The sequence below is a fragment of the Neobacillus terrae genome, from assembly GCF_011393025.1.
GTDB classification, from domain to species: Bacteria; Bacillota; Bacilli; order Bacillales; family Cytobacillaceae; genus Neobacillus_A; species Neobacillus_A terrae.
In genome coordinates this window covers 173,014-230,684 of record NZ_JAAOEO010000008.1, presented here as the reverse complement: position 1 = coordinate 230,684, position 57,671 = coordinate 173,014, and the positions used below count along the sequence as shown (strand labels likewise).

Annotated in this window: 52 protein-coding genes, 3 pseudogenes and 1 riboswitch; of the genes and pseudogenes, 41 read left to right on the top strand and 14 right to left on the bottom strand. The window is 39.0% G+C overall.

From position 1 onward, the window contains the following. The first annotated feature begins 147 nt into the window (after window positions 1-147). Complete coding sequence (locus G8761_RS13945; protein ID WP_166027692.1) at window positions 148-1,131, top strand: tRNA dihydrouridine synthase; 984 nt, start codon at window positions 148-150, stop codon at window positions 1,129-1,131. A gap of 318 nt (window positions 1,132-1,449) precedes the next feature. Here the strand turns inward: G8761_RS13945 and G8761_RS27220 are convergent, their stop codons facing one another. Both G8761_RS27220 and G8761_RS27215 read right to left on the bottom strand, forming a co-directional pair. Beyond that, window positions 1,450-2,205: a prolyl oligopeptidase family serine peptidase gene (locus G8761_RS27220; RefSeq protein WP_243450024.1), complete on the bottom strand. Its 756-nt coding sequence runs from the start codon at window positions 2,203-2,205 to the stop codon at window positions 1,450-1,452. 147 nt (window positions 2,206-2,352) lie between these two features. Next, window positions 2,353-3,500: pseudogene (locus G8761_RS27215) on the bottom strand (S9 family peptidase); the annotation flags it as partial. A gap of 325 nt (window positions 3,501-3,825) precedes the next feature. Here G8761_RS27215 and G8761_RS13935 point away from each other — a divergent pair. The 9 genes from G8761_RS13935 to G8761_RS13895 all read left to right on the top strand — a co-directional run bounded on the left by G8761_RS13935 (window position 3,826) and on the right by G8761_RS13895 (window position 14,560). After that, on the top strand, window positions 3,826-5,868 hold the full coding sequence (locus G8761_RS13935; protein ID WP_166027636.1) for a DUF4179 domain-containing protein: 2,043 nt from the start codon (window positions 3,826-3,828) through the stop codon (window positions 5,866-5,868). A 768-nt stretch (window positions 5,869-6,636) separates the two neighbouring features. Next, window positions 6,637-6,873, top strand: a complete 237-nt coding sequence (locus G8761_RS13930) for a hypothetical protein (protein ID WP_166027634.1) — start codon at window positions 6,637-6,639, stop codon at window positions 6,871-6,873. Between the two features lie 247 nt (window positions 6,874-7,120). After that, window positions 7,121-7,615: a YehS family protein gene (locus tag G8761_RS13925; protein WP_166027633.1), complete on the top strand. Its 495-nt coding sequence runs from the start codon at window positions 7,121-7,123 to the stop codon at window positions 7,613-7,615. Window positions 7,616-7,642: 27 nt separating this feature from the next. Further along, the gene (locus tag G8761_RS13920) at window positions 7,643-8,350 is read left to right on the top strand and encodes a M48 family metallopeptidase (RefSeq protein ID WP_166027632.1); all 708 of its coding nucleotides are present in this window, start codon (window positions 7,643-7,645) and stop codon (window positions 8,348-8,350) included. A gap of 191 nt (window positions 8,351-8,541) precedes the next feature. Then, window positions 8,542-10,209, top strand: a complete 1,668-nt coding sequence (locus G8761_RS13915; protein WP_166027631.1) for an SWIM zinc finger family protein — start codon at window positions 8,542-8,544, stop codon at window positions 10,207-10,209. A 543-nt stretch (window positions 10,210-10,752) separates the two neighbouring features. After that, window positions 10,753-12,672, top strand: a complete 1,920-nt coding sequence (gene abc-f, locus G8761_RS13910) for a ribosomal protection-like ABC-F family protein (protein ID WP_166027630.1) — start codon at window positions 10,753-10,755, stop codon at window positions 12,670-12,672. A gap of 315 nt (window positions 12,673-12,987) precedes the next feature. Next, complete coding sequence (locus G8761_RS13905; protein WP_166027629.1) at window positions 12,988-13,785, top strand: SRPBCC domain-containing protein; 798 nt, start codon at window positions 12,988-12,990, stop codon at window positions 13,783-13,785. A 31-nt stretch (window positions 13,786-13,816) separates the two neighbouring features. After that, window positions 13,817-13,996, top strand: coding sequence for a hypothetical protein (locus G8761_RS13900; protein ID WP_166027628.1), 180 nt, complete (start codon window positions 13,817-13,819; stop codon window positions 13,994-13,996). Window positions 13,997-14,128: 132 nt separating this feature from the next. Then, window positions 14,129-14,560 carry an SRPBCC family protein gene (locus G8761_RS13895; RefSeq protein ID WP_166027627.1) on the top strand — a complete coding sequence of 144 codons (432 nt, stop codon included), beginning with the start codon at window positions 14,129-14,131 and terminating at the stop codon, window positions 14,558-14,560. A 312-nt stretch (window positions 14,561-14,872) separates the two neighbouring features. Here G8761_RS13895 and G8761_RS13890 read toward each other — a convergent pair whose 3' ends face one another. Beyond that, window positions 14,873-16,393, bottom strand: a complete 1,521-nt coding sequence (locus G8761_RS13890) for a glycine betaine uptake BCCT transporter (protein ID WP_166027626.1) — start codon at window positions 16,391-16,393, stop codon at window positions 14,873-14,875. Between the two features lie 72 nt (window positions 16,394-16,465). Next, a complete protein-coding gene (locus G8761_RS13885) occupies window positions 16,466-17,134 on the bottom strand; it encodes a hypothetical protein (protein WP_166027625.1) in 669 nt (222 codons plus the stop codon). A 714-nt stretch (window positions 17,135-17,848) separates the two neighbouring features. Here G8761_RS13885 and G8761_RS13880 point away from each other — a divergent pair. Further along, window positions 17,849-18,172, top strand: coding sequence for a hypothetical protein (locus G8761_RS13880; RefSeq protein ID WP_166027624.1), 324 nt, complete (start codon window positions 17,849-17,851; stop codon window positions 18,170-18,172). Between the two features lie 431 nt (window positions 18,173-18,603). On the opposite strand, the gene G8761_RS13875 is transcribed toward G8761_RS13880, so the two are convergent. Then, window positions 18,604-18,861 (bottom strand): aldose epimerase family protein, encoded by a 258-nt coding sequence (locus G8761_RS13875; RefSeq protein ID WP_166027623.1) that lies wholly within the window; start codon window positions 18,859-18,861, stop codon window positions 18,604-18,606. Between the two features lie 22 nt (window positions 18,862-18,883). On the opposite strand from G8761_RS13875, the gene G8761_RS27865 reads away from it, so the two are divergent. Together G8761_RS27865 and G8761_RS13865 are read left to right on the top strand one after the other, a co-directional pair. Then, window positions 18,884-19,216 (top strand): SRPBCC family protein, encoded by a 333-nt coding sequence (locus G8761_RS27865; RefSeq protein WP_338000961.1) that lies wholly within the window; start codon window positions 18,884-18,886, stop codon window positions 19,214-19,216. Window positions 19,217-19,738: 522 nt separating this feature from the next. Beyond that, the gene (locus G8761_RS13865; protein WP_166027622.1) at window positions 19,739-21,160 is read left to right on the top strand and encodes a tetratricopeptide repeat protein; all 1,422 of its coding nucleotides are present in this window, start codon (window positions 19,739-19,741) and stop codon (window positions 21,158-21,160) included. 355 nt (window positions 21,161-21,515) lie between these two features. Here G8761_RS13865 and G8761_RS13860 read toward each other — a convergent pair whose 3' ends face one another. From G8761_RS13860 to G8761_RS13850, 3 genes are read right to left on the bottom strand one after another with little or no spacing between them, the layout of a single operon-like run. Further along, window positions 21,516-22,361 (bottom strand): aldose epimerase family protein, encoded by an 846-nt coding sequence (locus G8761_RS13860; RefSeq protein ID WP_243450016.1) that lies wholly within the window; start codon window positions 22,359-22,361, stop codon window positions 21,516-21,518. A gap of 56 nt (window positions 22,362-22,417) precedes the next feature. Then, window positions 22,418-23,188: an ABC transporter permease gene (locus G8761_RS13855; protein ID WP_166027621.1), complete on the bottom strand. Its 771-nt coding sequence runs from the start codon at window positions 23,186-23,188 to the stop codon at window positions 22,418-22,420. Window positions 23,189-23,192: 4 nt separating this feature from the next. Further along, complete coding sequence (locus tag G8761_RS13850; RefSeq protein WP_166027620.1) at window positions 23,193-23,822, bottom strand: ABC transporter ATP-binding protein; 630 nt, start codon at window positions 23,820-23,822, stop codon at window positions 23,193-23,195. 238 nt (window positions 23,823-24,060) lie between these two features. On the opposite strand from G8761_RS13850, the gene G8761_RS13845 reads away from it, so the two are divergent. Further along, the gene (locus G8761_RS13845) at window positions 24,061-25,521 is read left to right on the top strand and encodes a protein adenylyltransferase SelO (RefSeq protein WP_166027618.1); all 1,461 of its coding nucleotides are present in this window, start codon (window positions 24,061-24,063) and stop codon (window positions 25,519-25,521) included. Window positions 25,522-25,754: 233 nt separating this feature from the next. Further along, entirely contained in the window at window positions 25,755-27,314 is a 1,560-nt protein-coding gene (locus G8761_RS13840; protein WP_166027616.1) for a phospholipase C, read from the top strand. Between the two features lie 157 nt (window positions 27,315-27,471). On the opposite strand, the gene G8761_RS13835 is transcribed toward G8761_RS13840, so the two are convergent. After that, window positions 27,472-28,293 carry a YitT family protein gene (locus G8761_RS13835; RefSeq protein WP_166027614.1) on the bottom strand — a complete coding sequence of 274 codons (822 nt, stop codon included), beginning with the start codon at window positions 28,291-28,293 and terminating at the stop codon, window positions 27,472-27,474. 166 nt (window positions 28,294-28,459) lie between these two features. On the opposite strand from G8761_RS13835, the gene G8761_RS13830 reads away from it, so the two are divergent. The 3 genes from G8761_RS13830 (at window position 28,460) to G8761_RS13820 (ending at window position 31,950) form a co-directional block, all read left to right on the top strand. Next, entirely contained in the window at window positions 28,460-28,750 is a 291-nt protein-coding gene (locus G8761_RS13830) for a DUF5658 family protein (RefSeq protein ID WP_166027612.1), read from the top strand. Window positions 28,751-29,143: 393 nt separating this feature from the next. Next, window positions 29,144-30,403, top strand: a complete 1,260-nt coding sequence (locus G8761_RS13825; RefSeq protein ID WP_166027610.1) for an MFS transporter — start codon at window positions 29,144-29,146, stop codon at window positions 30,401-30,403. 107 nt (window positions 30,404-30,510) lie between these two features. Next, window positions 30,511-31,950 (top strand): amino acid permease, encoded by a 1,440-nt coding sequence (locus G8761_RS13820; protein ID WP_166027608.1) that lies wholly within the window; start codon window positions 30,511-30,513, stop codon window positions 31,948-31,950. A 274-nt stretch (window positions 31,951-32,224) separates the two neighbouring features. Here G8761_RS13820 and G8761_RS13815 read toward each other — a convergent pair whose 3' ends face one another. Continuing rightward, entirely contained in the window at window positions 32,225-32,455 is a 231-nt protein-coding gene (locus G8761_RS13815; protein WP_243450015.1) for a hypothetical protein, read from the bottom strand. Window positions 32,456-32,600: 145 nt separating this feature from the next. Between G8761_RS13815 and G8761_RS13810 the strand changes: the two are divergent. From G8761_RS13810 to G8761_RS13775, 8 genes and pseudogenes are all read left to right on the top strand, one after another. Beyond that, a pseudogene (locus G8761_RS13810) lies at window positions 32,601-33,982 on the top strand (L-cystine transporter). A 163-nt stretch (window positions 33,983-34,145) separates the two neighbouring features. Next, window positions 34,146-34,751: a TetR/AcrR family transcriptional regulator gene (locus G8761_RS13805; RefSeq protein ID WP_166027606.1), complete on the top strand. Its 606-nt coding sequence runs from the start codon at window positions 34,146-34,148 to the stop codon at window positions 34,749-34,751. A gap of 24 nt (window positions 34,752-34,775) precedes the next feature. Beyond that, window positions 34,776-35,441 carry a DUF2306 domain-containing protein gene (locus G8761_RS13800; protein WP_166027604.1) on the top strand — a complete coding sequence of 222 codons (666 nt, stop codon included), beginning with the start codon at window positions 34,776-34,778 and terminating at the stop codon, window positions 35,439-35,441. A gap of 181 nt (window positions 35,442-35,622) precedes the next feature. Beyond that, window positions 35,623-36,600, top strand: a complete 978-nt coding sequence (locus G8761_RS13795; protein ID WP_166027602.1) for a ring-cleaving dioxygenase — start codon at window positions 35,623-35,625, stop codon at window positions 36,598-36,600. A 188-nt stretch (window positions 36,601-36,788) separates the two neighbouring features. Then, window positions 36,789-37,565, top strand: coding sequence for an amino acid ABC transporter substrate-binding protein (locus G8761_RS13790; protein WP_207789212.1), 777 nt, complete (start codon window positions 36,789-36,791; stop codon window positions 37,563-37,565). A gap of 74 nt (window positions 37,566-37,639) precedes the next feature. Next, entirely contained in the window at window positions 37,640-38,299 is a 660-nt protein-coding gene (locus G8761_RS13785) for an amino acid ABC transporter permease (protein WP_166027600.1), read from the top strand. A gap of 15 nt (window positions 38,300-38,314) precedes the next feature. Next, entirely contained in the window at window positions 38,315-39,061 is a 747-nt protein-coding gene (locus G8761_RS13780) for an amino acid ABC transporter ATP-binding protein (protein WP_207789211.1), read from the top strand. Between the two features lie 214 nt (window positions 39,062-39,275). Next, window positions 39,276-39,411, top strand: a pseudogene (locus G8761_RS13775) (glutaminase); the annotation flags it as partial. A gap of 147 nt (window positions 39,412-39,558) precedes the next feature. On the opposite strand, the gene G8761_RS13770 reads toward G8761_RS13775, so the two are convergent. Next, window positions 39,559-40,383 (bottom strand): DegV family protein, encoded by an 825-nt coding sequence (locus G8761_RS13770; RefSeq protein ID WP_166027598.1) that lies wholly within the window; start codon window positions 40,381-40,383, stop codon window positions 39,559-39,561. A gap of 100 nt (window positions 40,384-40,483) precedes the next feature. On the opposite strand from G8761_RS13770, the gene G8761_RS13765 reads away from it, so the two are divergent. Together G8761_RS13765 and G8761_RS13760 are read left to right on the top strand one after the other, a co-directional pair. Further along, window positions 40,484-41,092, top strand: a complete 609-nt coding sequence (locus G8761_RS13765) for a class I SAM-dependent methyltransferase (protein ID WP_166027596.1) — start codon at window positions 40,484-40,486, stop codon at window positions 41,090-41,092. 21 nt (window positions 41,093-41,113) lie between these two features. After that, window positions 41,114-42,202, top strand: coding sequence for a threonine aldolase family protein (locus G8761_RS13760; RefSeq protein WP_166027594.1), 1,089 nt, complete (start codon window positions 41,114-41,116; stop codon window positions 42,200-42,202). A gap of 317 nt (window positions 42,203-42,519) precedes the next feature. On the opposite strand, the gene G8761_RS28260 is transcribed toward G8761_RS13760, so the two are convergent. Beyond that, a complete protein-coding gene (locus G8761_RS28260; RefSeq protein ID WP_338000958.1) occupies window positions 42,520-42,690 on the bottom strand; it encodes an NUDIX domain-containing protein in 171 nt (56 codons plus the stop codon). Between the two features lie 180 nt (window positions 42,691-42,870). Beyond that, window positions 42,871-42,955, top strand: a riboswitch (cyclic di-GMP riboswitch). A 159-nt stretch (window positions 42,956-43,114) separates the two neighbouring features. Between G8761_RS28260 and G8761_RS13750 the strand changes: the two genes are divergently transcribed. From G8761_RS13750 to G8761_RS13740, 3 genes are all read left to right on the top strand, one after another. Next, entirely contained in the window at window positions 43,115-44,143 is a 1,029-nt protein-coding gene (locus G8761_RS13750) for a GGDEF domain-containing protein (RefSeq protein WP_166027592.1), read from the top strand. Window positions 44,144-44,518: 375 nt separating this feature from the next. Further along, the gene (locus G8761_RS13745; protein WP_166027590.1) at window positions 44,519-46,747 is read left to right on the top strand and encodes a putative bifunctional diguanylate cyclase/phosphodiesterase; all 2,229 of its coding nucleotides are present in this window, start codon (window positions 44,519-44,521) and stop codon (window positions 46,745-46,747) included. Between the two features lie 84 nt (window positions 46,748-46,831). Then, on the top strand, window positions 46,832-47,719 hold the full coding sequence (locus G8761_RS13740; protein WP_166027588.1) for a pirin family protein: 888 nt from the start codon (window positions 46,832-46,834) through the stop codon (window positions 47,717-47,719). A 228-nt stretch (window positions 47,720-47,947) separates the two neighbouring features. Here G8761_RS13740 and G8761_RS13735 read toward each other — a convergent pair whose 3' ends face one another. After that, window positions 47,948-48,442 carry a GNAT family N-acetyltransferase gene (locus G8761_RS13735; protein ID WP_166027586.1) on the bottom strand — a complete coding sequence of 165 codons (495 nt, stop codon included), beginning with the start codon at window positions 48,440-48,442 and terminating at the stop codon, window positions 47,948-47,950. A gap of 181 nt (window positions 48,443-48,623) precedes the next feature. Between G8761_RS13735 and G8761_RS13730 the strand changes: the two genes are divergently transcribed. Both G8761_RS13730 and G8761_RS13725 read left to right on the top strand, forming a co-directional pair. Continuing rightward, complete coding sequence (locus tag G8761_RS13730) at window positions 48,624-49,544, top strand: DMT family transporter (protein WP_166027584.1); 921 nt, start codon at window positions 48,624-48,626, stop codon at window positions 49,542-49,544. A gap of 79 nt (window positions 49,545-49,623) precedes the next feature. Beyond that, on the top strand, window positions 49,624-50,031 hold the full coding sequence (locus G8761_RS13725; protein ID WP_166027582.1) for a response regulator: 408 nt from the start codon (window positions 49,624-49,626) through the stop codon (window positions 50,029-50,031). A 47-nt stretch (window positions 50,032-50,078) separates the two neighbouring features. On the opposite strand, the gene G8761_RS27195 is transcribed toward G8761_RS13725, so the two are convergent. Beyond that, window positions 50,079-50,198 carry a DUF4023 family protein gene (locus G8761_RS27195; protein WP_166027580.1) on the bottom strand — a complete coding sequence of 40 codons (120 nt, stop codon included), beginning with the start codon at window positions 50,196-50,198 and terminating at the stop codon, window positions 50,079-50,081. 184 nt (window positions 50,199-50,382) lie between these two features. Here G8761_RS27195 and G8761_RS13715 point away from each other — a divergent pair, with 184 nt between their 5' ends. From G8761_RS13715 to G8761_RS13680, 8 genes are all read left to right on the top strand, one after another. Further along, on the top strand, window positions 50,383-50,772 hold the full coding sequence (locus G8761_RS13715) for a GntR family transcriptional regulator (protein WP_166027578.1): 390 nt from the start codon (window positions 50,383-50,385) through the stop codon (window positions 50,770-50,772). Next, the gene (locus G8761_RS13710) at window positions 50,765-51,667 is read left to right on the top strand and encodes an ABC transporter ATP-binding protein (protein ID WP_166027576.1); all 903 of its coding nucleotides are present in this window, start codon (window positions 50,765-50,767) and stop codon (window positions 51,665-51,667) included. Before G8761_RS13715 ends, G8761_RS13710 begins: the two co-directional genes overlap by 8 nt. After that, window positions 51,639-53,612: a DUF6449 domain-containing protein gene (locus G8761_RS13705; protein ID WP_207789210.1), complete on the top strand. Its 1,974-nt coding sequence runs from the start codon at window positions 51,639-51,641 to the stop codon at window positions 53,610-53,612. Before G8761_RS13710 ends, G8761_RS13705 begins: the two co-directional genes overlap by 29 nt. A gap of 14 nt (window positions 53,613-53,626) precedes the next feature. Next, the gene (locus tag G8761_RS13700) at window positions 53,627-54,148 is read left to right on the top strand and encodes an RNA polymerase sigma factor (RefSeq protein WP_166027572.1); all 522 of its coding nucleotides are present in this window, start codon (window positions 53,627-53,629) and stop codon (window positions 54,146-54,148) included. 106 nt (window positions 54,149-54,254) lie between these two features. Then, window positions 54,255-55,061 carry a DODA-type extradiol aromatic ring-opening family dioxygenase gene (locus G8761_RS13695; protein WP_166027570.1) on the top strand — a complete coding sequence of 269 codons (807 nt, stop codon included), beginning with the start codon at window positions 54,255-54,257 and terminating at the stop codon, window positions 55,059-55,061. 85 nt (window positions 55,062-55,146) lie between these two features. Beyond that, entirely contained in the window at window positions 55,147-55,302 is a 156-nt protein-coding gene (locus G8761_RS13690) for a hypothetical protein (RefSeq protein WP_166027568.1), read from the top strand. A gap of 384 nt (window positions 55,303-55,686) precedes the next feature. After that, on the top strand, window positions 55,687-56,421 hold the full coding sequence (locus tag G8761_RS13685; RefSeq protein WP_166027566.1) for a protease complex subunit PrcB family protein: 735 nt from the start codon (window positions 55,687-55,689) through the stop codon (window positions 56,419-56,421). Between the two features lie 139 nt (window positions 56,422-56,560). Next, a complete protein-coding gene (locus G8761_RS13680) occupies window positions 56,561-57,583 on the top strand; it encodes a VanW family protein (RefSeq protein WP_166027564.1) in 1,023 nt (340 codons plus the stop codon). Window positions 57,584-57,671: the final 88 nt, after the last annotated feature.

Here is a 57,671-nt window from a genome sequence, read left to right as displayed (position 1 = left end):
TTGAAGTTAATGGAAACATACCGATCCGTTTGATAAAAAGTGCTTAAACATGGTATAAGTGTAAAAGAAGCACGGACATCTTGCTTTTTAATTTTGGGATAAGGGGTTGGACTGGTATCCCATAATGAGAGGATTTGAATTTTGAAAATGAAAGATAATTTTTGGCGTGATTTACCACGACCTTTTTTTATATTGGCACCAATGGAAGAAGTAACGGATGTTATTTTTCGCCATGTAGTAAGTGAAGCAGCCAGACCTGATGTGTTTTTTACAGAGTTTACAAACAGTGAGAGTTACTGCCACCCGGAGGGGAATCGCAGTGTGCGCGGGCGTTTGACTTTTACAGAAGATGAACAGCCTATTGTAGCACATATATGGGGAGATAAGCCCGAAAACTTTCGGCAAATGAGTATTGGCATGGCTGAGCTAGGCTATCGGGGTCTTGATATCAATATGGGCTGTCCTGTACCTAATGTCGCGCAGCATGGGAAGGGAAGCGGCCTTATCCGTCGTCCAGAAGTTGCAGCAGATTTAATACAAGCAGCAAAAGCAGGAGGATTGCCCGTAAGTGTAAAGACAAGGCTTGGTTTTACAGAGATAGACGAATGGCGCGGATGGCTGACACACATATTGAAACAAGACATTGCTAATCTTTCAATTCATCTGCGTACAAGAGAGGAAATGAGCAAAGTAGATGCTCATTGGGAACTAATCCCGGAGATTATGAAACTTCGTGACCAGGTGGCACCGGATACACTGTTGACCATCAATGGGGATATTCTTGACCGTCAAACTGGCTTGAAGCTCGCTGATCAATATGGTGTTGATGGGGTTATGATTGGGCGGGGGATTTTTAAAAATCCATTTGCCTTTGAAAAAGAGCCGAAAGATCATAGCAGTGAGGAATTGCTCGGTCTCTTAAGATTGCATATGGATCTGCATGATAAATATTCAAATTTGGAGCTGCGACCGTTCAAGGCGCTTCATCGCTTTTTTAAGATATATGTCAAAGGGTTCCGAGGAGCAAGTGAATTAAGAAATCAATTAATGAGCACATCGTCAACAGATGAAGTGCGAGCACTGCTCGATAGTTTTGGCTCAAAGAGTCTTGATGGAATGGGTGAGCAGTAGAAGTGTCACAATTCAAGATTAAAATGAAGTAAGACATTAAACTGGTGTGTCCCCACTTCGTTGGTTTTTTTGTGCGGATTCACCAGCATCCCTTGTGTTGTCAATTGCAGTCCACCATATAGATTGTGTATCGCAACTTATTTTAAAAATGTAACCCGAAAAAAACATTTCCGATTTCAGCCCTGATTTTATGAAAAAAACTTTTCTGAAATCGGGGCTGTTCCTTTAAAACCCAATTTTTGCACACCTTAATATTAGGACGGCAGTGGGTTTCTCGACAATCAAAAAACCCCCGATTGCCGGGGGTTGTAATTTTTTTTATTCAGCAGTGATGCCGAGTTTATCGAGTATGAATGCATAGCTGGCGGCGGCTTCCTTTAAGTGGTTGAAACGGCCCGATGCGCCGAAGTGGCCGGCACCCATGTTCGTTTTGAGCACAAGGACGTTGTCATCAGTTTTTAAGGTTCTTAGGCGTGCAACCCACTTGGCCGGTTCCCAATAAGCAACTCGCGGATCGTTCAGGCCGGTTGTGACATATATATGCGGATAGTCCTTCGCTTCTACATTGTCGTATGGGCTATATGACTTCATATAGAAATAGTCCTCTTGATTTTGAGGATTGCCCCATTCGTCCCATTCGAGGGTGGTAAGGGGAATCGTGGCATCGAGCATCGTCGTGACTACATCGACGAACGGTACTGCCGGAACGATGACCTGAAATAGCTCACCGGCCATATTGGCCACTGCGCCTACGAGCAAACCTCCCGCACTGCCCCCGCGGGCCGCCATTTTACTTGGAGTTGTGTATTCCTGCTCAATAAGATATTTCGCTGTAGCTAGAAAATCTGTAAACGTGTTTCGTTTATTCCGCATTTTTCCGTCTTTATACCAAATCCGTCCCATTTCGGAACCGCCACGCACTTGCGCCGTGACAAATATAATTCCTTTCTCCAGCAACGGCAGACGATACGGATCAAAATGCGGATCGCTGTTTGCTCCATAAGATCCATACCCATGCAAAATCAAGGGCGCAGGCCCAGACCTAAGCGCTCCTTCCCGATAGACGACGGTCATTGGCACTTTGACTCCATCCTCGGCTTCTGCCCACAATTGCTCTTGGCGGAAGTGGGAAGGATCATATTCACCGCTGACATGAGCAGTTTGCAAATGATGCTTCTCTCCGGTTAACAAATTTAGCCCGTAAGTCGTTTTTGGCGTGAGCAAGGACTCATACTGGATTAAAACTTCCGCTGTTTCATAACTTTGACCGGATAAAATCGAAACTGTATAGAGGGGCTCATCCCATTCAATTTGTTCCAACTCACTGCCTTTCAGTACCCAGATTTGCGTCAGCCCGTTCTCCCGGCCAAAGACAAGCAGCGTGTCCCGGAACGGGTACATGGCTTGAAGATAGCGATCCTCCCTGTATTCAACGACTTTTACCCGTGAGTGAAGGTCATTGAGAGGACACCGGAATAACTCAAAGTTTAGCTCCCTTCGTTTGTCAGTATAAGCAGGTCATCTCCCCAATGCTCAACATCATATTCTATTCCTTCACGCCTTCCATCTAATAGCTGCAAAGGGGTTAACGGGGAATCCGCATCTAACAGGCGAGTCTCGCTCGTCGTTTTCGATCGTGAATGCACAAAAATAAATTTTCCGCTTTGCGACTTAGTCACGAGTAATGTAAATGTCATGTCTTTTTCTTCAAAGATCAGTTCATCACTTTCTACGTCACTTCCCAAACGATGCCGCCACAGGCGGTAGGGACGTTGACCCTCATCAACCGTTATGTAAAAAATATATTCTCCGCACCGGCTCCATTCCATGCTGCCGTATAAAAAGACATCCGGAATCCGGTCGGGCAGTAGCTCTCCTGTCCCCAAATCCTTTATATAGATGGTATATCGGTCAGTGCCATCTCGATTTTCCAAATAAGCAAGGCGGGTATGCTCGGTATTTATACGCTGCATCGTTACGCTTAAATACTCACCTTTTGCGGCCAGTTCATTCAGATCGAGCACTACTTCCTCTGTCGCTTTTGTCAGAAGCTCGCGGTTTGTGGCCTGCTTACGTGCATAGATTGGATATTGCTTGTTTTTGTCCAAAAGGGAATAGTAGAAGAATTGTCCATGCTGCACCGGCACTTTCACTTCTGAATCGGGAACACGGTCCACCATGCTTTGATAAATTTGTTCGGTTTGTTCCTTAAGTGGGTGCATGATTTCATCGTAATAACGATTCTCTTCCTCTAAATAATGGATGACCTCCGCATTGGTGCGATCCTTCAGCCAATAAAAGTCGTCTTCACGTACATCGCCATGCAATTCATGAGGATGGGGTATACGTTTTGCTTTAGGTGGTTTCATAAGATCCTCCTTTGGTTAATAGGATTAGTTTCGTGATATGGTCAGTGAATTCCTCTTTTATTTAGACTACTAGTTCTATATATTTGGGAAGGGCAATTACAATAGTAAAGTACTACATTTATAGCAAACTGCCATCACTACTTAAGCCAAGCTGCATCAAAGTTAATTTTAAAAGAAGCAGGCTCGTGATAAGGGATTGCCTGATTCTTTTCAATTTAGGGAAACGGTTCATAAAATCCAGAAAGGCCGTATTTATATGTATTGTCAATAATTGGATTAGTTTATATGATTAGGTATAAAGAGAAATGTTTAAGGGGGGACCTTTATGATCCCAGCAAAAATAGAGCCCATTTCGATCGCTCCGATAAGAGAAAAAGCCATGGAATCTATCATTGATTGGTTCGATCAGCATAAACAATCCTTTTATATTCTAGGTTGGGTCTACCTTCGGAGCCAGCAGCAAATGGAAGAGCTTTTTTACCGTTCCATCATAAAAGTACACAAGGAGTTTCCACGATATAATCGAGAAACATCGTTCGAAACGCGGGTTACATCCATTTTTGTACAAACCTGCCAGGAGCTTTCTAAGGATGGAAGCTTACAAGCACCAGATGAACCACGCCAGGATTTATTTAAGGCGATTGATAGGTTGAATGAGGAAGAGAAAGGAGCGATGGCCCTTACATATATAAAAGGAATTCCTCGAGAGGAAGCAGCACATCTTGTTAATGTTTCCGAGGAAAAACTAAAGGAGCATTTGTTCTCCGGAATCCAGTCACTTAAAAAAGGACTGGGATATGGGCAAAGCTTAAATGGCTGTAAAGAGTATCATAAGGATTACATGGATTACTTGGAAAGAAACCTGGACCGGCCGGAAAAGGTAGATTTCGAGATACATATTTATCATTGTCAAAATTGTCAGGAGGATTTGGGTGCCTTTCAGGAAGTCCTGTTAACCATGGTGAATTTTACGGAAAGGATTGGAGATATCTATTTGCCATCCGATTTCATGCAGAAGATTAAAGCAAGGCTGGCAGAAAGGGAAAAGCATAGGCAGCTGAAGAACAAGAAGCAAATAAGAATTGGAATTGCTTTTGCAAGTATTTTCGCATTATTAATAAGTATAGAAGTTTTGACGGGTTATTTTACTAATTTCTACTATTCATATACAGAAGAAGATCAGCAATTGCGTGGCTTTCTGCGTCAGGGCATGGGGGAAGTGCTGAACCTTGAAGCAGAAAGCGATGGCGTGAAAATTACAATCAAGAGCGCGATTGCAGATGATGTTCAGACGCTTGTTTTTTATGAAATAGAAGATACGGCTGAAGATAGTCAATATATGATAGATGTTAATGATGGAGTATCTGTGGAGAACAGACTTGAATTTTTGAGTAATGACTCTTATCAAAGGAACTATCCTCCTGATCTGGAATCGGATGCAAATAACCAAAAAAAGAACATATATCGGGGAAAAATTAGTCTATTGCCACTACGGGAGAATAAAGGAACAATCAAACTTAAAATCTCAAAGCTTCAGAAATTAATGCGGGATTCCTCTTTACTGAATACTATTAACCCTTCTATGAACATGGAAAAAGCGGGGGAGTGGAAATTCAACTTTCCTGTAACCAAGCAGCCCTCTGCCGAATACGCATTGGATAAAGAAATAAAAGTGGAGGGAATTCCGGTTCGATTTGATAAATTAACCATCGCTCCGACAGCAACGATCCTGCAATTCAATATTACTAATGATCAGCCGAAGAAGCGAATTGAAGCTCTTAATATAGATCATCTTGAAGTGAACAATAAAAAAGTAAAAGCTGATACGTATGGCAGCATTTTTTCAAGCGGAAATATGGATTCAACTACTTTTCAAGCCCAATATGACCCGCTTTTTGGAAAAAAACCAAAAGAGGTCATTGTTCAATTAGAATCAGCCATTTTAACGGTTGAGGACAGGAAAACCATCGAACTCGATGCTTCCCATAAATATCCTCAAACCTTTGAATATGCAGGCAGTACAATCTCTATAGACAAGTATGAAACCGGACAACCTACCAGAATTGTGATAAGCAATCATGAAATCAAGAACAGGGCATATGAGTCGCTTCAATTCGATATTATGGGAGAAGATACAATGGAGATAGTTAATGATGGAGTACTGGTAGATAAAAACGGAAAAGAATACAATCCGAATGAAATCATTGGCTATGAACAAAAGGACCATCCCCGTTACTTCGATACAGTTCAAAAGATAGAGTTAAACAGTAACAGCGCTGAAGAGAATGTGACACCAAAAATGCTTGAAATACATGGTTATAATACAACAAAATATCTGGATGATATTGTGAAGATATCGTTGGAATAACCATTCTCGCTTACATGCAATTCCTGGATATTATTTAATGCTTAAAACTTGAAAGCACCCGATGTGTTGTCACAAACTCTGCTCACGCTAAAAGCTGTTGCGAAAATAATACTTAAAGAAGGCAGCTGCCCCTATTGGGGAGTTGCCTTTTAAAAAGGTAGGAAAGTATAAAATTTTTGTCCCTTGTAACTGTCTAGCTCCAGCGCCCAGCGCCTAGTGTCCATCCCTCTTCTCCCTACGATAAGTCAACATCGAAATGCTTTGCATTTCGTGTATCCTTTATCTCAGTCGAAGCGGGCCCCAGTCCATACGTCGCTGAACGGGCGCTTGCGCTTTTCTTAATAAGATGATAAGAACATAATTTATTTCATTTCAGTTATACTCGAAAAACTGTACAGAAAATCTAGTATGGATGGCGGTATAATGAAATCTCATGGCACCTAAACAAGGAAGTTCCCTCATTATTTCCATTTGCAGAATTTTTATCACATATACTTCTGAGTAATTTTAGACTGCCTTCTAATAAGAAGAAGGCAGTCTTTTTTAGCTAATCAGAATTTATATCCATAAATTCTGAACGCATAAGAAAAACTAGGGCATCCGCCAAAAAGGACTTGGCGAATGCCAAGTTTTTCTAAAGGGCTAAATAGAGGAATGAAAGAAGTGGTTCTAATAAATTGAATATCACGCCTAAAGCCCACTCCAAAACCGTTGCTTTCGCATATGAGATAAAGCAGAGAAAGTAATGAATAGAAGGAGGTAGGCTGTATGTATCCTTATCGGAACCCATATTATGCAAATGATCAAAGGTTTGGCTTTTTTGGATCGTTTGCAGGGGCATTATTGGGAGGCTTGATCGGTGGAGGTATAGGAGGAGCTTTAGGAAGCCGTCCTTGGGGTGGCTTTGGTTACCCTGGCTATGGCTTTGGCTACGGAGGATTCGGATATCCAGGTTTCGGGTATTCAGGCATCGGCTATCAAGGTGCTCCCCCATATTTTTATTAACCAAGATAACTAACTGTTCCGCTTTAAATTCTATTTCTTTTAATAATCCAGTTAAATTATCATATTTTTGGTAAAACGCGATAAAATTATCTGTTTGTCTGGCCCTAGCCATGCCGAGGCAGTTGTAAAGTTCCGAACATTTCACTAAGATGGATATGATAAGTGCCTGTTGCTCCTGATTCTTATTAATTATTATTGATAAATCGGGTGGTAACAGGCGCTAGTTTTAATAATAGGAGGTCCATTGATGGATAATAACGATATTTTAATTCGATTGAGATACGCTATAGAAATAAAAAATAAAGAAATGGCAGAGATATTTAAGCTTGGCGGCATGGATGTAACGGTGCCGGAAGTGATAAAGATCCTCACAAGATCAGATGATGAGGAAGAAAATGACTTTCAAATAAAGTGTAATAACAGTATGTTCGATTCTTTTTTAAACGGCTTGATTATTTTTAAAAGAGGAAAACAAGAGCCAAAACCAGGACAATCGGATGCACCAGAACCTGCTTTAAAGAAAAGTGCAAACGTGAATAATCTCCTGTTAAAGAAAGTGAAAATAGCACTATCACTAACTACTGAGGATATGCTGGATATATTCGAAAAGGCAGGAATCACAGTAACAAAAGGAGAGCTCGGTGCTTTATTGAGAAAAGAAGGGCACAAGAATTATAAGGAGTGCGGAGATAAATTCGCGAGGAACTTCTTAAAAGGACTGGCTATCAAATACAGGGGATAACAGTATAAAGGATCCATAGGTGAAGATATGATACATACCTACTTAGGTGAGACAATACGTTTTGAGATCAAGTACAAAAATCGAACATCCTTCGGGATTACGATTGATTCATATGGAAATGTTGAAGTACAGGCCCCAAAAGGGACAACTGAAGACAAAGTGATTCAATTAATAGAGGACAAATGGGAACAGATTCAGCAGAAATTAAAAGAGATGAAGGATAGATTGAACGGGCCGCAGGAAAAGGTCTATGAGCATGGCGAGAGCTTTCTCTATTTAGGGAAAATCTTTCCAATACGGATCTTTCAAGAAACGAGTATTGAACAAGATTATGTAGTTTTTGACGGAGAGCAGTTAACCATTAATCTAAAGCAGCTTGATGATGAAAAAATAAAACAAGCTCTAAAACGTTTTTATTATCAACAGTGTAAGGCTCTTGTGGAAAAAAGTATCCAGTTTCATCAAAGCCACTTTAAAACAAAACCTCGTTCTATCCGTATTTCTGACAGTAAAACTACTTGGGGAACCTGTGATTCAAAACTCCAATTAACATTTAATTGGAGGCTGGCGATGGCACCACAGAAGGTGATCGACTACGTAGTCGTCCACGAAATGTGTCATATGGTCCATCTCAATCATGACAGATCCTTTTGGCGCCTTGTTGGGAGTATAATGCCGGACTATAAGGAACTGGAGAAATGGCTGGCGATATCAAATTGGAAAATGACTGTTTAGGATACACATTTACTTTCTAATACTATGAAAAAAACCTTTTAGTAATGATAACATTAAAAAAATTGGCATCCTCGCAAAAGTGTGGGTGCTTTTTTTAATTCACTTTATAATAGGAGAAAGGATTTTGAACTAGTATTAAGTAATATTTAAAGGAAAGTGATACTTGAACCTACTAATCGGGGAGGCCGGAGATGAATATTTATAATTTTTCTCAAGAGATAAATAAGACCATCTTAGACAGGGGTTACACGTATTTTGAAGAGGGATATATTAAAGAAACATATAAAAAAGGACATAATGAGTACTATTTTAATATTGAAGGAACTGAAGACTACGAGGTTGTAGTTCAAATCGGCGATAACGGAGAAATACTATATTCATATTGTGATTGCCCTTTTGATTCTGGACCAATATGTAAACATCAGGTTGCTGCATATTTTGAACTTTTAACCCTTCTGGATGCATCTCATAATAGTAAGCCAAAAGTAAAGTCCATAAAGAGGCCAACTATAGATGAAGTCTTAAACAATCTTTCCAAAGAGGAACTGGTTAGTATTATATTAGAAATTACTGATGATAATGATACATTAAAAAGCAGCCTTATCGTTAGATACTCAAAAGGTGATGCAAAGGATGAATTTGAGAATCGTAAAAAACTAATCGATTCTATTGTGCGGAAATATTATCGTAAGGAACGTTTTATTCATTATAGAGAAGTGTCTTCTTTTGTACGTGAAATGGAAACAATTTTAGAAAAAATCGAAAATACGGAAGACGTATTTTTAGCATTGGATATTGCTTTTTTATTTTTGGAAAAATCAATAGGTGCTTTTCAATTTGCAGATGATTCTGGTGGCGATATTGGTTTTTTAGTAAGAGAAACGATAGCGGTAATAGAAGAGACAGTAAATAGAAGTAAAGAAAAAGATTTTCATCAGCAAGAACTAGTTTTCAATACACTATTAAAGCAAATTGATAAAAAATATTTTGAAGGGTGGGAAGATTACGAAATTCAACTGTTAGGAATTTGTGCTGAATTTGCTCATGTTCCAGTACTAAGGAATGAGTTGAGAACGAAAATAGATTCCTTAATCGATCAGAAATCCAGTAATCAATATTCTAAATACGGAATTGAGGAGCTGCTTCAAATATTATTCAATATCATTGAAAAATATGGTGCGGAGGAAGAAGCAGAACAATTTATTAATGAACATCTAAATTTTACATCCTTTAGAGAACGATTAATTAACAAGTTCATTCAAGAAAAGAATTTTAGTAAGGTCATTGAATTGGCTGAAGAAGGAGAGAAAAAGGATACCCAATTGGCGGGCTTAGTATCGAAGTGGAAAAAACTAAGATATTTAGCGTATAAAGGGCTATCACTAAAAGCAGAGCAAGAAAAGCTGGCAAAGGAACTCTTTTTTAAAGGGGATTTTGAATATTATAAAGAGCTTAAGGAATTAGCGGAAGGAGACAAATCAGTTTTTTATAGCAGCTTAAAAAATGAAATGAGAAAAGAAAGGGACTGGCGAATAAGCGATATGTTCCGTCGCTTAATAGAGGAAGAAAATGATTTGGATGAAATCATGGAGTTTGTCAGAAGGAATCCAGAAAGAATAGAGACTTATGCGGAGATGTTACTGGATCAACGTAAAGAAGAGGTCATAGAGATATATAAGGATAACGTCAAATCCTCAGCAAAGTCCTCATCGAATCGGAAAGAGTATAAAGTTGTTTGTAGAAAAATAAAGGAATATAAAAAAATTGCAGGTAAGCAAAATCAAACGGATCTGATAAATGAACTAAGAACCATGTATTTAAAAAGGCCTGCCTTTATAGATGAGTTAGGCAAAATTTAATCTCTTCGCAGCGGAAGGTAAATCAATGGTTGATTTAGAGAGAATGCTGGAGTGCTCAAGTTAAGAAGATTAGTTTAAAAATTTATAGTGAATATTTACAAATAAATGAAATCATGGGATAATAAAGAAAATTTTGGAGGGGGAAAGTAAGTTTATGGAACCAACTAATTGCTAATTATTAATTTTTAAAAAATTAATATGGATTTTATATTGAGTGTTAATTCACCTATAAAAGCTAGGTTTATTTGTTATGCGCTCTTATGGAATCAGGCAATTTAGAGGGTAACTTACTTTACTGAAAACGAGATAATAATTTATTGGCCCCTGCTATGTCACAAGGGTTTATTAAGCATAGTAATGTGATGATTTAGACTCACATTTGTTGCTTAAGGTCTTTAATAAATTATATTCATTGAGTATTCATGACTGTAAGAAGAAACCATCTTCTTATGGTCTTTTTTTATTCTAAAAAATAAATAGTATTGAAGGTCCTCTACACCCTGTCCATAAATGCGTAAATTATGGATGAAAGCAGGAATTTGTATGTTAGAAATGAAACTAAATGGCATTAAAAAATTTATGGAAGCCACACTTGTGGTTAATAATATAACCTTTGAAGCTTATGAGGGAGAGAAAGTCGGAATTGTAGGGGCAAACGGAAGCGGCAAGAGTACAATTCTTAAATTAATTGCGGGAATTGAGCCGATGAATTATTATCCAGGATACCCGCAAACCTCAAGCCCTGGATATGATGAGGGTCTTATTCACTTGCCAAGAGGAGCCACTAAGGCTTATTTGGAGCAATCACCTGTGTATCCCGAGGGCTTAAAAGTGATCGATGTTTTGAATTTAGCCTTTGAGGAGATTGACTGCATCGAGCGACAAATGCGTGAACTAGAAGAGCAAATGAAGACTCTGGAAGATGCTGTACTCGAAAAAGCCCTAAACAAATATAGTGACTTGGTTCAATTATTTGAAGTAAGGGGCGGATACCAACGGGAGGAAAAACTAAGCAAAGTGTGCACAGGTCTTCATTTTTCGGAAAGCTTTTTAAACAAGGATTTTGATTTATTAAGCGGTGGGGAAAAAACCACAGTCGTGCTTGGGAAGCTCTTAATTCATAATCCGGATATATTGCTGCTGGATGAGCCAACAAATCATTTAGATATGGAATCTATCGAGTGGCTTGAGAGCTATCTTAAAAACTATAAAGGAATTGTCCTTATCGTGTCCCATGACCGTTATTTTCTCGACAATGTAGTTTCTAAGATTGTGGAAATTGAAGATATGGAGTCCATCTCCTATAAAGGGAACTACTCCTCTTTCGTGAGCCAAAAAGAAGAAAATATGCGAATTCAATATGAGCATTTCAGAGAGCAGCAAAAAAAGATTAATAATATGGAAAGGCAGGTAACGAGCCTGCGAGATTGGGCAATGAGGGCTGATAATAACAAGTTTTTTAGAAGAGCTTCCAGTATTCAAAAGAAGCTCGATAAAATGGACCGTATTGATAAACCCATTTTTGAGAGAAGAAATATGAGGCTCGACCTTAAAGCCGCAGAACGGTCAGGAAATGAAACCATTAAGGCAATTGGGCTCTTTAAAAGCTATGAGGACAAAGTAATTCTAGAGAACGCAGATGTTATGATTCATTATAGTGAAAGAGTAGGACTGATTGGGCCTAATGGCAGTGGGAAGACCACCTTTTTAAAAATGCTTTTAGGTGAGGAGGAGCCTGATGCAGGTGTAGTAGAATTGGGAGCTAATGTGATGGCAGCCTATTTGCCGCAGAAGATTATTTTTAACGATGAAGAGCTCACAGTGCTTGAGGCTTTTCGGGAAGGTATCTCTATAATGGAGGGAAAAGCACGTGAGTATCTTGCGAAATTCATGTTTTATAAAAAGAGTCCATTCAAAAAAGTAAAGCATTTGTCAGGTGGAGAAAGAATCAGGCTGAAGCTGGCCATGCTGCTTTACCAGGACATTAATTTATTAATACTTGATGAACCTACAAACCATCTAGATATCGATTCTATTGAAACCTTGGAAGAAGCACTAGAAGACTTCAAAGGTACGATATTCTTTATCTCCCACGACAGATATTTTATCAATAAAATTGGTGAAAGAGTCATTGCTGTAGAAGACCGTTCCTTTAAGAGTTATCCTGGAAATTACGATTATTATAAAAGTGAAAAAGAGAAATTAATCAAGGAAGAGCTAGTTGTAAAAGCTGAAAAAGTGAACAAACCAAGAAATAAACCTGATGATTCAAAGAAGGAATCAGCAGAGGCAGCTAAGGCTCTCAAAAGAATTGAAGTCCTTGAAAATGAAATAAGAGAAATAGATTTAGCCATCGCTGCTGAACAGATAGATTATGAGAAGCTTAATAAGCTGTATGGGAGGAAACAAGACTTAAGTAAAGAACTGGATACACAGATAGATTTTTGGCTAACACAAGATTAATTAGGCTATGTGACAGTTAAATAGCAATGATAAGCGATCCCTTTGTAGCAGACCGGAAAAAAGTAATTGTCTGCTATGAGGGATTTTTTACATGGAACAAGAGATACTATTTGGTTTTATATCGAGTTGAGAACCAACTTATTTCCTAACAGTTGTTAGGTATACCTACAATTAAGGAATGGAAACATAAGAATATAATTCCGTACTTGACCATCTGTTGGCCTTCATGTTACCATAAGGTCACACATTATATGTTACCTTATGGTAACACGTAACGTGTGGAGTCATAAATCCCATTACGAAAGGATAGATGTAATGGAAGACGAGCTTTCCACATTATTTAAAGCGTTGGGCCACCCAATTCGCAGGAGAATTCTTGATATTCTAAAGCAATCTCCAAAAACGACTGGCGAACTAAACGATTATTTTTCAGAAGTCACAAGGTATGCAATTATGAAGCATTTGACGATCTTGGAAGAAGGAAATTTGGTTGTGGTCAGGCGCGAAGGGAAATATAGACGTAATTTTCTTAATGCGGTTCCACTGCAGGAGATGCACAACCGATGGGTCGGAAAATATATGCAAACAACGGCCAATTCACTATTGAATTTGCAATCATTGGTTGAAAAAAAAGGAGGAGATTTTGCTATGACAGCAACAGAACAAGAACAAAGCCGAGTTTTTCGTATCGAGCAAGAAGTGTTAATCGACGCGCCGCGTGAACAAGTTTTTAAAGCATTAACAGAGCGGGCAGGGGATTGGTGGGAATTCCGCCTGGCTCCAAAAGGAGTTCAATCTCAATTTACGTTTGATCCCGTCCCAGGAGGGCAATTCATTGAAAAATGGAGTGGAAATGATGGGGCAGTCTGGGGCAATGTATACTATGTGAACGCACCAGAGGAAATCCGTCTTCATGGTCATTTAGGAATGCAAGGGGCTGTCAACAGTTCCTATACGTATCGTCTTCTAGAGAAGGAAGGGGCAACTTTGCTCCAGCTTTCCCATACCGCATCCGGTATCATCGAAGAGAACTGGGAACAAGAGCACTCTGAAGGATGGAAATATCTGCTTGGCACATTGCTTAAAAATTATGTTGAACAAAAGAATTTATAAAAATTGTGTTGAATTTTAGGGGGAAACAGAAATGAAAGAATTAACATGCAACTGCGGTTTTACCGTGAAAAATGAAGATTCGAATGTTGTTGAAGCAAAAATGTGGCATCATGCCATTCATGATCATACCGAAATGTTAAAGTCAATGGCAGAAGAGCAGCTTATTGGTTGGCTTACCGAAACACATCAAAAAGTAGGATTACATTCTTAATCTATTTCTTAAAACAGAAGCAATGCCACGTATTGCTTCTGTTTTTCATGATATTCCGGGAGGTGTACCTCTCAAGGATTGCTGCAGTGACTGTTTTAGAGTTATATATCCATTATTGGGAGGCAATCATTTATGGTAGATGTTTTTACAGAAATCAAGATTCGGAATTCAGTTGAAAAAGTTTCAGAATATGCAGCGAACCCGGACAATGCTCCTGAATGGTATGTAAATATTGATTCTGCCGAATGGCAAACACCAAAGCCACTGTCAGTAGGCAGCCAAATTGCGTTTAAAGCTCAATTTCTCGGACGGGAGCTTGCGTATATTTATGAAATTGTAGAATTTATCCCAGGGCAGAAACTTATTATGAGAACGGCTAACGGACCTTTTCCAATGGAAACGACCTATACTTGGGAAGCTCTTGACGACAATAGTACTATTATGACATTAAGAAACAAAGGTAACCCGACTGGTTTTTCAAAGATATTTGCTCCTTTTATGTCCTCAATGATGAAAAGAGCAAACAAAAAAGACTTGAAAAAAATTAAGTGTTTGCTCGAATAATAATGATTTTTTGCAAGAGGCTAGTTACTTAGGCATCTCTTATAAAACTATTATCAAAGTATTAACAATACCACACCTTTTCATTAAACACTGACCCTAGGAATAAGCGGAAAAAATGAGTCTCATTATGGTAATTGAATATTCAAAAAACAAAATGCTTAAACCCTTATTTATTTAAGGTATGGTGACCTGTATCAAAAGTAAATGAGGATTTATTTTAGTAAATAATAATAGAGTCCAAAACCGTTTTTACAATCAAAAATCTTCCTGATCAATGATACACTCAGGAAGATTTTTATGTTTTAATTCCATTTATAAATGTTGCACGTTTCTTTTATTGCCTCTTTGTACTTCTACTTCATTTTTTAACCCTCTCAGTAATGAAAAGCACATGACGACCATGATGATCGCAAATGGCAGAGCGGCTGCAATGGAAGCTGTTTGCAATACGTTCAAACCGCCTGCAAAAAGCAATACAGCAGCTAAAGCAGATTGTATGACACCCCATGTCATTTTAATTTTGTTCGAAGGATTAAGCGTTCCGCCTTCACTTAACATTCCCAGTACAAAGGTTGCGGTATCAGCAACAGTTATATAATAAATTGCTACCACGGCAAACCCTAAAATGCTCAATAGGGAACTTAATGGAAGATAGTCAAAGAATGTAAAAATCGACAAGTTTACGTTTTCGGCGATATTTTTTGCCAAGTCACGGTTTCCGGGTTTTTGAACTAGTTCAAGAGCAGAGCCGCCAAATACGGACATCCAAAGACATGTTCCGAGGGTGGGAACAATCAATACCCCAATAACAAACTCCCGAACGGTCCTTCCTTTTGAAACCCGGGCAATAAACATACCGACGAACGGTGCCCAGGCAATCCACCATGCCCAGTAAAATAATGTCCATGATGCAATCCATTTTCCTTCACCAAAGGGATTTAACCTTAAACTCATATGCAAAAAGTCGCTAATATAAAGGCCGGTCGTATTAAAGAAGACTTTAATAACAGTCAAGGTAGGACCGACAAACAAAATCAGCAGCATAATTGCAACTGATAGGATGATTGCTGCGTTGGATAAGTGCTTTATTCCCTTTTCCAAACCTGTATTAATTGAGATGATAAAAAGGAATGTAGCAACGACAATGACGACCAGCTGGATCACTAACGTATTAGGAATGCGAAAAATGGCATGCATTCCTGCTGTAACCTGCATTGCCCCTAGTCCTAAAGAGGTTGCAATGCCGAAGACTGTTGCGAAAATAGACAAAATATCAATCGTTTTGCCTATCGGTCCGTAGATTCTATCGCCTAAAATCGGATGGAACGCTGAACTGATGGCCGCGGGAAGCCTTTTGTTATATTGAAAAAAAGCAAGGGCTAAGCCGATAACCGTATATATTGCCCATGGATCCAGGCCCCAATGAAAAAAGGTATATTTCATAGCAGTGTTCGCTGCGTCAACAGTATAAGCTTTTCCATAGGGAGGCGCTGTATAGTGGGTCACAGGTTCAGCGACACTCCAGTACACAATTCCAATTCCCATACCCGCACCGAACAGCATTGAGAGCCAAGAGCCGGTAGTGAAATCGGGCTTGTCTGTTTTCCTGCCGAGCCGTATATCGCCATACTTTGAAAACAGTAAATAGATGGAGAAGACCACAAAGAATAAGGTAGCGCCAAGATATACCCAGCCAAGGTAATCAATTGAACTTTTATAAACGGAGTTGGTAAGTTTGGTTAGATTTTCTGTAAAAAAAACTCCCCATATGATAAAAATGAGGGTAAGCAGTAAGGAAATAATAAAAACACTATTTTGTTTAAATTTATCCATAGAAACCTCCTGGCAAAGTGGAAGAATATTGTGTTTGGTTTAATTAGGAATTGGTTGTTAAGAAAAGGAAATTCATTTATCAAAGGGATTATATTGAAATTCCCACTTATCAGTATCCATTAACTCTTCCTGGGACAGTTCTAAACCCCCTCCAAGGAAAATGGTCTGGCCTTTGATTGCGACCACCATAACTTCAACTAAAAATTCACTGTCCTTCTTTTTATAGATGTCCCCGAGCTTTGACGATAGTTCACCGGAAGGATTATTGATTAGGCGGCCTTTGTCATCTAAGTCTTCTACTTCAATATTTGCCACTTCTTGATAATCGATAGGATGGCTGTCGGGAGCACGGCCAGGTGCCATCAATAAATACTCATTATGCCTGATTCCGTTCAAATCACTTGTTATTACCCCTTTGTTATCAACAGTTTCAACTACTTCAATTTCATTTAAGGAATAGTGATCTAGGGTATCGGGGGCAGGATTGTTAATCAGAATAAAATCGCCTGCTTCGGCTTTTCGATTATTTTTGAGCGTGTATATCTTATGTTCAAAAATAAAACTATCATTTTCCCTTGGAATGTATCTTTCCACACTCGCTGCATTAGTTATATGCTGTGTTAAATCCCTCAGCTTAATAAGATGAACGGATAGTTTATACATTGGTTTTACTCCATATACCTTGTGCAGCTCATTGTTATAGTATACAAATTGCCCTTTTCTTACTTGATACAGTTTCACAACTAAATCTCCCTTCACACATAGGAATGGTTTCTAATAACATTCTGAATTTGAATGGATTTATTCTTCCTTAGGATGTCACTTTTCAGAAAAAACATGAGGTTATAGGTGGAAAAGTTTTCAACAGCATTATAGCTATATTAAAGCGCTTGAGATTCAGAGATCGGAAATTAAATTAGAGAGACAAAAGAATAGATGTTTAATAAAAAGGAAATTATCGTTACAAGTAATGGGGAAAAGGATAAAGAAAATTATAAGAACTAAGGAAAGTAATGGCCGGATAAATGGATGATAATGCAGATTTAATTATTTTTTTAAAAATTCATTTGGTAAATTATTTTTTAAAGTCTTATTTAGACACACCACGGCGAACCGTATCATAAGTAAATGAGGATTTTAAATAAAATATTAAAGAAAAGATAAATACCTAGTAAATTAAAAAATAAAAGGAGGTATCGCAAAACTACTTTAAAAAGTTAGAGATACCCTTTTTTTGTTTAGGAAAGTATACACTAGTTGTTTTTATGGATAATTCTTTTCGATTATTTAATTAGATGTTATTGAATTAGCGCCACAAAACAAGGAATTTGGACAACCATACAATCCTTTTATATCCCTTAAACATAAAAATGTATGGAGTATATTATTTTGAGAGATTTACCAACAGAAATTCTCAAAATATAACTCTTTATAAAATCGAAAGGACTGATGTAAATGGGAATACGACCACCAGTCGTTCCTTGTGGTACACAAACTAATTCTGGAGGTGAAGGAACTACAACTACTACCCACAACCTTGGCTCAACCCCGGGGGTAGTGAATATAGACTTTGATATGTTCGCTATACCGGATTCTTTAGATGTTTTTTACCGAGGTGTTTTAGTAGCTAGTACAAACGGTCCTGTAAGTGGTGCAGGTACATTAACATTTAATTACAACTCCACAAATAACATTTTTGACATTACAGTTGTTGTAACAGGTCCTGCAGGCACGCAGTGGACCTATACAGTTAATTGTCCAGTCCCGCCTAGTAGCTAAATAAAAAAGGGGTGTCGTAAAACTACTTTAAAAGTAATTAGCGATACCCCTTTTTTGTTCGCAAATTGTAAAGTAACCATGTTTTAATGATTGATTCATTAGACTTATGGGTTGCTGCTTTATTAAGGAAATAAAAAAATCGCTTAGTTTGACCTCGATTTTAGCAAGGGATGATATTGTTTTAGAACAATAACACCAAAATAAGTATTAAACAAAAAAACCTCATTTAGATATATTATGGTGAACCGTATCATAAGTAATTGAAAAAAGACCATTCGTCATTTTCGAATTTCAAAGCCAAAACAAAAACAAAGTGTAGGCATCTCAAGTAGAAATGGTCCACTTGACTGCCTGACACTTAATTTTTTTCCTCAAAAACATATAAAAACTTAAGCCGAAATTGCCTCCAAAGAATTAGGCTCTTTTGATATCTAAATCGAAATCGATATGGTTGTATTAAGTGATTCTTTGGGTTTGATCATTCTCAACTCTTCCTTACTGTTTAAAGCGTCATTCTTTGCTATCCAGGGTTCAACACAAACAAAGTCCTGCCCTTCTTCAGACCAGAGTACAACATAAGGGAAATCCGAACCATAAGTTATGGTAATTGGATCTTCAAAAAATTGAACTGCTCCTGAACTTGTTTTCAGTGTAAAGAATTCTTCAGAATATGCAGCGAACCCGGACAATGCTCCTGAATGGTATGTAAATATTGATTCAGCCGAATGGCAAACACCTAAACCACTGCAAGTAGGCAGCCGAATTGCTTTTAAAGCACATTTCCTCAGGCGGGAGCTTGCGTATATTTATGAAATTGCAGAATTTATCCCAGGGCAGAAACTGATTATGAGAACGGCAGACGGACCTTTTCCAATGGAAACAATCTATACTTGGGAAGCTATTGACGACAATAGTACTCGAATGACGTTAAGAAACAAAGGTAATCCGACTGGTTTTTCAAAGATATTTGCTCCTTTAATCTCCTCAATGATGAAAAGAGCAAACAAAAAAGACCTGAAAAAAATTAAGGCCATACTTGAATAATAATGATTTTAAGCAAGAAGCTAGTTTTTTAGGGATCTCTTATAAAACTATTCAGTTCCACTTCTTTTCATAAATGACTTAATTCTGAAAGATTGCTGGGAGAGTAGGCAATTTAACAGTTGTAAAGAACACGGGTATTCAGTATGCCTTGTCTGGAATTTTTTCACCATCGGATTTTGAGTTTGCAAGGGATGGGATTGTTAGGGGATGCGAACACTGATACAGTTATTGTGGGTGACGTTGATCATGAGAAGCGGGGGCGTTCCGGAATTCGTGGTTCGCAGAGGCAATTGCGCGACCGTCGAAGGATTTGTATCGCGTTGAATGGGAAAATACAACTACAAAGCTTGGATGTCAGAAACATTTGACTGCGGTCTTTATGTGGTATCGGCATCCTTATTTTTTTCATTAAAGTTGGGATTGAAACAGGTCCTGCGGCTTGCACAGGCACTTTATCTGAACAGATATGATATAATAAACTCAACAAATTTGCGCAGATATGATGATAGGGGGCACACCGTAATGTATAGAGAATTATTCAAACCAACTGAAATATCCATAAAAGACAAAAAGAATACTGTAAAAGGTAAGGTTAATAGGGCTGCCCTTTTGGCAAGAACCAAAGTGATCGAGGCTACGACAGAGGATAACGAAAGATTTTATCTTATTTACTATAAAAATTTCCTTGTATATGGCGATAAACTTGCTAAAGTGGAAGATGAATCATTTATAAATAAAGCATTTCATGAAGGTATAGTCCTTGAATTTCCCCATCCAATATTAACCGCACTAATCCCCAATCTATCTGTTTCCATTCCGAATAAACGCAAGACCTTTTCACAGCTTCAAACCCATTATTCCTTAGATGAAATTGCCTATATTGCCACAACCCTGGATTCCTTTTTTGAAAAGGAACAGCTTGTGAACATCATTGACAAAGTCTACTTTCACTATAGAAGAAACGGAAGTTTTATTAAGTCCTTTCAGGTCGCCCGTATTTTAAATCATTTTGCACCTGCCCTGCCTTCTGCAATTCAACATTTAAATTCACAGGAATACAATTCATACCACGATATTTACAAATCCTCAAGTTTGCCTGCTATCCTAAAAAAGGATCCTCTATTTGTCGAACTGCATTGCTTCCAAAATAGATCTACTCCAGATAAGCGAATATTTTTAGAAGATATCTTAAGAAAGCAAAATTGCCAAAAAGAGTTACTATTGTTATGGCTGGAAGAAATAAAGGAAAGACAAAATACGGAATCAATTGATAAGTATACAGATCTTGCATTAAAGTTCATCAAAATGCATGAATTGATCTTTATTTTAGGACAGATGAAAATCAATCCGTATCGAGTGTTACCTCAGGCCAAGGCCATTATAGAAAAAATGATCCAAGAAGGTAAATATGAAACAGCAGCCTTATATTTATTGAAGTTTACACATGATCTGCCTGCTTCTTATGATTCATTACTGAATAAAATATGGGAGAATTTGAGTGCTGGATTTATTGTTACCCACTTAGATGACTTTATCTATATGTTTCAGCAGCTCGTCCATGAGGACAATTCTAAAAAGTTGGAACAAAAAATGCTGCAGCTTGTGGTTATCCTGCTTGAAGAGCATGATCTCAAAACCGTTACAGAAAAACTTATGCCTATTGAAAAACTGCTTCCGCATTCTCTCGTGATTCGGAAAGTAAATAAAATGATGGCAATAGAAGAGGATCCCGATCAGATGATGGAGTTGGGGGATTACTATGCTGAGTTTAAACAATATGATAAAGCCATAGATTGCTTCTCATGGGAAATGGAATTTCATCCATCAGATCCTTCTCCTGTAAAAAAAATCAGTCAAATGTATCAGAATAAGGGAATGGTTAAAGAAGCATCTACTTATCAAAAAGTATACGATCAATTAAAAAATAATCAAAGGATAGGATAAAAGAGTGGGTTTGAAAATACCTTCTCCTTCTATATCCAATTTTCAGGCAGACAACAAATTTTTGTTCAGATAGGTACGGACTAGATTCCCCGTGCCTTTTTGTAATTGAGTTTGGATCCAATTTATGAACCTTATCACAAGTAATGGTAAAAAGGAAAAATCCACAGTATCTTAAACGTTCAAAGCCACAACCAAAATTAAGTGTCGGTACCTCTCGTGAAAATGATCCGTTTTGGTGCCCGACACTTAATTATTTCCCTCATATAAAATATTGAGATCTTTAGCGAATATTAGCCTGATTTCCTGGGATGTGCTCTTTTTTGCAAAATAACATTCTGTGGAAAAGCCATAGTACCTAGATCAAAATGGATATCGCTGTATGCAGTGACTCATTAGGCCTGGCCATGGTCAATTCTTCTTTTCTGTTCAACTCATCTGTTTTTGCCATCCAGGGTTCAACACAAACAAAGTCCTGTCCTTCTTCAGACCAAAGTACAACATAAGGGAAATCCGAACCATATGTTATGGTGACTGGATCTTCAAAGAATTGAACAGTTCCCGAATTGGTTTTTAATGTAAAGGATTCTTTTTGATTAATTGGAATAACCTTATCAAATTTTTTATATTCCATATCATTGTAATCAAGGTATTCAGTTGCATCCGTTTCAATTTTAAGCTCTTTAGTTGCTGATTTAAAATAGGGATGGAAACCGGCATAAATTGGCATGTCTTCATTCGATTCGTTTTGATAATCCTGTTCAATTGTGAGTTTGTTTTCTTGCAGGATATATTTAAAAATTAATGAAAATTCAAAAGGGTAAGAGGTATACGTTTCCTTAGTACTTTCTAATTTCAATGTTATAGATGCTTCGTTTGATCCGGTGTTAATATCAACTACTTCCCAAGGAAGGTCACGGGCGAATCCATGGTTTTTCATCTTATAGACAGTTCCATTCCATTCATACTGGCCATCTGTTAGCTGGCCAGAGATAGGGAACAGAATAGGAATCCCGCCTCTGATGTTTTTTTGCTTATCAAATAATGTTGCTTCATTTAAGAAAAGCAGCTCTTTACCCTTAAGACCCAGACTTGTAATGATTCCGCCTCGTTCCGGAACAACCCTTAACCAAGATGTATTGTCTTCATTTCGCATTTCGATAAAGGTAAGGTTTCCTTCTTTAAATTCCCTTTGAATATACAACTCGTTTCACTCCTTTAATTGTGATTACTCATAACCATTCTCTTACAGTGAAATTGTTAAAGAAATTGTTTTCTGTTGTTATATAAAGATTTATAACCCATATTAAGGGATAAAAACACGCTTAAACAAACGGACGTACAAATGGCAATCATAATGGCGATTTGGTACATAATTGCGGTTGTAGGCAGTGTGCCGGATAATATTTGACCTGTCATCATGCCTGGCAGGAAAATAATACCCATTCCGACCATGGAATTTAGTGTAGGTATTAAGGCTGTTTCTAATGCATTATTGGCAAAAGGCTTCAAAATATCTTTAGGATCTATGCCTAAATTGATTAAAGTGGTAATTTTACTTTTTTCTTTTTTAATTGAAGCCATGAAAGTCTTTATGCCAATGTTTATTCCAGTCATGGCATTGCCAATGATCATACCAGCTAAAGGGATAGTATATTGGGGGTTAAATATTGATTTACTGACCACTATCGTTACAAAGAAAATCAGAACAAATAAGCCGGAAAGGGCCAAAGAGGTTCCTATTGCAACTTTAAAATACTTGTTTAAATCTTTTCTTCCTCTTATTGCTCGGTCAATAGAAAAGGCAATCATGATCGCCAGAAAAATCATTGTTAAAATAGGATTTGGATTTTTAAATATATACTGAAGAATATAGCCTACAATGACCAACTGGACGGTCATTCTCAGGCTTGCTATTAAGAGAAGCCTTGTTTGATTAATTTTTGATTTTTTCATTACCAGTAAAACGATAATAAGCAGTAAATAAATAAGTAAAAACTGAAAAATACCGAGAGTGGCAATTCCTCTCATTTTTTTAACCCTTCTTTACAATTTCAATTTTATTTTCACTGAATTCATCAACGATATCTTTGTCATGGCTTACGATAATCATCTCAATGTCGTTTTCTTTGCAAAAGTCGGTTATATTCTTCATAACTTTAAAGCTGGTTTTCTCATCCAATGCCGAAGTCGGTTCGTCTAACAGTAAAACCTTTGGGCTGAATGATAAAAAAATGGATATGTAAACCCTTTGGCGTTCTCCACCGGAAAGCGTAGAGGCATTTTGATCCAATGGCACATTTACCAAGCAAAGGTCAGTAATATGATTGATATATTCTATATCAGGTAAAGGTATCTGCCTTAGAGAATAAAAAGTTTTAAAATTTCCTAATACACTTTCATCGAAGAGGAACGGTTCCTGAGAGACCAGGCTTACTTCACGTCTTAGAGTAATGGGGTCATAGTCTTCTATGGGTTTTCCGTTATATAACAATTCTCCGGATGCTGGGCTAATGGAATGATTTATTAATTTTAAAAGAGTACTTTTGCCACTTCCGCTCTCCCCGACAATAAAATTTATTTTACCCTTTTCAATTCTCAGCCTATCATAAGTTAAATTAGCTTGATAAATAAGATTGCTTGCCTGAAATAATGGTTCATTCATTCTATTTCACTTCCTGTATTTATCTTCTGATTGCTGTTAATACAGCTTAATCTAAATATTATAGCAATGTCTGTAAAAAAGATATTTATCCAATACTGCTCGTTTCGAACTGCATATGAAAAAAGTTATTAAGAGCGTCAACCTCTATGGAAAGGGTATACTAAATTAACAGGCAAAAAAGCTTCTAATAAAAGCAGAAACCATAAAGGGAAAAAGCCAATAAAGGAAAGGAGATACGATGATAAAAGAACAAGGATGGAACTTTGACAATAGTTATGCTCGACTGCCGAAATCATTTTTTACAAGTCAAAACCCGACTCCAGTAAGCTCACCAAAGGTAGTCATTCTAAATGATTCACTGGCAGAGTCTTTAGGACTGAATGCTGAAGAGCTTAAAAGTGAGAAGGGAGCAGCTGTATTTGCGGGAAACATTATTCCAGATGGTGCTTCACCTCTTGCCCAAGCTTATGCTGGGCACCAATTTGGCCATTTTTCCATGTTAGGAGATGGCCGGGCTGTACTGCTTGGAGAGCATATTACACCAGAAGGGGAACGGTTTGATATTCAGCTTAAAGGTTCAGGAAGAACGCGATACTCCCGTGGTGGTGATGGCCGTGCGGCTCTAGGACCGATGCTGCGTGAATATATCATTAGTGAAGCCATGCACGGTCTTGGTATTCCTACAACCAGAAGTCTGGCAGTAGTGACATCGGGTGAAACCATTATCCGTGAAACTAAACTGCCCGGTGCTATTCTCACCCGGGTGGCGGCAAGTCATATCCGAGTAGGTACTTTTCAATACGTTTCAACCTGGGGAAGTGTTGAGGAACTCAGGGCATTAGCGGACTATACTATTAAGCGCCATTATTCGGAAGTTGAAAAGGATGATAATCCATATCTTTCGCTGCTTAAGGAAGTAATTAAGGGCCAAGCAGAGCTTATTGCCAAATGGCAGCTGGTTGGTTTTATTCACGGGGTAATGAACACCGATAACATGGCCATAAGTGGTGAAACCATTGATTATGGCCCTTGTGCCTTTATGGATACCTTTGACCCGGCAACAGTATTCAGTTCGATTGACCGGGAAGGACGTTATGCATTTGGAAATCAGCCGTATATTGGCGTCTGGAACCTTTCGCGTTTTGCGGAAGCCATATTGTCGCTTCTGCATGAAAATGAAGAGAAGGCTGTTGAATTGGCAGAGGCTGCGCTTTCTAGTTTTTCTGATTTGTTTCAAAAGTATTGGCTGGATGGAATGAGAGCTAAACTTGGACTCTTTAATGAAGAAGAAAACGACCAGGCCCTTTTTGCTGATCTTCTGAAAATGATGGAGAAGTATAACGCGGATTATACCAATACCTTCATAGCATTAACATTTGATAAGCTGGAAGATACAGTGCTTAACGGAACACCTGAATTAGCTGAGTGGTATGAAAGGTGGCAGACAAGATTAGGGAAGCAGGAGGAATCTAAGGACGCCTCAGTTCAACTCATGCGGAACAGTAATCCCGCAGTGATTCCTCGAAATCACCGGGTGGAAGAGGCACTTGAGGCAGCCGAGAAAAAGGGAGACTACAGTGTCTTGGAACGGCTGCTTAATGCCCTCTCTGATCCTTACGCCCACTCTCCTGAACAGGTTGATTATTGTACACTGCCACCTGACTCGGATTATCCTTACCGAACCTTTTGTGGTACATGATAAACGTCTTGCAGATGTTGTAAAATATATGAAATATAATATTTCTAAAAAAACATGCCTAATCCCTTAGCAGATTAGGTTTTTTTTATGCAATAGAGGAATTTTTTAAAAAGAATGTTTGTAATAATATTTAAAAATTAATTTTCAATAACGTAACGTTATTTTAATACCGCCTTTACATAAATCTATTAAATTATAGATGATAGAGAGGAAAATCTTTAGGAGGCGTTTTTATGGATCGGAAGAAATTGGCTAAAGTTATTAACGTTCTGAGTGCTGCAGCTTTAGGTACTATCTTGGCGGTATCTCCTGCAGTGAATAAACAAGTTAATGCCCAGGACAATAAAAAAGAAAGCGTACATTCTAAGGAAGCAAAGGTGCAAACAAAGACACCGATTAAACATGTGGTGGTTATTTTCGGTGAGAACGTATCATTTGATCATTACTTTGGTACATATCCCTACGCCTTGAACATTAAAGGTGAACCGAAATTTACCGCTAAAGATAATACCCCAGAGGTTAATAATTTAATAACTCCAAAGGATTATAACGGGACCCAGCCAAATATTTCAAAAACCAATCTGATTACCAATAATCCCAATGCCGCAAACCCTGTACGCTTAGATCGTTCCCAAGCCATGACTGCCGATATGGACCACGCGTATCATGATGAAATAGCTGCTGCAGATGGCGGAAAAATGGACAAGTTTGTTGAGACCGTCGGAAAAGGCAGTGATCCCAAAATCGTTATGAACTATTATGATGGGAACACGGTCACTGCTCTTTGGAATTATGCCCAAAACTTTGCAATGAGTGATAATTCCTTTGGAACTGTATTTGGTCCATCGACACCTGGCGCCATAAACCTCATTTCAGGTGAAACAAACGGGTCAACCTTATATGACAAGAACGGCCAAAAAGAAACCGGCGATGTTAAAAATGAATATGAAAATAGAACAGTCACAGGGGATCCGAATCCATATTTTGATAAGGCTTCAACTGGCGTAACTGCTGCAATGGATGATACAAACAAAAATGTTGGCGATTTGCTTAATGTAAAAGGTATTACTTGGGGCTGGTTCCAGGGTGGCTTTGCTGATCCAACTCACAAGAGTACAAATATAGGCGGAGCGCAAGTGACTGATTACAGCCCGCATCACCAGCCATTCGAATATTACAAGTCCACCGCCAACCCGGACCATAAGGCTCCAAGTTCGTCAGAAATGATAGGGAAGCAGGATCAGGCCAACCACCAATATGATATGAAGGATTTCTGGACTGCTGTTGATAATGGGAATATGCCAAGTGTGAGCTATCTTAAAGCTCCTATGTATCAGGATGGCCATGCAGGTTATTCAGACCCATTAGATGAGCAGCAATTTATTGTCAATACGATTAACCATCTGCAAAAAACACCTGAGTGGAAAGATACTGCCGTAGTGATAGCATATGATGATTCAGATGGCTGGTATGATCATGTTTATGGTCCAAACAACGGTCAAACGGTTGAGTCGGGGAAAGCAGGGTATGGTCCAAGATTGCCGCTGTTAGTAGTCTCACCATATGCAAAGAGCAATTTTGTAGACCATACAGCAACGGATCAAACTTCTATTCTTAAATTTATTGAGGATAACTGGAATCTGGAGCGTATTGGCGGAGGATCCCTTGATGCGAAAGCTGACAGCATTGAAAATATGTTTGATTTCAAAAAGGGACCACATACTCAAAGACTTTTCCTTGATGAAAAAACCGGTGAGCCTATTAAAGGAAGTATAGATCGGGATAAAAAATAACAAAACGATCAGCAATAAAAATAAGCAACCGAAAATATAAAAGGGCCTTCAGGTTATAGGGAAGGCCTTTTCAGGTTATTTTCATAACGGATAAAAAGGAGGTCCATTTAAGCGGGCTGAGAAAAATCTATATATTGATCAACATAAGGGATTTTTCTTAGCTCTTTCGGAAGTGTCCCATCACTTCAAGTGTCTGCGTTATGTTTACAAAGGCCTTGGGGTCGGTCATTTTAATTGTATGTTTGGTTTCATTTAATTCGTATTTAGTAATAACAGTTGTGAGAATTTTTTTTGGTTTATGGGTATAGGCACCTTCCGCGTCAGTAATGGTAACTCCTCTAGCGTGTAAATGAATTAGGGCGTCACTAAGCTCCTGATATTTTTCCGTAACTATCGTTAAGGTTAATTTGTTTTGAGTTGTATAAACCATATCCACTGCACGGCCAGATACATAAATAGCGATAATCGTATACAACGTAATATTCCAGCCAAATACCAGCCCCGATATACCCACAACGATTAGATTCATACAAATATTCATTAACCCAACCTGCAGGTTTTTTTTTCTGGCAAGAATGAGACTGACAATATCCGTCCCCCCAGTAGAACCACCAATCCGAATAATGATACCAACGGCAATTCCATAAAGTGCACCGCCAATAATCGATGACAGCAGAATATCATTGCTAATCGCATGTATAGGAATGTATTTCATACTAAAGGACATCACCAGGACGGAATAAATGGTAAGCACGATAAATCTTTTTCCTAAGTATTTAATGCCAAGAAGCAAAAGGGGAATATTGATGATTAAAATGACCAATCCAGTATTAATATGTAAAAAATGATGAACAAAGAAAGCAATCCCGCTGACACCGCCGGATGCTAATTTATGTGGGATGAAAAATGTATTATAAACAAACCCAAAAAGAGCAGAGCATAACCCAATCAATATGATATGGAAGGTTAATCGGAACAAAACAAACACCTCATTCTAATCCTCTTCAAGATAGTATGAGACAAATTGGTTCATTTTAGTGATAAAAGAACCTCTTGCGGGTATTTATGTAAGGAAAATATGGATGGAATATAAACTGAGCTTGGGAATAAACTATCCTAAATTGTCATCCGGGAGGGTAGAGGCCATGAAAAAATGGGGTTTCTTACTTGCTGCCTTAAATTTATTCGATTGTCTAAGCACATATATAGGGATGAAACTGCACCTCTTCAATGAAAGTAATCCACTTTTAGCAGGAATGCCTCCTGAGGGGATTGTCTTCCTGAAAACCTGCCTAAGCCTCGTATTGTTGTATTCTTTATTTAAAATTGACCTTAATAAGCAGGTCTTTAAATTTTCATTAATAGCCGTATGCAGTGTGTATTCTGTGGTAGCTGTTATTCATCTTTATTGGATGAGTATTGTTTGGCCTATTTAATAAAAAAAGTCGATACTAAAATAATGAAAATAGTAAATCCAGTACTCATTCGTTTAATAACTGACCAGCGTCTTTTCAGCCCTATATTGTAAAACCAGTGGAAGAAAAAATAGCAGACAAACAATCAAGCCTCCAAAGACGCCTGATGCAATAATTTGTGATGATAGGATTTTAGTTCTTAGAGCAGATAATAACCAGTGATTCTTTAATACATGAAAATCTTGGAATGGCAAGTGCCGAATATGTGGTTTACTCGAAAAATTAAAAACACAAAAATTGTTGGGTACTTAAAATAAACTGGATACTTTTCTTTTTTTAGTTTTTAAAATGTTGAATAAAGCAAATTAGGAGTATAATCAAAATTAATGATTTTACTAACAGGAGATTTCGATAGTGGAAAAGCAGAATAGCAAGTATAGATGGATTGTTTTTTCGTCCGTATTGTTGGCTTACTGTTTGATTGTAAGTCAAAGGACGGCGCCAGGATTAATTTCGGATCAATTAATGAAGGATTTTAATGTTTCAGCTTCTGTAATTGGATTGCTGACGAGTGTACAGTTTTTTGCATATGCAGGTTTGCAGATTCCCATTGGGATTTTATCTGATCGTTTTGGACCAAATATCTTTCTTATTGCAGGAACTCTTATTAACGGTTTAGGTACCCTGGTTTACAGTATTGCCCCTAATGAGCATGTTCTTCTTATCGCCAGACTGATGGTGGGGATAGGGGATGCGACTATTTGGGTCAATTTAGTGCTAATTTTAAGCCAATGGTTCAAAGTAAAGGAATTCGTTGGATTGCTGGGTATTGCCGGTATGAGCGGCAGCCTTGGATTTTTACTCGCGACCTTTCCATTTTCCGCGTGGATTGCGTCTGCAGGCTGGAGACAGCCATTTCTAATTTCAGGAATTGTTCTATGTCTAGTGGCTTTGCTTCTATTTGTAGTGCTTGTTAAAAAACCCAAACAAATGAACTTTATTGTACCAGCTAAAAAAGAGCGTAAACGTGAAAACTTACTAGGACTCTTAAGCCGTGTTTTTTCTACTAAACAAGCTTGGGCCACCTTCTTTTGCCACTTTGGTGCTGTAGGTACATATGTAGGATTTATTGGTTCTTGGGCGGTGCCTTATGGAATGCATATATACGGAATGACCAGATCCCATGCCAGCCAGCTGATAATGCTTGGTCTGATTGGAGCAATGATTGGCGGTCCGCTATCTAGCTGGATTACAAACCGGTTAGACTCGATTAAACGTCCATATATGGCCGTCCATATCCTGATTGTCTTAAGCTGGGCCGTGTTCCTATTATTTAATGGGAAGCCTCCATTCTTCCTGTTAGTGACCCTGTTTTTTATTATTGGTTTCGGTAATGGAGCCAGTGCGCTTACCTTTGTTGTAGTCCGTCAGTCATTTAATATAAAAGAGGTCGGAGTAATCTCGGGATTTGCCAATACAGGAGGATTTTTGAGCGCTGTCCTTCTGCCTGTGATTTTCGGGAAAGTGCTGGATCATTTCCATTCCAGTTCTGTCATTACAGGCTATCACTTTGGATTTATCATTCCCGTTGCCTTTGCTATTATGGGCTTAATCGGAAGTATCTTAATTAAAGAGGAACAGAAAGCGAAACAGACAAGAGAACAGTTGGTTTAAAGCAGAGTAGACACTACTCTGCTATTTTTTTTCGAATCTTTTTCTCCTATTGAGTAAAGAATAATTTAGACATCAATTTTCAAAAACAGGTATGGGAGAGAAAGGTAATGGAAAATACACGTAAAGGACTTTCTTCATGGCATCTCACAATGATGGCTTTGGGAAGTGTGATTGGGGGCTCCTTTTTCCTCGGATCTTCAGTTGCCATTCATGCTGCTGGGCCATCTACTATTTTGTCATATATATTGGGTGGAGTACTGGTTTATCTAATCCTCTACGCTTTGTCGGAGATGACTGTAGCAAGTCCGTCTGTCGGATCCTTTAGCAGCTTTGCAGCTCAGCAGCTTGGGCCGGGAACAGGTTTCGTTGTAGGCTGGCTATATTGGACAGGCACCATTATTTCCATGTCCAGTGAAGGGACGGCAATATCAATTCTAGTTAGAAATTGGTACCCTCATGTATCCATCGGAATATTGGGAAGCATTATTATTATTGGTGTAACTCTGCTTAATCTCTTGGGCGCTCATTTGGTAGGAAGGCTTGCAAGCGGGCTCTCCTTCGTTAAAATATTTGCGATTATCTTTTTTATCATTACGGCGATCGTCTTAATTCTTGGATTGCTGCCTGGAGCGAAAGCAATTGGTGCTGGTGAAATATTAAGAGAACCAATAGCGCCAGGAGGTATAAAGGGTATAGCCGGAAGTATGCTTCTTGTTGTTTTCGCATATGCAGGTTTTGAGATTATTGCATTGGCCGCTACTGAGACAGAAAACCCAACAGAAACAATACCTAAAGCGATTCGTAATACCGTTATTGGCCTTGTTGGCTTATATCTGCTTTATGCACTGGTATTAATGCCACTGATTCCAACAGCGTCACTATATGAAGGAAAGAGTCCGATGGTACAATCCTTAAATAGATGGGGCATTACCTGGGCTGGTTCAGCAATAAATGTGGTTTTGATTTCCGCGAGTCTCTCGGCCATGCTTGCAGCTATTTTCGGCCTAGGAAGAATGATCAGGTCTCTAGAGCTTGAAGGCCATGCGCCGAGATTCCTTAGAGATGAAACAGACGTGCCTTATAAAGGAATCATCTTTTCAGGGGTTGCCATGCTGTTAGGATTAGGATTCGGACTATTGTTTCCAAGGGTTTATTTAGTTTTAATAACGACAAGCGGTTTCACATTAATTTTTACCTATGCAGTGATAATGGCAAGCCACATTAAATTCCGGAAAAAGCATGGATGCCCTCCCGGGGGAGTTTGTCAAATGCCGGGATTCCCATATACATCCTGGATTGCTTTAATCAGCTTGGTCATTGTTTTGTTAAGCATGCCGTTAATAAAAGGACAAACAACAGGACTTATTGCTGGAATCGTATTGGTCATTTTCTTTGGATTAATTTATTTAGCCATGAAAACACGCTTCCATGCCCGTTCTAAAAGAGAGGAAGGGTATATTGTCAAAAGGTATCAGCCTGAATTACTGACCGAATACTCGGAGGAGCTTAACGGAAAAGTGGATATAAAACAGAACGATAAAGATTGAAAAAGCTGCCAGGAATCATCCAGGCAGCTTTTTTATCGTTTTGGAAATTACAGATTTTTACCTTGTGGATAGCTCCGAACTCGGTTATTGTAATCTAGCTTCAGCGCCTAGCCCCTCGGGGTCATAAGCCAAATCACTTCAGAAATCAGGACAAGGAACCCTTCGGAAGCATCCGCCTCGCACGAAGGAAAAGCTTTAGCTTTTCCGAGGATGACTACGTGATTCGTCTTATGCCTGTTGGGGCTAACCAGGGCGCTTGCACCTTTTTATACTTCTAATGAAAAAAACCTAATGCGTATTTTACACTTTCCTGTATGTCCTTTGTTTCATATGCTTCCATATCCTCAAAGGTAATTTTCATCTTTACATCTTCAAGTTCATAACCGCTGTTTAAATCAATATTAAGCAGTACCTCAAAGCCATCTGCCACTTCATTGGTTTTAATAATGCTAAATGTCTGAATAGATGTACCAATCTGGTCCTGATCAAACATATCTGACAACAATTTTCATACCTCCTTTTCCTTTCTGCTTCAAATTTAGGTTACACCATATTACCGGGAGCAATGCAGTTTTATTTTAAAGCATACCTGTCAGGTTGGAATAATAATTTTTCACTATTCATATGTTGTTAAAAAGGAGGGGTGAAGAATGAATATCTTTTTGATCATTGTTAATCTCGCTGTTTTTCTGCTGCTATTAGCCGGTTTGTTTAAGCTGCAAAAAAAGCATGTATCCTTTTCTAAACGTGTTTTCACTGCTTTGGGGTTAGGTATTATCTTCGGTTTTATTATTCATTATATTTACGGAACAACGGACGAGGTAACAGTAAAATCTGTTGACTGGTTTAATGTGGTAGGTATCGGTTATGTAAAGCTTCTTCAAATGATTATCATGCCTCTTGTATTTATCTCAATCGTCAGTGCCTTTACAAAGCTTCAATTAACGAAGAATATTGGGAAAATTAGCTTCCTGGTTCTCGGTATTTTGCTTGGAACGACCGCCATTTCTGGAGCAATTGGAATTGGTTCTGCATTGGGATTTGGCCTTGATGGTGTACATTTAAATTCCGGAGATGCCGAAGCTTCCCGGAATGAGCAATTACAGCAAACCTTTGCGACAGTAAAAGATGCAACTCTTCCTCAGCAAATAGTCCAGCTCCTGCCGGCCAATCCATTTCAGGATTTAACCGGTGCCCGTCCGACCTCAACGATTGCAGTTGTTATTTTCGCAGCCTTTGTTGGTTTTGCTTACCTGGGAGTAAATCGAAAGGAGTCTGAAACGGCTGTCCTTTTTTCAAAGGCTATTGATATGGGTTATTCAATTGTAATGAGGATTGTCAGGCTGATTCTCCGCCTTTCACCGTACGGGATTTTTGCTATAATCACCAGAGTAGCTGCAACGAGTGATTATGCTGCTATAGCCAAATTAGGCACATTTGTTATTGCATCCTATGTGGCGCTTATTATTATGTTCCTTGTCCATTTATTGCTGCTGTCATTAGCAAAATTAAGTCCTATATCTTATGTAAAAAGGCATTACCTACACTGACCTTTGCTTTTACTTCACGTACCAGTGCCGGAACTTTGCCTATGACTATTAAAACGCAGACAAAGGATTTGGGTGTGTCAGAAGGGATTGCCAACTTTGCCGGATCGTTTGGTCTGTCAATTGGGCAGAATGGCTGTGCAGGGATATATCCAGCCATGCTTGCTGTAATGGTCGCCCCTGCTGCAGGAGTAGACCCAACCAGCTTCTCCTTTATCATCACCTTGATCTTAGTAGTCATGATAAGTTCTTTTGGAATAGCGGGTGTAGGGGGAGGAGCTACCTTCGCGGCTCTTATCGTATTATCGGTGATGAACCTTCCGATTGCTATTGTTGGTCTGTTAATTTCGGTTGAGCCACTAATAGACATGGGGCGTACAGCATTAAATGTTAGTGGGGCAATCACTGCCGGAGTCCTGACAAGTAAAGCAACCGATGAATTTAATCATGAAGTTTATAAACAGCCTGATATAGTTGAAGCATAAGCTAAAGGTAAAACCGGGGATACTCTGCCCCGGTTTATTTGTCGAATTTTTTTATAAAAATCCCTATAATAACTAATTTACTAATATGGAAAAAGATGTATAATTAACGTTGTTAAATAAATTTAACAGTGTTAAATAAATGCATCAGGAGTGAATTTTTTAAATGGGCAGAAGAGAAAAGAGGCAGCAGGAAGTAGAAGAAATGAAACTGGATATTATCAACGCGGCAGTACAGCTATTTACATCAGAAGGTTATAAAAATGTATCGATGAGAAAGATTGCTCAGAAAATCGAATACTCACCTACTGCCATCTATAACTATTTTGCAAATAAGGAAGAAATACTGCAGCATCTTTTAAGTTATAGCTATCGGATTTTTCTTAATAGCCTGGAGGAGGCGGTTGCTAAAAGTGAAGGAAGCAGTGAGGAAGAAAGGTTAAATGCAGCTTTATATGGTTATATTGGTTTCGGATTAAGCAATCCAGATTATTATCAATTCATTTTTATAGGCAATATCGATCAGCAGCACCAGATGGATTTACCAAATAATGACCGCTACAAAGGATTTCTTTTGCTAATGGAATCTGTAAAAAGGGCTATGGATTCCAAAGTTATTAAAACGGCCGATGTCCAGCTTGTGTCACAGTCTATCTGGGCTTCATTGCACGGGATTACATCTTTATTAATAAAGTTTCCAGGCTTTCAATGGAATAATGAAAATTCATTAATCCGGTTCCATGTAGAGGCCATCCTAAAAGGTATCAAATAGAAAACAAGGTTGGGGGAGATATGATTGGCTAAACGAAGAGTAAATGTTTGGGTCTTATTATGTTATCTGGTAATAGCACTATTTATGGCATATATCGTTATAGCATATGTAGTAATGGATCCAAAAAAAACGGGGATTATAAGCGGAAAGTTTGAAAGCATAAAGAACTTTCCCTATGATGTCTGGAAGTATTTTTTATTTTTCCATGTAACCACAGGTTCCATTGCGTTGATTTTAGGGCCTTTTCAATTCTTAAAATCGAGCAGAAAGAACAAAAAGATCCACCATACTATTGGAAAAACCTATATGACTTCAATTTTTCTAAGTGTTCCAGCAGGTATTTATCTAGCATTTTATGCAACAGGGGGACTAGGCTCTGGAATTGGATTTGCTTTTCTGGATATCCTCTGGTTTGCTTCGACCTTTATGGGCTATAAAAGAATACGGCAGCGCAATATTCAAAGTCACCAGGAATGGATGCTGCGAAGCTATGCCATTACACTAGTATTTGTGACGTTCAGAATTTCAATGCCGATCTCTGTGTTTATGCTGGGATTAGGATTCTCAATTGGATTTCCTCTTGCAATTTTCATATCAATTGGATTTAACTTAGCCCTGGCAGAAAGGTTCCTTCGCACGAGGAATAAGAAAACGATTCGAAATACCAACCCTATACAAGTTAACAGTTAAACTAAGAGGCAGCAGTCCGATGACTGGCTGCCTCTTTTGACTTTAAAAAGAATCCATGATAAAATTACTTCGAATTAAAGATATTGGAATTAAAGATAATTTTCAAAATAAGATTAGAATACCTGGTAAAGGAAATATTAAAGTGTATATTCCTGATCCAGTTAATAATGGAGGTTCTAAAATGAACGGATTAAAGGGGATCCACCACGTGACTGCGATTACAAGCAGTGCGGAAAAGAACTATGAATTTTTCACCTATGTTTTAGGAATGCGTTTGGTTAAAAAAACGGTTAACCAGGATGATATCCAGACCTACCATTTATTTTTTGCAGATGACGCTGGCAGCCCGGGTACTGATATGACTTTCTTTGATTTTCCGGGAATTCCAAAAGGTATTCACGGTACAAATGAGATTTCAAAAACAAGCTTCCGTGTGCCAAGTGACGAAGCACTTGAATATTGGGTTAGTCGTTTTGACCGTCTGGAAGTAAAGCATACAGGTATTAAAGAACAGTTTGGTACCAAGACTCTTTCCTTTGTAGACTTTGATGACCAGCAATATCAATTAATTTCCGATGAGAACAACGAAGGGGTTAAATCAGGAACTCCATGGCAGAAGGGACCAATTCCTTTAGAATATGCGATTACTGGCCTGGGCCCTATTTTTGTGCGAATCGCTAACTTTGATTATTTTAAAGAGATGATGGAAAAGGTTCTCCTATTCAAAGAGATCGCAAAAGAAGGAGCCTTCCACTTATTTGAGGTAGGTGAGGGAGGAAACGGAGCGCAGGTAGTAGTAGAATACAACGCTATTTTACCTCCTGCTCAGCAGGGATTCGGTACAGTACACCATGCTGCCTTCAGGGTTGAAGACCGTTCTGTACTGGATGAATGGACTAATCGTATGGAAAGCTTCGGCTTCCAGACCTCAGGTTTTGTAGATCGCTACTTCTTTAAATCATTGTACTCAAGAGTGGCTCCGCAAATTTTATTCGAGTTTGCGACTGATGGACCAGGATTTATGGGTGATGAGCCCTATGAAACACTTGGAGAGAAATTATCGCTTCCTCCATTCCTGGAACCAAAACGCGAGCAGATTGAAAGAATGGTTCGCCCTATTGATACGGTCAGAAGTACTATTGAATTCGCTAAAGAATAATTTTTTGGAGAGAGGCTTCCCAAAGTGGGAAGGCCTCTTTTTAAATCCATTTTTTACATATAGGTGAACAGTGAAAAATGACCCATTTTTATGTTGTATTTTAGTATGTTAAAGTGTTATAATGTGCTAGTCTGATAATATGGTAACGTACTAAAGTGTTATTAATTAATTAAAGGTGGTCTTTTATAATGAAACGTATAGCTACATTTCTTCTTATAATTGCAGCAGTTTTCTCCGTTGTAACTGGCTGTTCTTCTAAAACAGATACCGGTAAGGACAAAGAGATTGTCATTGGTATTGATGACAAATTTGCTCCAATGGGTTTCCGCGATAAAGATAATAAACTAGTTGGTTTCGATATCGACTATGCAAAAGCAGCAGCTAAGGAAATGGGAACAAAAGTGAAATTCCAGCCAATCGACTGGAGCACAAAGGAATCTGAGCTTAGCAGTGGCCGTATCGACCTTATATGGAACGGATATACCATTACTGATGAACGCAAAAAGAAAGTATTATTTACAAAGCCTTATTTGAAAAATGCACAGGTAGTCGTTACTCTTGCTGATTCAAAAATTGCAAAGTTAAATAATCTGGCAGGCAAGAATGTAGGTATTCAATCTATGTCTTCCGCAGCAGATGCCTTGGATGCTAATCCAATCAAATCTAAGATCAAAAATGTTACAGAGTATAAAGACAATGTTACCGCACTTAGTGACTTAAAGTCAGGCCGACTGGATGCAGTAGTAATTGACGAAGTTGTTATTAAGTACTATATGTCACAGGAAAAAGATAACTACAAACTCCTTAATGAATCACTTGCTCCGGAAGAATACGGCGTAGGTGTTAAAAAGGGTAATGAAGAATTATTAAACAAGCTTCAAAAAGCTTTGGATAAAATGAATAAAAACGGCACAGCCGCAAAGATTTCAACTAAGTGGTTTGGCGAAAATAAAGTTCTAAAGTAAAATAGAGTTAAAGAAAAATGAAACAAAACAGGATTTCCTTCGGAAACCCTGTTTTGTTTGTGGAGGAACAATTTATGTCCGCAGATTATTTTAAGACGATTATTGTGCCCATGCTGCAAGGGGCCGAGACGACAATCCTGCTGTTTTTGATTGCCATTGCTGTTTCAATTCCGCTGGGCTTTCTGTTAACGCTGGCAGTAAGGAGTAAATTTAAACCATTGTCCTTACTTTGTCAGGGTTATATTCATTTGATGCGCGGTACGCCATTACTGCTGCAGCTATTATTTATATGTTTTGGTCTTCCGCTGATTCCGGGAATTGGCCAATACCTTGTTTTGGACAGGTTTGTCGCTGCAGCACTTGGTTTTACTTTAAACTATGCGGCTTACTTTGCTGAAATCTTCCGTGGCGGGCTTTTGGCCATTGATAAGGGTCAATATGAAGCATCAAAAGTTCTGGGTTTGAGCAGATGGCAAACCACCAGAAAAATCATCCTTCCGCAAATGTTCCGGATTGCCCTGCCGGCTGTTGCCAATGAATCCGTGACATTGGTCAAGGATACAGCTTTACTATATGCCGTTGCCGTGCCAGAGTTATTGCACTTTGCAGAGACGGCAGTTAACCGTGATTTTACCATCATGCCTTTTTTCTATGCAGGTGTGATTTATCTAATCATTACGTTCGTATTAAGCATGTTCTTTAGATGGCTCGAACGCAGATTTAAATTTGAATAGGAAGGAGTGGTGAAGTTGGCTATTATTGAAGTGTCCAATCTTAAAAAGTCTTACGGGAATCTGGATGTACTTAAGCAGATTACCTTTGAAGTAAATAAAAAGGATGTGGTTGCTGTCATCGGCCCTTCCGGCTCCGGAAAAAGCACCATGCTCCGCAGTCTTGTCCATCTCGAGGAAATAGATGGGGGCAGCATCCGTGTTGCTGATGATTATCTAGTGAAGGATGGGGTTTACTCGAAGCCTCAGGATTTAAAGAAAATCACTTCTCGTATGGGAATGGTTTTTCAGCATTTTAATCTGTTTCCGCACCTTACTGTAACAGAAAATCTGGAAGTTGCCCCAAGAATGTTAAAAAGGGAGTCACCAGTCGCAATTAGGCACCGAAGCACTGAGCTTTTGAAAAAAATCGGGCTCACTAATCGGGCTGATGCTTATCCAGCCAATCTGTCAGGCGGACAAAAACAGCGTGTCGCTATTGCCCGGGCGCTAATGCTAAACCCAGAAATTTTACTATTTGATGAACCTACTTCAGCACTTGACCCAGAATTAACTGGAGAAGTGTTAAAAGTAATGAAGGATCTCGCTGAAGAGCATATGACGATGGTAATTGTAACGCATGAAATGGGCTTTGCTAAGGATGTTGCAAACCGGGTTCTTTTCATGGATAATGGCCAAATAATCGAATCTGGACATCCTGACGATCTGCTGACAAATCCTCAGCATGACCGGACCAGAGCGTTTCTTAATAGGAGTTTTAATTAAGCGAGGGGACCGGCTGATGCCGGTCCTTTTTATGTGAAAATAGAAGTTTAGGAAAAAGTAGTAGAAGTTTAGGGAAAAGTAGTAGAAGTTTGAGGGAAATAGGTAGAAGTTCTCCTTGGAAAGGTAGAACATGTAAGCGTGGCCTTCGTTCCTTTTTTGTCGTTTAGAAAATTTCGTCGTGCAGTGAAACTTCGGATAAGTGCACATACATCTGATAATGGGATCCGTACCCGGAATGTGCGGCATCGGAGTTTTTGGCCCGGCCGGCCCTTGATCAAAAAGGAAACAGCATTGCGGGCATCAATCCGCTCGAACGCTTATCAACAAAGTACAATTTAAGCATGTTTTAAAATTGACCTTAATGGCTGTTTTTTTATCCAGGGTGTTACAATGGCTTAAAAGCACTTTCTACTGGCTCTTAGAGTTCTAAATGGGCAAGAGCGGGCAAAGGTATATTCAAGAAGAAAGCTCATCCATTTTTCGGATGAGCTTTACTTTTAAAACGATATAATCATTCCGCCTTTTCCCGCGTAGGTGCCCATGGTTGCACCCATATAATTCAGGATCACTTTTTTTGGCTGGAACTGGCGGATGATCTCCTGCTTTACTTCTTCGGCTTCTTCAAAATTTCCGGTATGGGTAATGCCAAAGGTAATATTGGAAAAGTCCGTTTCTCTTTCTCCGATAATCTCGTAAACCCGTTTAAGGAATTTCTTTCTGCCGCGAATTTTTTCCTTCATCACTACCTCTCCCTTAACACCTTCAAGGATAACCTTTATGTTAAGGATTTTTGCCAGAGAACCCTGGAATTTACTCAAACGTCCGCCTTTTACAATATTCTCTAAAGTATCCAAAAGAACAAGAATATTCATTCTTTCCCGGAACTTTTTCAGTTCTGCAAGGATTTCATCCATAGTATGGTCTTTTTCTGCAAGTTCAGCTGCCAAAAGGATTTGGATTCCATGGGCCAGCGATCCGGCCAATGTATCCCAAACCGTAACTCTTGCATTGGAAAGTTCCCCGCCAAGACAGGCAGATTGATATGTTCCGCTCAAACCGGAAGAGATAGTGAAGCAGAGTAATTCCGTATCGCTGTCAAATTTTGAGAAAACCTCTGAAAAGGATGCCGGCGATGGCTGCGAGGTTTTGGGCAGATCGTCTGAAAGGAACATTTTTTCAAAAAATTCCTTTGGTCTCAAATCAATCCCTTCCCTATAATCCTTTCCTTCCATTGTGACAGTTAAGGGAACAACGGTAATATCATGTTTTTCAAGCAATTCCTTAGGTAAATCTGCTGAACTGTCCGTTATAATTTTTATCATTTCTTTATCCACCTTAGCCTAATCATTTCTAAACTGTTATAGTTTAATTATATCAATTAGTATTATTTAACATAAAGATTTAACTCTGATAGGAGTCACCATGAAGGAACATGACTATGATAAATTACTCAATATCAAAACTGAGGGAGGGTTAAGGCTGGTAAATGGTTCAGTCCACTACCATCCGTATGAACCAACACCTTATAGCGCTCTTGAGAAATTGTTTGAGACCTACGAGATAAAAGCCGATGGACAAGTCGTTGACTTTGGCTGCGGAAAAGGAAGGTTAAACTTCTATATCAATCATTTTTTCGATGCTGCCGTAACGGGTATTGAAATGAATAAGGATTACTTTGAGGATGCCATTAAAAATAGAAAGTCTTATCTTCAAAAACACAAAAACAGGGAGAATAAAATCCACTTCCTCCAGCTTTTTGCGGAGGAATATGATATTGATTCCCGCGATAATCAGTTTTACTTTTTTAATCCGTTTTCGGTGCAGGTATTTATAAAAGTTTTAAACAATATCCTCTTATCGATAGAAAAAGTTGCGAGGGATATTGATTTGGTATTCTACTATCCATCCGAGGATTATATTTTTTATCTGGAAAACCATACAGCCTTTAAGCTAATAGAGGAAGTTAAGCTTCCGGATTTGTACGAGCATAATCCAAATGAAAGATTCTTAATTTATCGTTTATCATTTTAAAAATAGACAGGGGTACATAGCATGGGAGAGGAACTGTTAAAAGCCTTTAAACAGACAAAACACCAATTACCCGGTAATGGGTTTAGAGAGGCTGGAATCCTGAAAGAGGCATTCAAGGATGTGGACGGGCACCTTGAAAGTGATATGTATGGAGATGGGCAGATTATAGAGGACTTCCAGAACAAAATGGGCGAGTATTTGGGGAAGGACACGGCTGTATTTTTTCCAAGCGGAACAATGGCACAACAGATTGCATTAAGAATCTGGTGTGACAGAAAGGGAACAAAGAAGGTAGCTTATCACCCGTTATGCCATCTCGAAATCCATGAACAAGATGGACTAAAGGAATTACATCATATTGAGCCCGTTTTGCTTGCAGATAAACATAGAGTAATCTGTCTGGAAGACGTGACATCCATGGATGAGGATATTGCATGCCTGCTGCTGGAGCTGCCCCAGCGTGAAATCGGTGGACAATTGCCTGACTACCAGACTCTTGAAAACATCTCCGTTTATTGCCGTGAAAAAGGGATTAAACTTCATCTGGATGGAGCTAGATTATTTGAAGTTCTTCCATACTATGAAAAAACAGCAGCTGAAGTTTGCAGCCTTTTTGATAGTGTCTATGTTTCTTTTTATAAAGGAATTGGCGGAATTGCTGGTGCCATCCTTGCAGGAGAAAAGGATTTTACTGAGGAATCAAAGATATGGAAAAGGCGCCATGGCGGGGATTTAATCAGCCTTTATCCTTATATTATTAGCTCAGACTATTACTTTGACAAAAGAGTTAATAAAATGGGGCAGTATTATGAGGAATCAAAGGAACTGGCTGAGTACTTTAATAACTGCGAGAATGTATCCACATTGCCTCAAACGCCCGTTTCAAATATGTTTCATGTTCATTTTAGTGTGGCTAAGGAAAGGCTAGTGCCGATCCTGGCAGATATTTATAAAGAAACAGGCATCGGCATTACCGGGAACCTGAGAGAAACAGGAGAAAACTCCTGCTACTTCGAACTAAGCATCGGGGACAACTACGGTAATATTCCAAAAGAGCAGATTGAAAAAGTATTCGGCTTGCTTGATGAAAGAATCAAGGCTTTATCGTGATTTAATAAGAGGATGCCCAGGGGCTTTTTTCCTCTAAATAATAGAATGGGCGTGGCAGCAACGAAATGTACTTTTCGGTGGAAAGACTGAAGAGCTATTCTCTTATCAGTTTCTCCACCGCAGGGACATCGGCCGGAGCCCAAACCAGCGAGCCGAGATTTTCTCTCTTTAGCCATATAGGCTTGGAATGTTCAGAAGGCTTTGGTATGTGTTTAACCACTTTGCTTTTAATCGTAATCAAATGAATAGTAAAGAATTCGTAGTTATGAATGTTTTCATGAAAGACATCAATGGGATTGATTTCACAGCCCAGTTCTTCAAAAAATCTCTCTACTCAGGGCGGTAAAAGGATCTTCTCCTGGTTCTGAATTTCCGCCCGGGAATTCCCACAAGTTCGGCATAGACATTTTGGGGGCCCTAAGTGCACATAATTTTTCCCCCTCCTTATTCTCTATTAGGGCTGCAACCACTTTAACTGCCTTTTTCAAAGAAATGCCTCCGTTCACCATATTGTCCCTACATCATATCAAGACAGGAAAATACAAACAAATAGGCTTGGACTGATTAATAAATTCTAATGAAAATTTTGGTAATCTAATGCCTTCTACCCTATTGAAATGTCTATTTTTATATATTAGAATAAATACATAGGACTAAATACCCAATAATAAAAGAAATGGCAAACTTATCGAAAGGTAAGGACGCAAAGCTATAGGGGCTAAAGTTAAACGACAAAGCCAGCCAGTTGCCGATCATAGGATGTTTATTTTCGGCTAATCTTTTTGGATTAGCTTTTTTATTTTAACTGATCAGAATCTATATCTATAAATTCTGAACGTATATGCAAAAACCTGGCATTCCAAAATGGCTTGGCGGATTCCAGGTTTTTCTAATCAAAAGGTGGGAATAACGATGGAGTCACTAGATAACTTAAAAAGAAAAATTTATCTCTGGATCATCCCATTTATTATTTTAGCTTTAATTATCTTTAGTATTGTCCATCCTAATCCTGCAGCCAGCGGTCAGTTTAACGAAATGGTAACACCTATTCTTTTCTGGATTATGCTAGTAAGCTGGTATATGATTTTCCAAAACATTTTCTTTCGTGCAATAGAATATATGAATCTGGCAATCATCAGTTTGGCTCATATAGCTTCTGTTTATGATTCTATTTATCACTTAATGGCAATGGGGAAACCGGGTGCACTGGGGATTTCGGTAATCTGGACTCCTCTAGTATTTATTCTGTTTTTCCTTACCCTGCAATCGAAATTGGGATTAATTTATTCGCTTATTATCTTTGCGGTAACTCTTGGTTTCAGCATGTTTAATCTTAATCATATTCCAGCTTATTATTTGTTGCCGTTAGTACAATACTATATAGCCAATATTGTTTATATCGTTATACTCTTCTTTTTTCAAAAGGTATTTAAAATGCATGGAGAGATGGAGCTTTTAAAAAGAAATGCGTCAGTGGATGCCTTAACCGGAATTGCAAACCGCAGCCAGATTGATCTTTGGCTTGATGAACACGCGGAAAAAGCAACCAGACTAGGAACCTCTTTTTCTATTATCTTTTTTGATATCGACCATTTTAAAATGGTAAATGATGAATTTGGCCACAAAGCGGGGGATAATGTATTAAAAGAGTTTGCCCAGCTTATTAAGGAATTTCTCCCGAACACAGGCTTTTTTGGGCGTTGGGGCGGAGAAGAGTTTCTTATCATTTTTAATGGTCCCTTGGAAAAGGCTGCCGAATGGGCTGAGGGCTTGAGGAAAGAAATCAGCCGGTATCAATTTACTGTTGGCGGCATTCAAACGGCCAGTTTTGGAGTTACCGATTTTCATCCTGGGGAAACAACGGATTCTATGCTGGGAAGGGCCGATATGGGACTATACGAATCAAAAAACCACGGGAGAAATCAAATAACACTCGTTTAAGTTTACATCTTAACTTTCTTTAAAGCGTCCTTGGGTACATACGGACGCTTTTTTGTTTTGGCTCTGGTATTAAAGCTCTATATTGATTTTTCCCTAATGGGCGATTTCAAGGGACCTATTCAATGACCTGCGGGAAAAGCGGTCCAAGGGAGACCCCGCAGGTGCATAGCGCCGAGGAGGCTCTCGGACAGCCCGCGGAAAGCGAGCGCCGGGAGCGGAAATCAACAGGCAAGATTAACAAAGCCTTGTTTTTTTAGTAAGTCCTTATTAACAGTGATAACTTGCATTGTCGTAAATAAGATTTTCTGATATGTTAGAGTAAAGGGTCGAAATAGACTGAAAATTGACGTTACCTGCTGCTGGGGGACATTTTAGATGAAAGTAAAAAATCAAATTCAAAAATATAATGTGACAATCATATTAGGATTTATCGTTATAGCTGAAATTTTTGATGAATTGGTATCCACCTTTTTTAATTTGAAAAGGCCATCTGCATTTATAATCGATATTTTCGTACTTGTTCTTTCAACAACATTGGTTTATTTGATGCTGAAGGGAATTAACAAAACTTCATCAGAGCTCCAGAGAAACAGAAGAAGGCTTAAGAATATATTTGATACACTGGATGTTGCCATTTGGTCGCATGATCAAACAAATAACCTATTAATTTCACCAGGTATTGAAAAATTATATGGGTACTCCATGAGCGATTTTTCTCAGGACCATTTGCTTTGGAAAAAGGTTATCCATCCTGATGACCTGCCCGTATTAACTGAACGGGAAAAAGTACTTGCTGAAGGAAAAGCGGTGACAAGTATATATAGAATCATCCGGCCTGATGGCGAAGTGCGCTGGATTCAGGACAGAGGGATTCCGCTCCTGGACGAGAAAGGTACACTAATTGATTTTAACAGTGTTCTATTTGATATTACAGACAAGAGAGAAAGCGAGGAAAGGTATCGCAGTATCGTAGAAATGTCGCCTGATATTATAGCTGTATATAGCAGAGGAAAGATTGATTACATAAATGAAGCGGGCTGCCGGCTATTTGGTGCAGCCGACCAGGAAGAATTGCTTGGAAAACCTATCTCATATTTGATTCCTCCGGATATTTTAGAGGAAATTAAAAGCAGGGAATTAACCATAGAAGATAACTTTGAAGATAAGATGCAGTTTGAATTTAACATGGTACGCCCTGATGGAAAGGGTGTAGAAGTTGAGATGACTGCGATGCCAATTCTTTTTGAAGGAAGAGTGGCAAGGCAAATTGTTGGAAGAGATATTTCAGAGCGTAAAAAGGCGGAAAAAACGATTGAGTATATGGCTTATTATGATGTGCTTACTGGACTTCCAAACCGAAATATGTTCAGGAAACACCTAACCGATGCATTAAATAGGGGGGAAGGTACCAAACTGGCTGTCCTGTTTCTAGATTTAGATCGCTTTAAAATTATTAATGATACAAAAGGGCACACCATTGGTGATCTTATTTTACAAATAGTCGCAAAGAGGCTTAAAAATGCGGTGCGGCAAGATGGAATCGTATCTCGGCAAGGCGGGGATGAGTTTTTAATCCTGGTTGAAAATGCGGACAGGCAGGATGTCTTAAAAGTGGCAGAACGTATTCTCGCAGAATTTTCATTTCCACTGGATATAGAAGATCAGGAATTCTTTGTAACACCTAGTATTGGAATCAGCTTGTTCCCGGGTGATGGAAATGATGAAGAGGCACTAATTAAAAATGCTGATACCGCCATGTATTTGGCAAAAGATCGCGGGAAAAATACTTATCAATTTTACACCTCGCTGCTTCATGGGGTATCATCTCATAAGATGGAAATGGAGCACGGTATAAGAAAAGCGCTTGAGCGAAATCAGTTCGTCTTATTCTACCAGCCTCAGATTGAACTGGAGACTGGGGATATTATAGGAATGGAAGCACTGGTACGCTGGGAGCACCCGAAGCAGGGCTTTATTTCTCCTGGTCAATTTATTCCCCTTGCGGAGGAAACAGGGCTTATTGTGCCGCTGGGAAAATGGGTGCTGAAAAAAGCATGCGAGCAGATGAAGGAATGGCATGAAAAGGGAATTAGCAAAATTCCGGTTGCTGTAAATATATCAGTCCGCCAGTTCCAGGAGGATGACTTTGTAGACTCAGTGACAAGGATCCTTTTTGAAACCGGGCTGGACCCACATTACCTAGAATTAGAAATTACGGAAAGCATCATGCAAAATATTGAAAGATCAACCGTCATTCTCGATCAATTAAAGAAAATTGGCGTAAAAATTTCAATTGACGACTTTGGAACTGGGTATTCTTCGCTTAGCTATTTAAAACATCTTCCTATCGATAGTATCAAAATTGATAAATCTTTTGTGGATGACATTATCCAGCATTCTAACCAGGGTGCCATGGTAAAAACCATAATAGATATGGGTCTTAATTTGCAATTCTTGGTCATTGCTGAGGGGATAGAGACTGAGAAACAAGTCCTGTTTTTAAAGGCAAATGGGTGCAGAATAGGGCAGGGTTATTTTTACAGCAAGCCATTACCGCCTGATCAGGTGGAAGGGAAGTTCACACCGGCTGTTTCTTCCAAATAAGGAAAAGGGAAGCATCACTGATGTTTCCCTTTTTATATTCGGACAGGAATAGTGATTTTTTTGTAAATATAAGTTAAATTAATTATGAAGCTTAGAATTACAAAGGGGGCAAGCTTTGTGGCCAATTTTCAAAGAGACATAAAAACGAAGTGGAACGTACAATACGAAGAAAGAGGCTATCCGCATATTCAGGCAGGATTAGTATTAAATCCGGAGCGGTGGAGAGAGCTGGATCCGTTTATCTTAATGGCAGAGGATTGGTTTAAGCGGGGAACCTTTGGCGACCATCCGCACCGAGGCTTTCAAACGATTACTTATATTATAGATGGAAGGCTCGAGCATATTGATAATCATGGCGGCCATGATGTTCTTGAATCTGGAGATGTTCAGTATATGAACGCCGGTTCTGGCGCAAGGCATGCGGAAGAGGCAGTCGAAAATGATATTGTCCATAGTCTGCAGCTATGGCTTAATCTTCCGAAAGAATTGAAATCAACGAATACCTCCTACCAAAATATATACTACGATGAGACTCCTTCTGTATCATTTGAAGGAGGACAAATGAAACTCTATGCAGGAGAAGCAGGGGGAGTGAAAGGGCCGCTTGAACCGCTTGTTCCTTTTTCACTCGCTGAGATATCGCTTCAAAAAGGTGCAAGCTTCACTCATCAACTTCCTGAAAACCACAACGCTTTTATATACGTTTTGAGTGGGGAAGTGAAAGTTGGAAGTGAGGGTGAAACCATTAGAAAAACTGGAGCAGCAACACTTACCTTTAATGAAGATGGACAGGGGACAAGTGAGCTTCTCTTAAAAGGGAATGAGCGTTCTAAAGTCCTCGTTTATTCTGGAAAGCCAATTAGGGAAGAGGTTGTGGCATACGGTCCATTCGTTATGAATTCAATGGATGAAATCCGCCAGGCCTACCGTGAGTATCAGGAAGGCAAATTTGGCAGCAAGGTAGAGTCATAAGGAAAAAGAGGTTGACCGGCGGGCCAACCTCTTTTCGTATGTGATTTTGATAAATAGGCATTTTAAGTTAAATAAGCGTTTTAAAAACAGGTATGTCCAACTTCCCAATCCGAAATTAGCTAAAGGATGTCCGATTTTACCCAATGAGGGCTAGAGCTAAAAATGCACGACACTAGTAATTAAATGCCCAACCTGCAGAATCGATTGAATCTTACAATCGACCTTTGTCTACTTATTTAACAGAAGCTGAAAATAATCTACATCCTGCCACTGGTCAAATTTATAACCTACTTCTTGAAGGCGTCCGATAAAAGTGAAGCCAAATTTCTCATGCAGCTTTACACTGCTTTCGTTGCCGGAAGTTATTATGGCAATAATACTGTGGAATCCAAGCTGTTTCGCTCTTTCCAGTATTTCAGTTAAAAGAGTACGGCCAATTCCTTTTCCCTGATTCTCCTCTGAAATGTAAATGGAAACCTCTGCCGTTTTTGAATAAGCCTCTTTAGGACTAAACGGAGAAAGGCTGCAGTATCCGGCCACTTCTCCGGCAGATTCGGCAACTATAAGGGGATGGGAACCGCCATATTTATTAAACCAGGCCTTACGCTGATCGAGTGTCTGCTCCTCCAAATCAAAGGTTGCATTAAGGTTAACAATTGCATAATTGTAGATGTCTAACATAGCTGGCAAATCTTGAATAACCGCGTCCCGGATAAGTACCATTCAAACTTCCCCTTTAAATAAAATTGCTTTTACCCAATAATAATACACCCAGCTTACATAAAAAAGAGGTGTTTTTCGTAAATTCCTCTGTGAATAGTTTATGCTGTTTATTTAGGCACATATTTCGTGTGCCGTAATGATATACTCTATTTATTAAATTTCACCGGAGAGAGGCATTGTCTTGAAAAATTTAAAGATATACATAATGATAATGTGCGTCATGATTTCCTGGGGTTTTAATGTAGCCGTGCTTAAAATTCTTGTAAGCCATGCCAAGCCTGTAACAATTACATCTCTTCGAATATTTACGGCAGGAGTCACCGTGTTTATTATCCTGTCCTTCTTGAAAATTGTAAGGAAACCAACCAGAGCGGAATTAAAGTACATTATATTGGGCGGACTCCTTAATGTTGTGAGTCACCATTATTTTTTATCGACTGGTTTAAGCTATACTTCGGCAACCAACGGGGGACTGATTTTAGGCGCAGGCCCGCTGTTGACCGCTATTTTATCGACTGTAATTTTACGCAGAATGCCTACCTTTATCCGTTCAATGGGCTTTCTCTTCGGCAGTGTTGGTGTACTGTTAACGGTTCTCTCAGGCGGGAAGGGTTTTTCAGATTTGTCGATTGGGGACTTATTTGTGTTCATCTCAATTATGTCTCAGGCATTAAGTTTTATTTTGATTAGTAAAGCGGCTAAAACACTCGATCCTAGATTGTTAACAGGGTATATGCTTGTATTCGGCTCCGTTATATTATTTATGATAAGTTTGGTACAGGAGCCAGGCGCACTAAAAGAAATACCAAATCTGAGTTTTAATATTTGGCTTGCATTTTTGGGCTCAGCTATTATTGCTACAGCATTGGGACACATGCTTTATAATTATTCGATAGGAAAAATAGGACCTACGGAAGCATCGATCTTTTTAAACTTCAATACCTTTTTCTCTTTAGTGGGATCTGCTGTCCTTTTAGGTGAAAAGATAACACCTCATCACCTATGGGGCTTACTCTTTATTGTATCGGGAGTCCTTTTTGGATCAGGAACAATTGAGGAATTTCTTCAAAGGAAAAGGCATGCCCAATATCGCAATCTATAGTTAAAATATTTCTAATTTGGAAATTGAATTGTCTTCCAATGCTAGATTAAGATAATAGTCAGATAGATTAATATGGGGGGTGCCGGTTATTCAGCCAAGAATATTAATCGCAGAGGACGAAGAAGTTCTGCGTAGTTTATTATGCATGTACTTTCGGCGCGAAAATTATTTGATTGAAGAAACGGATAATGGTGATGATACATTAAAAAAAGTATTATCTTCCGACTATGATTTAATTATTTTAGATGTCTTAATGCCTGGAAAAGATGGGATTTCTGTTCTGCAGGAATTAAGGGCGGTAAAGGATACGCCTGTTTTTATTCTTTCCGTAAAGGGCGGGGGCCAGGAAAAACAGGAAGCCATCCGGATAGGGGTAAACGACTATATCCAAAAGCCCTTCAGTCCAGGTGTTTTTGTAAGTAAAGTTAAAGAGTTTATTGAAGCAAGGTCCCGTGAAAACCAGAAGGCTTTGAGTATCCAGATATAAAGTAAAAAACGCTTCGGCTGCTAGCCGGGGCGTTTTTTTGTGGGTGTTTAGTGCTGTTTGTTCGGTAACTTCTCGCTTTGGTGTCCTTTGCTTTGGCGCTTTTTGTTTTGCTCATCCTTCTTTTGGCGTTCATGCAATTTTTCTACAAACTCGTTTGTATTATCCACGGAAACACCTCCATAAAATAATTGACCTTGATAATTTAACCAATGTAAATAAAACCATGCATGCAGAAGTTTTGTTAAAAAAAGTAAATATATTTTGGAAAGGACTTTACATTTTGGAAATGGATGGAATATAATCAAACTGTACTAACAATAATAGTACACTTAGTACAGATTGGGGGTTACTATGTTTGAGCTTGATATGAGGAGCCGTAAGCCCATTTATGAACAGCTGGTCGATAAATTAAAGGAACTGATTATTAACGACATACTTAAACCAGACGAACAGCTTCCATCCGTCCGGACATTGGCACAGGAGCTCACGATCAATCCGAACACGATTCAAAAAGCGTACAGGGAACTTGAGATTCAGGGATTTATTTATTCAGTTAAAGGGAAAGGCAGCTTTGTTAATCCAATTGATATGAAAAAAGATACCGAAAAAATGGACTCCGTCAAAAAGGAGCTTGAGAAGTTAATCCTTGAAGCTCTCTATCTCGGCATTCCGGCTGATGATCTAATTAAATTGATAAAAGACTTGAACGCTTCAAAAGGGGGAGGCGAAAGCAATGATTGAGATGAAAAATATTAGCAAGGCGTTTGACCGGTTTGAGGCAGTTAAAAATGCCAGCCTGACGATACAAAAAGGCTCCATTTACGGACTGATTGGCTCTAATGGGGCAGGAAAAACAACGTTAATCAAGCTTCTTGCAGGGATATACCAGGCGGATAACGGAGTGGTGAGAATTGACGGAGAAGCGGTTTATGAAAATGAGGTTATTAAACAAAAGCTTTTTTATATACCAGACCAGCCTTATTTCTTGAATCATTACACAGCTAAACAAATGGCACGCTTTTATAAAAGCATTTATCCCAGCTGGAGTGACCAGCGTTTTCTGACACTTGCCGATCATCTGGGACTGGATATAAATAAAAAAATCCATACTTTTTCCAAAGGGTGGCAGCGACAGGCCGCATTTATCCTGGCTCTCTCAGCCAAGCCTGAATTCTTGATCCTGGATGAACCGCTAGATGGACTGGACCCGGTAGCCCGAAAAAAGGTAAAAAACTTGCTGATACAGGATGTGGCGGACAGAGAGATGACCATTCTGATTTCATCACATAATCTCAGGGAGCTGGAGGATATTTGTGACCATATCGGAATTATCCATAACGGTGAAGTGCTGATAGAGAAAGAGCTGGATGAATTGAAGTCGGATGTTCATAAAATCCAGGTAGCCTTTAGAAACGGTTTGCCGGATCCATTTTTAAAGGGACAAAAAGTGCTTCATACAGAAAAAAGAGGCAGCATTTATTTATACATTGTAAAAGGACATGAAGATGAGATTGTTAAGCAGATCCGCCAGGCTGAGCCGGTTATCTTTGATTTGCTTCCGCTCACTTTAGAAGAGATTTTCATTTATGAAATGGGGGATTACGGCTATGCCATCCAAAATGTCATTGTGGAATAAGGAGATAAGCACACAGATTGTCCGGAGCACTGGATGGGTATCCCTCGTTTACTTTATCGGCCTCTTTATCGCATTGCCACTTGGTATTATGCAAAGGTATTCAGATGAAATGAGGATGCCTTTTCAAAGGGTAGATAACCTTTATCAATTTACATTTCAAATCCAGATGAGTTTGACTCTTGCTGTTCCGGTTTTGCTCGCTGTTTTTCTGTTTCGTTATCTACATGTCAAACAGGCATCTGATCTGATGCACAGTCTTCCTCTAAAGCGGGATAAACTATTTCATACCTATGCTTTAAACGGTATTTTATATTTAATCATTCCAGTAGTACTTATTGCTATTCTAACCAGCATCATTCATTCGGCAATGGGATTATCAATGGTGTTTAACATTAAGGATGTATTTTATTGGGCAGGAACAACTATCCTCGTTGATCTTGTTTTATTTACAGCCGCAATATTTATTGCGATGCTTACTGGAATATCGGCTGTCCAGGCAGTATTGACATATATCTTACTCTTTTTCCCGGTAGGCATTATGCTTCTTGCATTTTACAATTTTAAGGTCTTTTTATTTGGATATCCAAGTGATTACTTTTTAACAAAACAGGTTGAAAAAATGTCTCCGCTTACTTACGCGGCGGAACTTGAAAGCGGGAAATTCACCTGGGCGATGGCAGCTGTATACGGTGTGTTAATCATTCTTCTATATGTTTTTTCTTTGGTCCTTTATAAAAAAAGGAAGCTGGAGTCAGCCTCAGAGGCAATTGCATTTAAAGGCTTACGGGGAGTATTTAAATATGGCGCCACCTTTTGTTCCATGCTTACAGGAGGAACGTACTTCAGCCAAACCTCTAACAGCGATATTTGGTGGACAATAATCGGCTATGCAATCGGTGCAATAATCGGCTACTTTGCTGCTGAAATGGTTTTGCAGAAAACATGGAGAGTTCTCAGGAATGTCAAGGGCCTTGCTGTGTATTCAGGTGTGATTGCGATTTTGATTTTAGCTATACATTCTCTGGGTTTCTATGAAAACAGGATTCCGGACTCCAGTGAAATTCAAAGTGTCCTAATGACGGACAGTTTAAATATTGCAAGGCCAAATGGAGATGTATACACAAATGCTTATGGTTCTCCATATACTCCGATTCCAATGAAGGAAAAGGCAAATATTGAAGCTGTACGCAGGCTTCACAAGCAGATTTTAGCAGACCGTAAGCAGGAATCTAATGATATTAGAGAAGAAAGGCAATTAGTCTTCTTGGTTTATAACCTGAAAGACGGCGGAAAAGTGATCCGTGAATACCGAATGTACGAAAAGTATTATGCGGATCTTTATAAGCCAATCTATGAATCTGCTGAATTTAAGCAGAACACCTACGATATTTTTAGAGTGAAAGAAAACAAGGTAAAAAGCATCATTTTTAATTCTAATGGACCGAGTGGCAGCAGTGCTGCCATATCTTCACCTGAGGATGTTAAAAAAGCTATTGCCCTGCTTAGAAAAGACATTCTGGAAGAATCTTATGATGATCGAACCTATTTTCAGTCAAGAGGCTCCAATATCGAAATTCGCGTTGGAAAGCATCAATTTATAAACCTTCAGTTAAGCCCCACTTATAAAAATACCAACGAGTGGCTTGAGGGAAAGGGTTTGCTTGAACAGGCTAAAATAACAGCTAAAAACCTGGATGCTATTTTTGTGGCAAAAAATACTTTAGAGCCAGGGACCGATCCTGAACGGGAAGCCGAGAGAATCCAAAAGGATCCACAGACTTTAAAAATAACGGATCCAGATCAAATGAATGAAGCTATAAACAGCGCAAGTGTCGGTAGGAAGGAATACCTTTGTGTATTTACTTATAAGGGCGGAAACTTCCATGAGATTTTCTACTTTGATGACAAACACGTCCCTGGTTTTATAAAAGAACATTTTGAATAAAAGGGGGTGGAGGCATGGTGCGATGCGATTTTGAACAATTGCACTCTATGTATTCCAAACGGCTTTTCTATATTGCCTTTTCAGTCACAAAGGACCGGTTCCTTGCCGAAGATGTCGTACAGGAAACCTTTCTTAAAGCTTTTAAAAAGATGGATACAGTAGATAACGTTGAAAAAGTAGGGGCATGGCTGTCATCGATTGCTGCCAGGACTGCCATAGACTTTATTCGAACCGAAAGAAGAAAAAGGTGGGTTCCTGCAGACCAAACTGTGATGGAAAAGCTTAATTGGGAGGTTCCATCTGAAATGGATACGGAAGAAGAAGTAGAAGCACGTATGCTTGAGGCAGACTTGAATAAAAGAATTAATTACCTTGCTGCCGAATACAGGGACATTCTCCTATTAAAGGTGAAATTCGGGCTAAAGGAGCAGGAAATTGCAGGACTCCTTCAGTTGAAAACGGCAACTGTAAAAACAAGGCTTTACCGGGCAAGAAAACAGTTAAAACAATCATTCCTGGAAAAATACTCAGCATAGCTCAGAAAAAAGTCGGATTCCCAATATTGGGGTCCGTCTTTTTGCAGGATTTCTCCTGGGAATTCTTTAATTTAATATATAGGAATTTTAAGAAAGGATGAATTTTATGAATTCATTTGTTTTTGCTTGTATTGCACCGCACGGTACGGAAATTATTCCAGAATTAGCGGGAAAGGATCCCGGAAGAATGTCTGAAACACGCGAGAGCATGTTTAAGCTGGGAACGGAAATGGAAAAAGCGAAGCCTGATGTTATCGTGGTTTTAACCCCTCATGGAACAAGGATCAATGGACAGTTCTCTATAACTGACTCTGAAAGAATGATGGGCACTGTCGATGAAGAAGGCATTTTTTTCGAAATGGAAAAAAGGGTGGATAGAGAGTTTGCAAGAAGCATAGCTGAAAAGGCTGCCGGAAAAGATGTGCCGGTTGGAACCATTAATTTCGGAACCTCTGCCGGGCCGATATCCTGTCTGCCAATCGATTGGGGAGCTATGGTCCCGCTTCGTTTCATGCCGGAGGTACCCATCGTCGTCATCAATCCATCAAGAGAACTTTCTTTTGAAAAGCATGTGGAGTTTGGCCAGGCCTTAAGGGAAGCGGCAGAAGCATCATCAAAACGCGTTGGATTGATAGCGAGCTGCGATTGGGCCCATGCGCATGACGAAAATGGACCGTACGGATTCGACCCAGCTGCTAAAAAGCTTGATGAGGAAGTTGTTTCTTTTATCAAACAAAATGATCTTGAGGGCATGGCAAGATTTGATGAAGATTTCATTGAAGCAGCTAAGCCTGACGGAATCTGGCAGACCCTCATTCTGGCCGGAGCCATACCACCAGGTGAAAGAGAAATTGATTTCCTTTCATACGAAGCACCAACCTATTTTGGATTAATCTGTGCTGCAGTAAAATAGAGAAATGAACTCCCATTGGATTAAAGGCGAACTTTAGAGTAAAATCAAGAAACAAAAGAAATAAAAATAATTAGGTGGTACAGCAATGAACGAATATAAAGTTGTTGTAAGAAATGACAGTGATATTATCTTCTCAGAAGTGATAAAAGCATATGATGAAAGAGAAGCACTAGGTGAACTATTAATTAAAAGTGAGCTATTTGGCCAGTCCTTTACAGATATAAGAATAACTGAAATATAATATGGGAAAAGAACTAGTTTTTTTATGCTGGTTCTTTTTGTTTTCTATCGGGCTAAATAAGTTGAAATAATAAAAAACTTCAATCCAGGAGACCAAAGCCAAAAGCAGTGATTTCATAAAATTGGGGGGCATGTTTGCTTGCCTTAATTCCAAATTTCCTAAAATCCCGAGTTATAATCTCAGGTTCCCAATAATTCTCCACTTAATAAAATCCATTCATTTCTATTTTTCAAGATGTATTGGCCCCTTATGTCTAAACTTTGGTGTTATTTATCTAACTATATTGCTTCCAAGTACAAAATAACTAACATTATTAAGGTAGTACTTTTATGGAATAAGGTAAATAATAGTAGAAATAAAAATGCCTGGAAGGGGTAATGTTTTATGAAGAAACATATTATATTGCTGCTGGGAGCTATTATCTTTCTCTCGGTGGCCACCGCATTTTTTATAAGGGGGGGAGAAACCATCGCCACTCAGCCCAAGGATCCAATGTCGTTTCAGCTAGTTGATGAAAGCAGCCTATCCAATTTGGAAAAAGCTTTTGTATCAATTGCAAAAGAGTATCCAGGTGTTCATAAGTTCGGCTCACTTTACGTGATTTCCCTGGGGCAAAAACCACATCCAGGTTACCGCATTGAATTAACAGGACAGAAACAAATTTTGGAGCAAGTGAAGCTATATATTCGGCAGCGACTGCCTGAAAAGGGCAAGATGTATGCCCAGGTAATTGTCTATCCGCATCTAGTTGGAAGAATTGAGCTGCCAAAATACACTACTCTGTCTGTTTTAGATGCAGAAACCAAAAAGCCAGTTTTGGATCAAACCGGTTTTAAGCTAGAGTTTCATGATGAGCAGGCAACAGCCGATACAAGAAAAGCTTGGACTATTCCCCTGGATCAGCCAATCTCTCAATCAGAACTTGGTTCGTATAAAATCACACTTAAAAAAATGGACGGAATGGAACTGCCGGTCACCACAATTTTAGAAAGAGATAATCAAATTAAAGTTATTCCAAATGAACCTTATGAAAAAGGAGCAACATATTTGCTGCAGATCGTCCATCCCAAGGGGAAGGAAACGAACATGGCGGTATGGCCTTTTAAAATTACCCAATGAAAAAGGGGCGCTAAAAATAGTGCCCTTTTTTCGTTTTAAAAGGAATTTTTAAACAAATAATGAATAGAATTTTAGAATGTGAGAGGAATCCATTTAGTTTTGCGGGAATATTATAAAAAAAGATAAATGTGGGGGAAATATGGTAAAGGTTAAATTCACTTTTTTAATCGTTCTGGCGTTATGTTTAATGGGATTGGCAGGCTGTGCCGGTAAAACGGCGAAGGAAGCCGCACTGGAGAAGAAGGTAGCAGAACTCGAAAAGCAGGTCTCACCTCCGAAAAAGATGGCTCCTAGACTAGAAGAACCAAAACAGGAGGAAAAACCGGTTGTGATTCAAGTTATCGATCCAATCACCAAAAAGGAACTTAAAACTTTTACACCCAGAGATCTCGGATATGGAACCGATAATGAAAAGTACAAGACGGAAATGGGAAATTGGGCAAAGGAATTAGCCCGGGGAACTCAAACCACACCAGGATACGACCAGCGTATGGTACCTGACCATATTGATGCAAGCGGAAATATTGTTAAAGGGAAACCAAAAATAATTCTAGAGGAAAAAGAACTGGTTGATAAAATAATGAATGCCTCTCAAGCTGGAGGAACAGTTGAACTGCCATTGTATGTTACGAATAGCAGCTATAAGCCGGAGGAAGTAACTTCTTTAGGAGAAGTAGTCGTAGCTTCCTATACAACTAGATTCAATAGTTCCGTAGTGGGGCGATCTAAAAATATCGAGCTATCTGCTCAGGCAATTAATAATACAATTCTTGGTGTTCAGGATACCTTTTCATTTAATTACACCGTTGGTCCGAGTGATCAGGCACATGGATATCAGCATGCACCTGAAGCAGTGGACGGAAAACTGGTGGATGGTGTAGGCGGAGGAATCTGTCAGACCTCATCCACTCTCTACAATGCAGTAGATAAGCTGGGTGTAGCGTATGTGGAAAAGCACCACCACTCCCTGCATGTCGGATATGTTCCAACTGGAAGAGATGCAACTGTATCTTACGGCGGTTTGGATTTCCGATTCCAAAATACAACAGGCGTTCCTCTTCTTTTAAAGGCTTATGTGAAAAGTGGTACGCTGACCATTGAAGTTAGGACTTCAAAAAACTATCAAACAGCTTTAAAAACCGGAGGACATGCGAACTCTTAGTCTTGGATTAGGCAAGTCCTATCCAAACTGGGCATTTAAAGTTTAAGAGAGTCAATGTAAATTGGTACTCGGGTATTTATTCCACGGA

Coding starts and splice junctions, on each gene's coding strand:
- G8761_RS13945 (WP_166027692.1), top strand. CDS start 148: ATGAAAGATAATTTTTGGCGTGATTTACCACGACCTTTTTTTATATTG.
- G8761_RS27220 (WP_243450024.1), bottom strand. CDS start 2,205: ATGACCGTCGTCTATCGGGAAGGAGCGCTTAGGTCTGGGCCTGCGCCC.
- G8761_RS13935 (WP_166027636.1), top strand. CDS start 3,826: ATGATCCCAGCAAAAATAGAGCCCATTTCGATCGCTCCGATAAGAGAA.
- G8761_RS13930 (WP_166027634.1), top strand. CDS start 6,637: ATGTATCCTTATCGGAACCCATATTATGCAAATGATCAAAGGTTTGGC.
- G8761_RS13925 (WP_166027633.1), top strand. CDS start 7,121: ATGGATAATAACGATATTTTAATTCGATTGAGATACGCTATAGAAATA.
- G8761_RS13920 (WP_166027632.1), top strand. CDS start 7,643: ATGATACATACCTACTTAGGTGAGACAATACGTTTTGAGATCAAGTAC.
- G8761_RS13915 (WP_166027631.1), top strand. CDS start 8,542: ATGAATATTTATAATTTTTCTCAAGAGATAAATAAGACCATCTTAGAC.
- abc-f (WP_166027630.1), top strand. CDS start 10,753: ATGTTAGAAATGAAACTAAATGGCATTAAAAAATTTATGGAAGCCACA.
- G8761_RS13905 (WP_166027629.1), top strand. CDS start 12,988: ATGGAAGACGAGCTTTCCACATTATTTAAAGCGTTGGGCCACCCAATT.
- G8761_RS13900 (WP_166027628.1), top strand. CDS start 13,817: ATGAAAGAATTAACATGCAACTGCGGTTTTACCGTGAAAAATGAAGAT.
- G8761_RS13895 (WP_166027627.1), top strand. CDS start 14,129: ATGGTAGATGTTTTTACAGAAATCAAGATTCGGAATTCAGTTGAAAAA.
- G8761_RS13890 (WP_166027626.1), bottom strand. CDS start 16,393: ATGGATAAATTTAAACAAAATAGTGTTTTTATTATTTCCTTACTGCTT.
- G8761_RS13880 (WP_166027624.1), top strand. CDS start 17,849: ATGGGAATACGACCACCAGTCGTTCCTTGTGGTACACAAACTAATTCT.
- G8761_RS13865 (WP_166027622.1), top strand. CDS start 19,739: ATGTATAGAGAATTATTCAAACCAACTGAAATATCCATAAAAGACAAA.
- G8761_RS13855 (WP_166027621.1), bottom strand. CDS start 23,188: ATGAGAGGAATTGCCACTCTCGGTATTTTTCAGTTTTTACTTATTTAT.
- G8761_RS13850 (WP_166027620.1), bottom strand. CDS start 23,822: ATGAATGAACCATTATTTCAGGCAAGCAATCTTATTTATCAAGCTAAT.
- G8761_RS13845 (WP_166027618.1), top strand. CDS start 24,061: ATGATAAAAGAACAAGGATGGAACTTTGACAATAGTTATGCTCGACTG.
- G8761_RS13840 (WP_166027616.1), top strand. CDS start 25,755: ATGGATCGGAAGAAATTGGCTAAAGTTATTAACGTTCTGAGTGCTGCA.
- G8761_RS13830 (WP_166027612.1), top strand. CDS start 28,460: ATGAAAAAATGGGGTTTCTTACTTGCTGCCTTAAATTTATTCGATTGT.
- G8761_RS13820 (WP_166027608.1), top strand. CDS start 30,511: ATGGAAAATACACGTAAAGGACTTTCTTCATGGCATCTCACAATGATG.
- G8761_RS13805 (WP_166027606.1), top strand. CDS start 34,146: ATGGGCAGAAGAGAAAAGAGGCAGCAGGAAGTAGAAGAAATGAAACTG.
- G8761_RS13795 (WP_166027602.1), top strand. CDS start 35,623: ATGAACGGATTAAAGGGGATCCACCACGTGACTGCGATTACAAGCAGT.
- G8761_RS13790 (WP_207789212.1), top strand. CDS start 36,789: ATGAAACGTATAGCTACATTTCTTCTTATAATTGCAGCAGTTTTCTCC.
- G8761_RS13785 (WP_166027600.1), top strand. CDS start 37,640: ATGTCCGCAGATTATTTTAAGACGATTATTGTGCCCATGCTGCAAGGG.
- G8761_RS13770 (WP_166027598.1), bottom strand. CDS start 40,383: ATGATAAAAATTATAACGGACAGTTCAGCAGATTTACCTAAGGAATTG.
- G8761_RS13765 (WP_166027596.1), top strand. CDS start 40,484: ATGAAGGAACATGACTATGATAAATTACTCAATATCAAAACTGAGGGA.
- G8761_RS13760 (WP_166027594.1), top strand. CDS start 41,114: ATGGGAGAGGAACTGTTAAAAGCCTTTAAACAGACAAAACACCAATTA.
- G8761_RS13750 (WP_166027592.1), top strand. CDS start 43,115: ATGGAGTCACTAGATAACTTAAAAAGAAAAATTTATCTCTGGATCATC.
- G8761_RS13745 (WP_166027590.1), top strand. CDS start 44,519: ATGAAAGTAAAAAATCAAATTCAAAAATATAATGTGACAATCATATTA.
- G8761_RS13740 (WP_166027588.1), top strand. CDS start 46,832: ATGAAGCTTAGAATTACAAAGGGGGCAAGCTTTGTGGCCAATTTTCAA.
- G8761_RS13735 (WP_166027586.1), bottom strand. CDS start 48,442: ATGGTACTTATCCGGGACGCGGTTATTCAAGATTTGCCAGCTATGTTA.
- G8761_RS13715 (WP_166027578.1), top strand. CDS start 50,383: ATGTTTGAGCTTGATATGAGGAGCCGTAAGCCCATTTATGAACAGCTG.
- G8761_RS13710 (WP_166027576.1), top strand. CDS start 50,765: ATGATTGAGATGAAAAATATTAGCAAGGCGTTTGACCGGTTTGAGGCA.
- G8761_RS13705 (WP_207789210.1), top strand. CDS start 51,639: ATGCCATCCAAAATGTCATTGTGGAATAAGGAGATAAGCACACAGATT.
- G8761_RS13700 (WP_166027572.1), top strand. CDS start 53,627: ATGGTGCGATGCGATTTTGAACAATTGCACTCTATGTATTCCAAACGG.
- G8761_RS13695 (WP_166027570.1), top strand. CDS start 54,255: ATGAATTCATTTGTTTTTGCTTGTATTGCACCGCACGGTACGGAAATT.
- G8761_RS13690 (WP_166027568.1), top strand. CDS start 55,147: ATGAACGAATATAAAGTTGTTGTAAGAAATGACAGTGATATTATCTTC.
- G8761_RS13685 (WP_166027566.1), top strand. CDS start 55,687: ATGAAGAAACATATTATATTGCTGCTGGGAGCTATTATCTTTCTCTCG.
- G8761_RS13680 (WP_166027564.1), top strand. CDS start 56,561: ATGGTAAAGGTTAAATTCACTTTTTTAATCGTTCTGGCGTTATGTTTA.